This window comes from Psychroflexus gondwanensis ACAM 44 (assembly GCF_000355905.1).
GTDB lineage: Bacteria > Bacteroidota > Bacteroidia > Flavobacteriales > Flavobacteriaceae > Psychroflexus > Psychroflexus gondwanensis.
On sequence record NZ_APLF01000009.1, the window covers coordinates 57,672 to 115,342 of the forward strand.

A 57,671-nucleotide genomic window follows, 5' to 3' on the forward strand; every position below is an offset into this window, starting at 1 on the left:
CACTTTTATAGAGATGTCCTTTAAGTTTAGGTCAGGAAAATTTGCTTTGTCTAATCTTCCAATTATTTTTTTCTTCATAGTGTCGCAAATTACAAAAATGAAATTCAATACAATTTTAAGACTTAAATAATATTATATTTATCAAAAATTTAATCTCATGTCTACCGAAGATTTTTACGAAAATATAAGAAAATCAACAAAACTTAATCACTTCGCCAACTTAGTCACCCTTGCTGCCATAGATGGAGAAATAAAGCCAATTGAAGAAAAGTTATTAAAGCGTTTTTCAAAGAAATTTGATGTTTCTGAAGAGAACTATGAAAAAATACTCGATAATTCAGCTTCATTTCCAGTGTATGCTATCAATTCTAAAACCCAAAGGCTAGAATATCTATTTGATTTGCTTAGGATCATTTATGTCGATAGAGAAATGGACGAAGCTGAGGAATTTTTAATTATCAAATATGCTGTAGGCCTTGGTTACTCTGAAGATCAGTCACGAAGCATTGTGAACAAATCCAAAAAGCTTTTTGAAGGAAACTTTTCATTCGATTTTTATAAGTATTTTATAGAATCTGAAGATTAAGCTCCAGTAGTTTCAGCCTCTTTTGGATGAGCTGCTTTCATGAAGTCTTCCGCTTTCTCTACCATTTTCTTACTTCCGCAGAAAAAAGGAACACGTTCGTGCAACTCTGTAGGTTGGATATCTAGGATTCTTTTAAAACCATCGGAGGCCTTTCCATTCGCTTGCTCAGCGATAAAAGCCATAGGATTGCATTCGTAAAGTAATCTTAGTTTTCCTTTTTCTGCACTCGAGCTTTTAGGATACATGTAAATGCCTCCTTTTATCATATTCCTGTGAAAGTCCGACACTAAGGACCCTATATATCTAGAGGTATAGGGATCTTTATCGCGTTGAGCCTGGCAGTATTTAATGTAGTCTTTGACGCCCTGAGGGAAGTGAATATAATTCCCTTCATTAATGGAATAAATCTTTCCATCGTCTGGAAACTTCATGTCAGGATGAGAAAGATAATAAGTTCCAATAGCTGGGTTAAGCGTAAATCCATTTACGCCGTGACCCGTTGTGTAAACCAGCATTGTGGAGGTGCCATAAATAATATATCCTGCAGCAACTTGTTGATTCCCTGGCTGGAGGAAATCCTGCATTTCTACAGGCTGTCCAATAGGTGTAATCCGTCTATAAATTGAAAATATAGTACCTACCGAGACATTTACATCTATATTGGAACTCCCATCAAGTGGATCCATCAAGACCACATACTTGTTTTTATGATCTTTATTGTTTCCCTGTATAGTAATATAATTGTCATTTTCTTCTGAAGCAATACCACAAACTATCTCTCTATTGATTAGGGTTTGTATAAAGGTATCGTTGGCATAAACATCCAGTTTTTTCTGATCTTCACCTTGAATGTTTTGGCTACCATAATCACCGACGATATCTACTAAACCTGCTTTATTTACCTCATGGTTAACCACTTTGGCGGCTAGTCTGATAGAATTGATGAGTCTGGAGAGCTCCCCAGATGTATATTTAAAAGATTCTTGATTTTCAATTATAAACTCTCCGAGAGTTTGATTGGTTTTTTTCATAGCGAAAACGTTGTAGCTGCCCCAAAAGTAGAAAAAAAACACAATGTAATCGTGAAAGTGAATCGTTTTAATTTTTACTTCATTATTTTTACTCCAAAATTATCGAAAAATGGATTTCAAAGTACGGTTTGCTACTCAAGAGGATTTACCAGATATGCTAGAGCTTATCCAAGAACTTGCGGTCTATGAAAACGAACCCGATGCTGTTCAAGTTACCCTAGAAGAACTTCGTAATTTCGGTTTTGGAAAAAATCCACTGTACAAATGTTTTGTCGCCGAAGTCGATTCTAAAGTGATTGCTATGGCCTTGTTTTATTCAAGATTTTCTACTTGGAAGGGAGAAACGGTCCACCTTGAGGATCTCATTGTTACCAACCCTATGCGGGGGAAATCTATTGGTAAAGCTTTGTTTGAGTCTGTAATAATGTACGCCAAAACTCAAAAAATTAAAAGAGTAGAGTGGGTAGTACTAGACTGGAACACAAATGCTATCGATTTTTATGAAAAATATGGAGCTAAAGTTTTTAAGGAATGGCGTACCGTCCAACTAAACGAAGAGCAAATCAACCATTTTAAGTCTTAAGTAAATGCAAGTATACAAATTTGGAGGAGCATCTGTAAAAGATGCGAAAGGGGTAAGAAATGTAGCTACAGTTTTAGAAACGACAGGACCCAAACAGAAAGTCGTTGTCATTTCTGCCATGGGTAAAACCACTAATATGCTCGAAACTATCATCTCACTTTATTTTGATAAAAGCAAGGATTTTTCAATAGCGATATCCGAACTGAAAAACGACCATTATGAAATTTTAGATGAATTGTTTGAAGACAGATCTCATCCTGTTTATACCAAAACCAATTATTTTTTTGATGAAATGTCGATTTTCTTCGATAGGAATAAGTCCCCAAATTACGATTTTGTTTACGACCAAGTTGTTGGTTTTGGTGAGCTTATTAGTACCAGTATCGTCAGTTACTATCTCAAGTCTGTTGGGTTAGACAACGTGTGGCATGATTGTAGGAATTTAATAGATACAGACGACACCTACAGAGATGCTGAAGTAAATTGGGAAAATACTCAGCAAAAAATCTTCAAACATATTAATAAGGAGGAATTAAGTATCACTCAAGGTTTTATTGGCTCCGATTCCAATAATTTTACAACCACCTTAGGCCGAGAAGGCTCCGATTATACAGCGGGTATTTTCGCCTATTGTCTCAATGCAGAAAATGTCACAATCTGGAAAGATGTCCCTGGAGTGCTTAATGGCGATCCTAATGTCTTTGAAAATACTAAACTCTTGGAGCAGATTTCTTATGAGGAAGCCATTGAGCTTGCTTTTTTTGGAGCATCTGTTATTCACCCTAAAACGTTGCAACCCTTGCAACAAAAAGAAATACCGCTTTTTGTAAAGTCGTTTTATAATCCCAAAAATAGTGGTACAAAAGTGGGAAAAGGTAAATTGATCAAGCCTTTGTTACCATGCTATATTGTTAAAAAAGATTTGGTTTTTCTTTCACTCTCCACCTTAGACTTTTCGTTTTTTGTTGAAGAGAATATCAGTGAGGTTTTTGCCCTTTTTCACAAACATCAAGTCAAGGTAGATCTTATTCAGAATTCAGCGATTAGTTTTTCAGTTTGTGTAGATAATAAATTTAAAAACGTAGATAAATTGATTGATATATTTAAGGCGAAATTTAAAGTAGATCATCAGAAAGGCGTCTCTCTGTTTACCATACGTCATTACGACGATGCAGCGATACAGCATATAGTAAAAGATAAAACTGTACTTTTAAAGCAATCGTATAAAGAAACTATTCAATTTGTAACTGTTTAATGGATTCGCTAACACAAATTGTTTTAGGTGCCGCCGTAGGAGAACTGGTCCTAGGACGTAAAGTGGGCAACAAGGCTATGATATACGGAGCCGTCGCAGGGACTATTCCAGATTTGGATGTCTTTATAGGTAACTTCTACGATACCGTCACTGCTTTAGAGATTCACAGAGGCTTTTCACATTCTATCGTATTCTCGGTTCTTATGGCTCCTGTTTTGGGCTATTTACTGTCCAGAATTCATAAACAGGCGAGCTGGAAAAACTGGTCTTCTCTTGTATTTTTTGGTCTCTTTACCCACCCGTTACTAGATTGTTTTACAACTTGGGGAACTCAATTATTCTGGCCCTTAGACCTGAGAATAGCCTTCAAATCGATTTTTGTAATAGATCCTTTGTATACCTTACCATTCTTAATTTGTTTAATTGCAGCTTCAAGGTACCAAAGAACTTCTGTAAAGCGGCGTCGATTGAATCGATGGGGATTGATAATCAGTTCTAGCTATCTTATACTATCTCTTGTGTCGAAAGGATTTGCCTTCGATAAATTTGAAAATGCTTTAGCCGCTCAAAACATTTCCTATACTGAACTAGAGACCAGGCCATCACCACTTAATATTTTATTATGGTCTGCCAATGTAAAAACGTCAACTGCATTTCTTATTGGTGAGTATTCTATTTTCGATTCGCAACCTATTCAATTTAGAGCTTACCCTAAGCAGCATGAAAAAATAGAAGGCTTATTGAAATACGAAAATTTAGAGCGGTTAACCAACATAACCAAGGGTTGGTTTATAATTTCTGAACGAGAGAATGAATTGTATTTTAATGACTTGCGTTTTGGTTTGGTAAGTTTAGACCCAGCTTCAGAGAAATTTGTGTTTTCTTACAGCTTATCTGAAGTTGATAACGAATTAATAATTACTGAAGAACCAAAAACCAGAGAGGATGTAAAGGCTCTGTTTTCTGAATTGTGGACAAGAATTAAAGGCAACTAGTCTTTCAAAATGTCTATAATTACTACATTCTGCTCATCTACGATTCTGCGTTTTAAGCGGTAAGTATTGTTTTTGAAATTTTCAAATGCAGTTTCTTTTATCAAGGTGTCTTTTTGATGAATAAATAAATAAGTTTTATTGGGTAGAGTCTCCAGCATAGATAGATCTGGAAATTTAGGTTCTGCTTTTACAAAAGGTAAATATCCGGGAAGTTTTTCATTTCTGATTCTTTGATTCATTGTCATATTTAGGGCAACAGATTCAATAAATTTTAGGTCGGATGCTCTGTAATATCTCGAGTCTGCTTCAAGCCTGTTCCAGTAGGAGATGAGTGCATTGTATTGGTCGAGTATATTCTGGGTGACTTCATTCCCATCATACATATTTATAGTATTGCGTTGTAAATTGATGAGTTGCACAGGAGTAGATCTAATTTGATATTTGATGTTTTCGATGGTATTCTCAGAAACCGTTTGATTCACGATAAGTGTTAAACTAGGAAAAGAATTAGCATCCATTGACATCGAGCTAAGTACTTTTCTTACCTTTTTGTGGATCTTATTTAAAGAAATGGTATCTCCTTCAATACTGACATTTTCATCATTAATAATTTCAATGGTAGCTATGTTTTCAATTTTATTGCTACTTTGCGCCTTTGTATTGAAATGTAAAAGGAGTAACAGAATAAAGGCGATTAGATGAGCTTTCATAACTTATATTTAATTCAAAAATAACTAAATATACCTGAACTTAGTTTTGTTTTGAGTCACAAATAAGTACGATTGTGAATGTTAATAAAAAATTGATTTTACTTTTTCCTTAAAAAATTACGATGGTACATCTCAATAAACTAAATTTGTCGACTAATAGAACTCAATTGAGTCCTTTTATGAAAATAAAAAAACTTATCTTTCTTGTCTTAGCTTTCATTTTTTCCGCGGGCTGTGCATTGGCTCAAGGTGGCCCACCTCCCCCTCCAGATCCCGTAGATGATATTACCTTACCAATAGATGAACAACTATGGGTCGGGATTATTTTAGCAATACTCTTAGGAGTCTACTTTATCTACTCTCGAAGAACTTCTTCCCAAAAATAATTTCTTTTTTAAGAGTACTTCAAAGACTATAATGCTAGCTAGAATTCCATATTCTAAGGCTATTAGCCATGAGTTTTCCTCAAAATTTGCATTCGCATAAGCCGCATAGCTTAAAAACACCAGCCAACTCCAAACCACCATATAGTTAAACTTAGTGAATACACCCAAAAATAGAGGAAGCATTAGATACCACGGATGTACTGTTGTTGAAAACAGATAATAGAGAGTACTGGCCCAAAGCATGTGTTGAAGTAAGGTTCTAAAACTTATCTTTTTATACCTCAAACTCAAGTAAACAATATAACCTAAACTCACTATAGAGCCTACTTTTCCAAAAAGCCCTATCATATTATAATCCTTCCATTGATAACCAATCCACCTAAGGACATAGTAAATACTTGCATTAAATTCAAAAGAAGAAAAATAGAGCGATAAAGTTGCGAGATTCTTGGAGAGTAATTCAGAATCCCAAAGCCAACTATAAGCTATAACTAGGCTAATAAGGCTTACTATACAAAAGCTAAAAAATCTACGAAGTTGTTGCGTATTAAAAACCGTTCCTTTTTTATTGAAAAAAGAAAATAATAAAGGTAAGAACATAAGCGGCATCAACTTAGCCGCAACTGCCCCAGCTAATCCAATGGCCGATAAATGTAGTTGACTCCTGTACAGATACAACAAACTCAAAGCCAAAAATGCAAGCATAACCACCTCAAAATGTAAACTGAAGGTCGATTCCAAAATCACCAAGGGGTTTAAAATAAAATACAGAATGCGAACTTTAGGGAATTTAAGCTGCTCTAATATTTTAAGTCCAACATATAAAATCCCTAACTCCGCAACTAGGTTGATGAGTCTCAGTATTATAATATTCAATAGTAGGTTATTGCCTCCAATAGCATAACTCAAACTATAAAATAACTGCGCTACAGGGGGATAGGTTGAATAATTATTGGCACTCAGTTCACCCATCTTATCATAAAGTAGGACATTGAAACTTTCAGAATTGAATTCTGTAGTAGTCATCAGTTCAACGGGGAGATGTAAATAAGGATTATAGCCTTTTACCGTTAGCATACCGTCCCAAATAAATCTATAAAAATCCTGAGACAGTTCAGGTACAGCAAAAAGGAAGATGAGTTTTAGACCAAAGCTTAGAGCGATTAAATAGTTTAATTTGATCCCGCTTTGCATCAAGTAGTAGGAGGCTGAAAAAGCTGTTGTATAAAGAGTGAACAACAACCAAAAGCTGGTTCTGTCGAGTTCATAGCCTATCCAATAGTAGAGGAGACAAAGTACTGCCACGCAAAGGGACCTTAGGAAAATATGCACAGCTTTTGAGTCCATCAGTGATTGGGAAATAAGGTTTTAAAGGAAATAAAACCAAAACCAAAGGTGAGCATCAAGTGGAAAATGACCAAACCAAAATCTTGAGTTAGATAGGCGCTGTATAAACCGTATATGAAATAACAAAAAAGCAAAAGCTCTACACCGTTGAGGATCGAAAGTTTTTTGTTAATGTAGGTTTTATCTTTCCAGGTATCGGTATTGGAGGAAATATCGAATTTTGGAGTGCGAATAAAAGCTGATTTTTTATTAAAATGACCTTCTAAAATCGCTAAGCTATTATGGACGGAAAGACCCATAGCAATAGAGAAAAAAGTGATAAACAAACCGATAAACTTAAAAAAAGAAACCAATCCACCTTTATGGATCTCTTTGTAGCTGGTCCAATACCCGTACATAAAAATAAAGGTACTAGATCCCATAGCCGCCAAAATATAAAATATAATATCCCAAGATTCTTGTTGAAATTTAATATAAAGGATAGGAATGCTCAAAATAGCTACAGTGAGAATCAATAAGAACATACTGGAATTGAGCAAATGAAAAAAGCTGTGTAATTTAGAAAGGGGTTTTAGATCCTTGCTACACCAAATTTCACTAAAATTTTTCTTGAAGTTTTCTGCAGCTCCTTTATTCCATCGAAACTGTTGAGACCTTGCGGCGCTTAGAACCACGGGGAGTTCTGCTGGAGTCACTACATCTTTAAGATAGGTAAAGGTCCAGCCCCTCAGCTGGGCTCTATAGCTTAAATCTAGATCTTCTGTAAGCGTATCTCCCTGCCAATTCCCTGCATCCAAAATGCAAGATTTTCTCCAGATTCCTGCAGTTCCATTAAAGTTGATAAAGTGACCTCCGTATTTTCTACCTACTTGTTCAACGAGAAAATGAAAATCTAAAGCAAAGGCTTGTATTTTGGTCAATAGGCTGTAATCTCTATTCACATGTCCCCAACGGGTTTGGACTACACCAATATGAGGAGTGTTGAAATGAGGAATAGTTTGCTTTAGCCAGTTGGGCTGAGGTAAAAAGTCCGCATCAAAAACTGCAATAAATTCTCCTTCAGCTTCGTCAAGACCTTCGCGTAGAGCTCCAGCCTTAAAATCTATCCTATTGGTTCTGTGGATGTATTTAGCATTTATTCCTCTTTGAATTAAGTCTTCAGTTAGTTTTTTGGTATAGGCTTTAGATTCATCTGTAGAATCGTCAAGAACCTGAATTTCGAGCTGGGAGGAAGGATACTCTAGTTTAGAAATATTATCTAATAAGCGCTTAACCACATATTTTTCATTATAAAGCGGGAGTTGGATCGTCACTTTTGGCCACTCTTGGGGTTCAATAGGGTTTTTTGAAACTTGCTGTTTGGCCTTCTTATAATTCAGAACAAGTTGAAGCTGAGCTAAACTGTAGAGTAAGATAACTAATAAAGCAATGCTGTAAATACCAATTATAATATAGTCAAGTATCATTTAAATGTGTATTTGAAAATCCAACCTAGAATCTTTACGCCAGCCATAACCGCTCCTTTTACAGTTCCGGAGACTTTAGATTGTCCAATTCGGTTTCTATAACGAACTTCAACTTCAGTGTAAGATAAAGATTGTTTTAGAGCTTTCAGCTGCATTTCTACAGTCCACCCGTAGGTTTTATCTTCCATCTTCAAATTTAACAGCTTTTCATATTTTATAGCCCGGAAAGGGCCTAGATCTGTAAATTTCGATTTAAAGAAAACTCGCATCAGTGATGTAGCTAGCCAATTACCAAATACTTGTGGAAAGGTCATTGAGCCAGGCTCTCGTTTGGATTTGACTCTAGCTCCTATCACAAAATCAATATGATCATTGATGATTGGCGCGAGGATTTTATCTATTTCCTCGGGGTAGTCACTATAATCCCCATCTAAAAAGACAACTATATCGGTTTGCTGATCCAGAGTTTTTAAATAAGACACGCCTTTCAAACAGGCATTCCCGTAGCCAGATTTGGATTCTGAAAGAACGGTTGCGCCTGCATTTGCAGCAACTTTGTTGGTGTGATCTGTAGAATTATTGTCTACGACTATAATCTCTGTAATGTGAGTCGGGATATCACCAATGACTTTAGAAATGGACTTTTCCTCGTTAAACGCTGGTATAATAACTCGTATCATCTTCATAAGCCGCGAAAATACGCTTTTAGAGATATAGTCGTGCGAAACTGCAATTCATTTCAATTAATATAATAAACCTTAAGAGACTTATTTGCGTAAATAGATGTAGTTGAGATTAGAGTGTTTTTTTGTAATGGTTGTTTTTTTGTTGATAGATTGGAAATTGTGGTTAGTTTTCCACAATTTCCTTTTTTTTAAAGAAGATTTGCCAAATGATTTTAATTAAGTAGTTTTAGAAAAAATTATAAATGCAACCAGACGAGCTCATTTTACAGTTGAAGAAACAAAATGAAGTTGCTTTCTCCCAAATTTACGATATGTATTCTGAAAATATTTTTGGAATCATAAATAACATAGTTAAAGATGTAGAAATTGCAGAAGAAGTTCTTCAAGATGTCTTCATTAAAGTTTGGAATAAATCTGACTCTTATTCCGCTGATAAAGGGCGTTTTTTTACTTGGCTATTGAATATATCCAGAAATGCAGCGATAGATAAAGTCAGGTCGAAAGCTTATAAAAACAAACTTAAAAATTCTGATTTCGATGACTTCTCCTTTTTCATAAAAGATGATATGGATTTAGATAGTCAGAGTGATGGTTATGGCCTGAGAAAATTTGTAGATAAACTTAAGCCAATGTGTGTAAAATTAATCGATTTGCTATTTTTTAAAGGGTATACGCAAAAGGAAGTTTCAGAGACATTAGACATCCCCTTAGGAACAGTGAAGTCGAGAAATAGAAGTTGCTTAAACTCACTAAGAGAAACATTAGGATAATATGAATACCAAAGACTATATAGAATCTGGATTGCTTGAGCTTTATGTATATGGGGTACTTTCGCCCAAAGAGCAAGCTAAAGTTGCTCAAGATGTAGCAAAAGATCCCGAACTTCAAGCAGAAGTAGAATCGATTGAAACCATTTTACTGGAGCTTTCAAAAGCGACATCTCCAGGTGTAAAACCTTCCCTCAAAGAATCAGTAGTAACAAAATTAAGATCGAAATCCTTTCAACATAAACCCAAGGTAAAAATCATGACTTCCAATTACTCCTACTTTGGATGGGCAGCAGCTATTCTTCTATTGGGAGGAATCTTATGGTTATTGAAATTGAATCAAGATCTTCAAAATGACATAGAAGTTGTGAATTCTCAATTAGAAACGAAAGAGGTTCAAATTACTAAAGCTTCACAAAAAGCAGAGACTTTGGAAGAACTGCTTTTACAAATGGGAGATCCTAGTACGCGTAAACTGACTCTACCAGGAAATAAATTAAATGCTCCAAATAGTTCTGTAATAGCCTTTTATACCGATGAAAAAGAAGAGTTGATTTTGGATATTAGTAGGTTGCCAGAGGCGCCAGAAGGTATGGTTTATCAAGTTTGGTCGCTCAAATTTGAGCCTCTCACACCGAAAAGCATAGGACTTTTAGCCGAGGCAAATTCTACAGAAAATAGAGTGTTTAGATTCAAAAATGTTCCAGAATCTGAAGGATTTGGAATTACTTTAGAACCTGCAGGAGGAAGTGAGCAGCCTAATTTAAAACAACTTTACGCTTTAGGAACTATCTAAAGGAATTCAATTTAGTCTCCAGATTTCAAAATTAAGCGCAGTAGCAAAAGCGATCCAAAGTATATAAGGAATAAGAAGATATGCTGCTGTTTTATTAACAATCTTAAACCATTTGAAAGTGAGTAAGACTAGTATAAGGAGAGCTACAATGATAAGTAAGCCTATAAGTGGTGACTGGTAACCAAAGAAAACAATAGACCAAGAGGCGTTTAAAATCAATTGAATACCAAAGTGATAAAGTGCTGTTTTCACCCATACATGGTAAAAACCTTTGCTCCAAACAATACCAGCAGCGACTCCCATTAAAATATATAAAGTTGTCCAGACAGGAGCAAATAGCCAGCTGGGAGGATTGAAACTAGGCTTATTCAAAGTGGAAAACCAAGTATCTACGCTAGTTTGAGTAGCAATGGATCCTAAAAATCCTATGCCTAAGCAAATTATTATAGCAATAAAAATTTTGATAACTGTAGAGGATTTCATAAGTTAAATTCTATACAGCAAAGTATTAATATTTTTCCATATCTACAACAGTAAGCTTAACGAGAGCCTTTTCTTATATTTGTATAAAATTTCAAGAATGCAAAATCAAGATTTTATATATAAGGCTACTCATATTCTTCCAGAACTAGGGAAGTACTTTTCTGAAGCCCCTAGCAACATCGCTTTGGTAAAATACTGGGGGAAATATGGAGAACAATTACCTAAAAACACCTCTATAAGTTACACCTTAGAGGAGTGTAAGACCAAAACTGAGGTCGTGCTTAAAAAGAAGATAAAGGCTGGTGTTCAATTTCATTTTGAAGTGTTTTTTGAAGGAAAGCGAAAAGCATCCTTCGAGCCTAAAATTGAGACCTTTCTAAAAAGAATTGAAACCTATGTTCCTTTCTTAAAATCTTTCGAATTTGAAATCCATACCGAAAACACCTTTCCTCACAGTAGCGGAATAGCTTCCTCAGCTAGTGGAATGGCAGCCCTCGCTAAATGTATTATGAAAATAGAGACCTCTGTATCTCCTGAAATTTCAAACGTATACCTAGAGCATAAAACGTCTTTTTTGGCAAGATTAGGGTCGGGAAGTGCCTGTAGAAGTACGGGCGGAAAGCTCGTAGTCTGGGGGCAACATCCAGAGATCGATGGCAGTTCCAGCTTTTATGGTATAGATTACCCTTACGATGTCCATTCAAATTTTAGATCATTTAAAGATTCTATTTTACTTATTGATGAAGGGCAAAAGCAGGTGAGTAGTAGTCTTGGTCATAATCTTATGCATAACCATCCCTTTGCAGAGCAGCGTTTCAAACAAGCAGATGATAATATAACTAAGCTCAAATCTATCTTAACATCTGGGGATTATGAAGCATTTTTTGCTTTGGTAGAGTCAGAAGCCTTGTCTTTACACGCCATGATGATGACAAGCTCTCCCTATTTTATTCTTATGCAGCCCAACACTTTACAGGTGATTGAGAAGATTTGGGAATTCAGAAAAAAGGAAAACGTTCACTTGGGTTTTACTTTAGATGCAGGCGCCAATGTTCATCTGTTATATCCAGAATCTTCAGCAGCTATGGTGAGGCCTTTTATCGATTCTCAGTTGCTTCCTTTTTGCCACACTAACAAAGTGATTCACGACCAAATTCAATTTTAACCTTACCTAAAGGTTTTAGACCTAAATTGAATTAAAAGCATTATTTTTGCAGGGCAAGTAGTTTAAAGGGCAATGATATTTTTTTAATAAAAGGACCTATTATTCCTTAATTTTCAGTAATATTTGCACTATAGAATAGACGTATTCTAAAATTAACCACTATGAAAGGACCTTTATTTTATTCTAAGATATTGTTATTCGGCGAATACGGTATCATCAAAGACTCCAAAGGCTTATCCATCCCTTACAATTTTTACAACGGCGCCCTCAAAGTTGATGAACAACCCGATGCAAAAGCTGTCAAATCCAACATTGAATTAAAACGATTTTCTTCTTATTTGGAAGAATTTCAGGGTGAAATTGATAATCCTGTTCGTTTTGATATTACTGAACTCAATGCAGATCTTGAAAAAGGAATGTATTTCGACAGTAGCATTCCTCAAGGCTATGGTGTAGGAAGTAGCGGAGCCCTGGTAGCTGCTATTTACGATAAGTACGCTTTCGATAAGATTACTGTTTTAGAAAATCTGACTAAAGAAAAATTACTAAAACTGAAAACCATTTTTTCCAAAATGGAATCTTTTTTCCACGGAAAATCTTCAGGTTTGGATCCCCTTAATAGTTATTTAAGCCTACCCATTTTAATCAACTCCAAAGATAATATAGAACCTGCAGGTCTTCCATCTCAAGCTCAAAATGGGAATGGAGCTGTATTCCTTTTGGATAGTGGAATTGTTGGTGAAACAGCACCAATGGTTCACATCTTTATGGAAAACATGAAGCAGGAAGGTTTTAGAAATATCATTAAAGATAAGTTCGTAAAACACACCGATGCTTGTGTAGAAAACTTCTTAGAAGGCGATTTCAAATCTCTTTTTGGAAACATCAAGCATTTATCCAATGTCGTTTTAGATAATTTCAAACCTATGATTCCAAAACAGTTCCACGAACTTTGGAGAAATGGTATAGAAACCAACGACTACTACCTAAAACTTTGTGGTTCTGGAGGAGGCGGTTACATCTTAGGCTTTACTGAAGATTTTGAAAAAGCTAAAAAAGCTTTAGAAGGACACAAGCTAGAAGTCGTTTACACTTTTTAAAACCGTATAGATGTCTTGGGAGAATAAACGTATTTGGCTCAAATTCTTGAGCTTGTTCTCGGTTATTCGTGGATATAACATTCTCATTATTGTTATTGCTCAGTATTTGGCATCCATTTTTATTATGGCTTACCATTTGCCACTAAGGCAAGTGGCTTTGGACCTCAATTTATTCCTTATTGTTGTGTCTACAGCGCTCGCAATTGCGTCCGGTTATCTTATCAACAACTTCTACGATTCCGAAAAAGACCTTATTAATCGGCCTAGTAAAACGCTGCTCGATAATTATGTGAGCCAAAAAACCAAACTTGCGGTTTATTTTATTCTCAACTTTTTGAGTGTCATTATTGCGAGTTATATCAGTTTTAAAGCGGTACTCTTCTTTTCATCTTACATTTTTTTGCTGTGGTTGTATTCTCATAAACTCAAGCGTTATCCTTTCTTAGGGACACTCACGGCAGGCCTTGCGGCAATACTTCCGTTTTTCATCATTTTCGTGTACTATAGAAATTTTGAGGAAGTGATTATAGTTCACGCTGTCTTCTTGTTTTTTATTATTCTTATTCGAGAATTAGTTAAAGATTTGGAAAACCTCAAGGGAGACTTTACCCTAGATTATTCTACCATTCCTGTAAAATATAGCGTGGAATTTACCAAAAAGCTAATTTCTGTTTTGGTGATCTCTACAATTGTTCCAGCCCTTATTCTTATTTTGTATTTTGACTCGGGGTATATGGACTATTACTTCCTGCTCTGTGTTGTTTTACTCCTTATTTTCTTGTGGCAACTATGGAGGTCCAAGCAAAAGCCACATTACTTAATCCTACACAACCTTTTGAAATTTGTTATTGTCCTCGGTGTGTTTAGTATTATGCTAATTGATATCGAAACCTTGATAAAACGCTTCTTTTAAATACTTTCTTCTGAATTTACTCCTCGTAGTCTCATGCCTTAAGACATCTAGCCTAAAGAATTGAGATAATAGCTATGCAATCGTCTGGGATTTAGAAAATGTTTCAAGTTTAGCGTTGCGATTAATACAAACGTGAGGCCTGAAGCTTTATCGACAGCAGACGTAAAAATTAAGTTTGTAGAAAGCGATAAGCTTGGTGTCGCCAATGCAATATATGAGCAGAGGCAAATTCAGTATAAAAATTTAATTTGGGATTACTCTTCTGGGAGATATTCTAGCCTAAGGATATCGATATCCTCGATGAGTTGTTCTATTTCTTCGGGATTGGTGCCGTCATAAAAACCACGGATGCGTTTCTCTTTGTCCACTAGCACAAAATTTTCGGTATGGACAAGGTCATATTTGCCTCCATCACCCTCGGTTTTGGAAGCCAGATATTCTTTCCTAGCTAAGTTGTAAATCTGTTTCTTATCCCCAGTCACCAGATTCCATTTACTGTCGATCGCCCCTTTTTCTAGAGCATATTTTTTAAGCTGCGCAACGTCATCCATTTCTGGTGTAACCGAATGGGAAAGCAATAAAATATCGTCGTCATCTTCAAATTCTTTTTGCAAAGTTTGCATGCTTTTAGCCATGTCTATGCAGATGTTCTGGCAGGTGGTAAAAAAGAAATCGGCCACATAAATTTTATCCTTATAGTCCTTTTGGGTAATGGTATCTCCATTTTGGTTCACTAGCTTAAAGTCCTTTACCTTGTGGTATTTGCGAATGTACTGGACCGTGGTATCCACAAGATCTGCAGTGACCATGCTAGGCTGGTATACTGGAAGTTTTGGAGTGGGATTAAGTTGATCATAAATTAAGGTGATGATGATTCCAGAAAGCACTAGCATCACTATGGCGAAAAACTTGTATTTGGCAAAAAACTTTAGCATGACGATATAATTACCACAAAATTACGTGTAAAAACAGGACTACAAAGTGCTATAGGTTACAATTAAATGTTAAGTATACAGGGAAGCGATTCAAAAATTTTTTATGCCCCAATAAAAGATTACTTTTGCGACTGAAAAAATTACAAATTAATGGATCCATTTTTTATAAAAGCAATACAACTCTTATTGAGTTTATCTATACTTATTGTCCTTCACGAACTCGGTCATTTTATACCGGCCAAGTTGTTTAAAACTCGGGTAGAGAAATTCTACCTTTTTTTTGATGTTAAATTTTCGCTCTTCAAAAAGAAAATAGGGGATACCGTGTATGGAATTGGTTGGTTACCTCTTGGAGGATACGTCAAGATTTCTGGGATGATCGACGAGAGCATGGATAAAGAACAAATGGCTAAACCGCCAGAGCCGTGGGAGTTTAGAAGCAAGCCGACATGGCAACGCCTTATTATTATGCTAGGTGGTGTAACGGTGAACATCGTCCTTGGCTTTCTTATTTATATGATGGTTCTATTTGTTTGGGGCGAAGATTACCTAGACCCAAAAGTATTTGAAAATGGTCTGGAAAGTGCCGAGTTGATGAAAGACTATGGCTTTTTGGATGGCGATAAAATATTGAATGTTGACGGGAAACCTCTGCAGAGTCAAATCGATATTAATAGACAGCTTTTGTTGCGGGATGTGAATGAAATTGAGGTGCAACGTGCCAATGGAGCCATAGAAAGCCTCTCCATGCCAGAAGACATAGGCCAGCAATTATTCCAATCTGGAAGTTTCCAGCCTTTTTCTCCGGTTAGAAAACCCGTAATAGACAGTGTAATTCCCAATTCGCCAGCAGAAAGAGCAGGGTTGACCCAAGGGATATTGATAACAGCTGTAAATGGCGAAAAAGTAACTTACTGGCATGAGTTTAGAAAAAAAGTGAAAGCTACCGAAGGCCAAGCCTTCAATCTTAGTTTTACTTCAGCCCCTAGTGAAAACCAAGCTCTTAATAAAGAACTTAATGCTGAAGGTTTAGGTACCGTAAATATCACCACCAACGAAGAAGGCGATATTGGCGTGTATACTTCTGCCTTTAGTCAAGACGATATTCTGACTAAGACGTATAGTTTTGGTGAGAGTATACCGGCTGGATTTGACTTTGCCTACTGGACGCTCAACGATTATGTGTCGCAGTTTAAATATGTATTTACCAAAAAAGGCGCCACGCAAGTGGGTGGTTTTGGAGCTATTGGAAGTCTGTTTCCCGACACATGGGATTGGCAGTCTTTTTGGACGACAACTGCTTTTATTTCTATTATTTTAGCCTTTATGAATATCCTGCCCATCCCAGCACTGGATGGAGGACACGTGGTCTTCCTGCTTTATGAAATGGTGTCTGGGCGTAAGCCAAACGAAAAAGTGATGGAATATGCGCAGGTCGTTGGTTTTTTCATCCTAATTGCCTTAGTGCTTTTTGCAAATGGGAATGATGTCTACCGCTGGATTACGGGAGACTAAAAAACTAATTTTTTTCCAGAAAAATATTTTGCAAAACTAAATATTGGTTTATATTTGCAATCGCAAAAGATTAGAGTTCATTACATACGATAAATTCCTCCTTAGCTCAGTTGGTTAGAGCATCTGACTGTTAATCAGAGGGTCCAAAGTTCGAGTCTTTGAGGAGGAGCAAGTAAGCCTGATATGAAAATATCGGGCTTTTTTGTTTTTAAATTTTTCCTTCCTTAAGTATTGAACTTACTGGTGTTCTACGAGATTTAAGTCAAAGTCAACTTTTTCCTAATAAAAATTAGGGTACCTATTTTAGAAGGAATTTCGTAAGCCTAGATTTTTTCTGCCTACCTGCGGTTGAGCAGGCAGGTTGATTCTCCCGACACCTCGGGATTCATCAATGGAAAAAATGAATGAAAGCATTAATTTTTTCTGCAGCTTAATTAAGGAGTGAAACTTTAAGCTTAAATACACCACTTACACAGATTCCTCGTCGAAGCAAAAAGGCTTCTCTGTCGGAATGACACTTATGAATTGGTGGCTGAGTGGCCCGCTTTTTTTTAGCGGGGTGTATCGAAGCCACGTTGAGAAAGATCTTTCGTCACTGCATTCCCTCAAGATGACAAAGGCAGGTTGAATGTAACAAGTTTCTTGATAGTTAGAAAACGGCCTACTAAATTCAAACGTGAAAATTGAAGCAAAAGCCTCGTAAAATATTAGACTGTTTGAGGCTGTTTTTACCAGCCGAGTTTCTAAAATTTAGACATCAAGCGTAAATTTTAGACTGAATTTCGAATATCGCAAAACTAGATCGGTGGTGCTTCTATTAATGATGCTACGTTCATTCCTCCAATACATACTTCCATTGGAGAAATCATGTCCGACCTCGAGCAATTTGCTAATAACGAGTTGAATCATCTACCAGATTTACTTAAAATTGGCATCATTCATTATCAATTTGAAACCATTCATCCCTTTTTAGACGGAAATGGAAGAGTAGGAAGACTGTTAATTACGCTTTACCTGGTCAATAAAGGTATTCTTAAACAACCCATACTTTACCTTTCTGATTTCTTTGAGCGAAACAGACTGTTATACTATGATAATTTGATGCGCGTGAGATCCAACAATGACCTCAATCAATGGCTTAAGTTTTTCCTTACAGGCGTCATTGAAACAGCTAAAAAAGGAGTAACTACTTTTGATGGTATTATGCAGCTACAAAAAACATTGGAGCTTAAAATCAAAGGTTTAGGAAACCGAAGTGGTGATGCGAAAAAAGTTATTGATTACTTGTATACACAGCCTGTTATAGGGGTAAGTCGAGTGGAAAAAATTATTCAAAAATCCAACGTCACAGCCTATAAGCTGCTTAATACTTTAGAAGAAATAAAGGTCTTAAAAGAAGTTTCAGGTGCACAACGAAACAAATTGTATGTATTCAATGAATACATTAATCTTTTTAAAATTGATTAAATGAATACCATACGCAAATCAGAACGCAGCACTCAAAACTGTATCGTCCAGCTTTTTCAAAAATGAATATGATAAAATATATGTTTGGGTTCTTGGGATGGAATAATTGACTGATAACCCAAAAAGAGGTTTATACATCCAAGTTTATAAGTTCAAAAGCCTAGATAAATAGTGTCAAATTAATCAAAAAAAGTGTTGTTTTTCACTTCAGTTCTTTGTTAAGGGCTTATTCTATTATACTATTACAACTAGAGCAATTAGACTCTCCAATTAACTTGCCATTTTTATCAAACTCATATTTACAACATTCGTTGAATTTTTTCTTTAAAATAGCTTTTGCCCTTTTGATTCTTGCTTTTACGTTTTCAAGACTTATTCCTAATTCTTTTGCACTATCTTTTTGTTTTTGTCCTTTTATATAACTCAGTTCAATGACTTGTCTGTAGATATCGGGCAAATCATTTATGAATTTATCGAAGCAGCATATATGTTGATATTCTTGTAGAGAATTTTCTTTATTTATATCCAACTTCTCTACATAAATAGATTCTTCATTAAAGTAATTAACTATTTCATTACGAGCAATTTGAAAAATCCAAGCTCTCGCTTTTTTTTCTTTTTCGAGGGTGAATAAATTTTTATGAATTTTCAAGAATGTATTTTGGAAAATATCGTTTGTAATGTCTTTATTTTTAACCTTTTTAAGGATAAAAAAATATAGTTCATCATTGAAATTGTTCCATATCGTTTGAGTTTCCATATTTTAAAAATAAATAAAGATTAGTTTATACACTAACCTTTATTAGATTTAGCAACACTTGCATTTATTGCATTCGCATTTAGAACAAGGACAATTGCTTTCCAAACAATTCCCACAATTACATTTGGTACAATCACAATTAGTGCATTTACAATTATTCATGATATTAAGATTTTAAAGTTCATCAAGTAGACTCATAAACATCATAAAGGATACATCTTATTTCGTTTTTTTTTATGCCTTTCAACCGTTTGGCAAAGAAACCTGCCCCAAAGGCTATGTTTACTTAGCCTTGTTGGCCTCTAAACTTTTTTTAATATAAAAAATAGTTATGCAACTTATAATATGTATAAATTATAATATATGATAAATTGATTGCATCTTTACTTTATAAATAAAAACAATTAACAGATGCGAAAAATCACAGTAGCAAAAGGAGACGGAATCGGTCCAGAAATTATGGACGCCACACTAGAAATTTTATTAGCCGCAGGTGCTAAAATTGAAATTGAAGAAATTGAAGTTGGAGAAAAAGTCTATTTAGCTGGCAATACAGCAGGTATTGCTTCTGAATCTTGGGAGACAATAAGACGAAACAAAATCTTTTTAAAAGCACCTATTACAACTCCACAAGGAGGCGGTTATAAAAGTTTGAACGTGACCACTCGGAAATTCCTTGGATTGTACTCAAACGTGAGACCTTGCATGAGTTTGCACCCTTTCGTAAAAACGAAGCACCCTGTTATGGATCTTGTCATAATAAGGGAAAACGAAGAGGATTTGTATGCTGGAATAGAACATCAGCAGACCGATGAGGTTGTGCAATGTTTGAAACTAATAAGCAGGCCTGGTTGCGAAAAAATTGTGAGATATGCATTTGAATATGCTAAACAACAAAACCGCAAAAAAGTAACCTGCTTTACCAAAGACAATATCATGAAGCAGACAGACGGTTTGTTTCATCAGGTATTTGATGAGATTGCTAAGGAGTATCCCGACATTGAAAACGAGCATTGGATTATAGACATTGGAGCAGCAAAAATGGCAGATACACCAGAGGCTTTTGATGTGATCGTTATGCCAAATTTATACGGCGATGTTCTTAGCGATGTGGCCGCCCAGATAACTGGATCGGTAGGTTTGGCTGGGTCTGCTAATATTGGCGAAGAATGCTCCATGTTTGAGGCTATACATGGTTCGGCTCCTAGAAGAGCAGGACAAAATTTGGCCAATCCTTCTGGCTTGTTGCAAGGCGCCATAATGATGCTAAATCACATTGGGGAAACAGAAGCGGCAGAAAAAATTCAGAATGCATGGTTAAAAACGCTTGAAGATGGCATTCATACCTATGATATTTTTGAGGAAGGGTCCAGTAAGCAAAAAGTGGGAACTAAAGAGTTTGCACAAGCAGTAATCGAAAATTTGGGTCAGAAGCCTTCGATTTTAAAGCCTGTTTCGTACGCTAATAATTCGGCCCTAAATCTTCCAAAATACAAAAAAAGACCTGCGGCCAAAAAAGAGCTAGTAGGTGTTGATATTTTTGTTCATTGGAATGGCGTAGATCCAGATGAAATTGCTGAAAACTTAAAAAAAATTGGCAAAAACGGAATCGAGCTTACTATGATCACAAATAGAGGGATAAAAGTGTGGCCTGATGGATTTAGTGAAACCTTTTGTACAGATCATTGGAGGTGCCGATTTAAGCGTACTGATGGTTCGGGAATCACTAAAGAAAATATCAATGAACTTTTAAAGTATGCAATTGACGAGAACATTGATACTATTAAAACTGAAAACCTATATGAGTTTGACGGCGTTCGAGGCTATTCAATGGGGCAAGGGCAATAATAAATTAAAAGTTTAAAAAAATGGAAACACATCACATTAGATTGATTGATAACTCCTACGACCTTGAAATTGCTCAGCAGCTTTTGGATAAATTTATTTCTCAAAAGATTGCTTTCATAGAAGATCGAATCAATGAAACAGATCCCAATGACGATGATGAACTCAATCAATTGAAGTTGAGAATAAGCGACTTGAATTCTGAATCCAGATCTCTTGACTTATTAATTGAAGAGCACGATGGAGAACATGTTGAGATGGAAATAGGCTGCACGATTGTAATGTCTATTAAGAAAATCGAAACCACATAGATAATCCAGTGTCTAGTCCTAAATAACCTTTACAGGTTTTAGGTCAAATAATTTAATAAGTATACCATAGGGAAAGCGCTTTCTCTATGGTATTTTTTTTTATGTTTTTATGGTCGAAAATATCAGTGTGTTTTTTTTAAAATATGTCACGTCTTGAACTCGGTGGACTAAAAGATCAAGCAATTAAGAGGAGTAGCATGGAAGGGCCAAAACCAATACTCTCAAGGAATACTTCGGGAAAGGAGGTGATGATTTTTAACTTATCATAACTTTATCATCCGAGATAATACTAGATTTACATTTTATATTTTAGACTAAATTTTTACTATGAATTGTCTTTTAACTGGAGGAACCGGGATTGTTGGTAGTCACATCGTATTTGAGTGGATACATAAAGCACTTGTTGAGGAATCAGTAAATCATCTTTTTGTCGTCATTAGAGACGGAGAAAAATCAGCTCAACACCGATTGATTGATATTTTACAAAGCCCTACGCGTCCCAGTTTTTTAAACCACTTTACTTTAGAGGCTTGTCTGGAAAAAATAACGGTTCTTTCTCATGATCTATCTACTATCACCAAAGGTTATTTAGAGCAGCATGTTTTTGATGCCGTGATACATTGCGCTGGTTCTACTAGTTTATTGCACACCAGTGAATCTAAAAATAAAGTACATGCGCAAAATTATTTGGTAACCAAGCAACTTATAGAGCAGTTGCCAGAGCGCGTAACTCGATTTCTTTATATAAGTACAGCCTATTCTTTTGGTATCCAAGATAAAAAAGTAAAAGATACCATAGAACAGTATGAGGTTACTGATTTTAGAAACCCTTATGAGAAATCTAAATATGAAAGTGAACGTTTTGTAAAAGAAACCTGTAGGGAAAAACATATAGCATTTCAGATTTTAAGGCCAAGTATAATTTGTGGCCGTTTAATTGATGCGCCATTTTTTGAAACCCCAAAATTTGACGTCTTCTATTCTTGGGCTATTTTTTTAGATAAATACGCCAAGAAGTCTACCGAGAATTTTAGAATTTGGATCGATAAAAAGAGTGGTTTAAATATCGTTCCTGTAGATTTTGTCTCTAAAGCTGTGTTATATGCTTATTTCAATCCCGATATAAAGGAGCTCAACATCGTAAATCCAAAGCAAATACTCCATAAAGATTATGTAGGTGACGTTTTGGAGTCTTTTGATATCAATACTTACGAGTATATAGAGGAAATGCCTAAAAACCTCACTATTTTTGAACAGTTGTACTATAAAAGTATTGGCGGCCTTTTTGAAAAATATGTGTCTGTCCCAGATTTACAGTTTCAGCCAGATCAAATATTAAAACTGATTGATCAGTTACAGTTGGATATTACCTTAGGAGTCCACGAGAACTTTATGAACTTGATTAATTTTTCAGTTGAAAAAAAATTTCGAAAGAGTTATTAATGAAGAACTTCTTATATTTTGAATCATCTCCTTATATAAATGGAGACACTAAGTAAATCCTTTTACATTGAACAGCCAGCTCTATTTTTTCACTTTTCGATTCTAAAAACAAGCTAACCTCAAGGTTTATTAGCTTTGCAAGCTAAAAGACTTCGAGCTGCCTTTCTATCGATTCATTAGGCTCGCTTCTTATATACGAGCTAAGTACCGTTCTTTATTCGAGGTTCTATAATATACTCAACAATTTGTTTGTAAGATATTTTGGATTGAAAAAAATCTTGTTTTCAACATCTATTTTCAGACCAACTGAAATTACTCACCCCAGAAAAAAAACACAAAATGCAATTAATTTATGCACTGAGTTAAGATTAAATCTATCTTTAGATTGAAAAAGCACCAAATTTGAAACAACTATTAAGCTAGTAGGAGGGTAAACAAGCAATCGGAAATCAATTATAACCGAAAGCTATACTTCAGGACTAGACTTTATAAAAGAGAAATTTAAATAAAACTTATGGATTGGATTTATAGTACAAAAGACCCGCTCTTGCAGACCTTAGTTGGATGTCTCATAATTTTTGTTGTGGTCATCATATTGACCAGAATCGTAGGTCTTAGAGCCTTTGCGAAATTTACAGCTTACGATTTTGCTTTTACCGTGGCTATTGGTAGTATTATTTCTTCAACACTTACATCCTCTACTTCGTTGGCTCACGGGTCTACAGCTATAGCTGGACTTCTTCTTATAATGTTCCTCTTTTCTTATTTGCAGAGAAAATCCAAAAGCTTAAGTAATGCCATTTCCAATGCACCTTTGCTTCTTATGGATGGTCCTACGATTTTGTACGAGAATTTAAAATTTGCACGTATACAAGAGGAGCAGGTTATCGCTAAACTTAGAGAAGCAAATGTCCTTAATTATGACCAAGTCTTTGCTGTTATTCTTGAATCTACAGGAGATATCTCTGTTTTACATTCTGCGAATGCGGATAAGAATGAGCGATTCGACAAAAAATTACTTTCAGGGGTTAGAACAAAGCCATAAGTTATAGGAGTCAATGTTGAACCAGTGGATTGTGGATAAACTGAATAGCAATACTAAGCTTTAACTTCATCTTTTTCTTTAGCTATATAAAACTGAAAATGCACATGCTTAAATTTAAATTTGTAGGATACATAGTTCGTGCTGTTGCTATTTATATTAATTCCCTACATTTATAAAAAATCCGAATCATGAAACCTGTTTTATCATTTCTTATATTTTTATTGACACTAACCTCCTTATCAGCTCAAGACCAGTATATCTATTGTGGAAACTTAATAGACGTAAAGTCTGGTGAAGTCTTAACCTCTAAAACAATTATCGTTAAGAAGGATATGATCCATTCTGTAGAAGATGGGTTTATTAAAGTGCCTTCTAAAGCCAAATTGATTGACCTTAGAACCTCTACGGTACTTCCTGGTTTATTCGATATGCACGTCCATTTAGAATCTGAAACGTCTAAAGATAATTACATTAAACCTTTTACACTGAATGAAGCGGATGTTGCTTTTGAAGCTCAAGCGCACGCAAAAACCACTCTGATGGCTGGATTTACATCGGTGAGAGATCTCGGCGGAAGTGGTGTAAACACGAGTTTGAGAAATGCGATCAATAAAGGCTTGGTAGTTGGGCCTACCGTGTATTCATCGGGAAGAGCTATCGCAACCACTGGAGGTCATGCCGATCCTACAAATGGCTACAAAGCTGACCTAATGGGAAATCCTGGTCCAGCAGAAGGAGTGATTAATGGTGTTGAAGAAGCAAGGCAAGCTGTTCGCCAACGCTATAAAAATGGAGCAGACGTGATTAAAATTACTGCAACGGGGGGTGTTTTAAGCGTTGCCAAAAGCGGACAAAATCCTCAGTTTTTTGAAGATGAAATCAGAGCCATTGTTGAGACGGCCAATGATTATGGAATGATCACTGCTGCCCATGCGCATGGAGATGAAGGGATGCAAAGAGCTATACGAGCTGGAATCAAAACCATAGAACATGGAACTTTAATGTCTGAAGAAACCATGGAACTTATGAAAGAATACGATACCTACTACGTGCCTACTATCACCGCTGGAAAAAGTGTGGCTGAGCTCGCGGAAATTGAAGGCTATTATCCAGCTCTTGTTGTTCCTAAGGCTAAAGCGATTGGTCCAAAAATTCAAAGTACGTTTGAAAAAGCCTACAAAAAAGGAGTAAATATCGCTTTTGGGACAGATGCTGGAGTGTTTAAGCATGGGAACAATGCTAAGGAGTTTGGCTATATGGTAGAAGTTGGTATGCCAGCTATGGAAGCCATCCAGTCGGCGACGATTATTCCTGCACAGTTATTAAAGGTTGATGCCTCTTACGGCTCTATCGATAAAGGTAAAATGGCTGATATTATTGCAGTAAAAGCTAATCCATTAGAGGATATTTCTACGATGACAGATGTTATATTTGTGATGAAACATGGAAAAGTGGTTAAACCATAATCGTTTTAGTTTTATAATGCTTACTTTTTAATTTCTTCTTGAAGGTTTGAATCTCCTAGACTTGCCTTGAGGATCTTAATTACCTGGTACTTTTTTTTTGTTTACCATAAAAAGTTGAATGTTACTAAAATTAACTATTATTTAATTTCGAACTAATTCTACAAGAATTTAAGATTTTGACCTCTATTTTTGTTCAAAATCAATCGTTATGAACAAAATTACTTATGTTTTATTTTTAACTCTTACTTTTTTTTACAGCCAGACCTACGCCCAAGGTTCAGGTAATGCATTAAGTTTGAATGGTTCAAATACTGATATTACTATAGCCCATAATAGTAATTTAGTAGATGAGAACACACTTAGTTATGAACTTTGGTTTAATCCATCAAGTTTTGGAGGTTATAAACAAATGATTGGGAAATCTGTTCATGGCGGTGGTACATCAAGAGCTCAAATGGGTATTTGGCTTGGTGGTTCACAATTAAATGCAAGAGTTGTAAGAACTGGTGGTGGTAGACTCAATTTGACAGGCTCTGGAGTTCAATTAAATAGATGGAATCATGTTGCTGCTGTCTATGGTGATGGCTTTTTTAAATTATACCTAAATGGTCAGGAAATTGCTTCAAGCGTCTCCACAGCATCATTAGTAACAAACACGGATCCTTTAAAAATAGGGTGTGATTTTGGAAGATGTGGTGGTGATGGCTTGAATTACACTTTTGATGGGGTTATTGATGAAGTAAGGGTTTGGAAAAAAGCTTTATCTGAAACTGAAGTCAGAGAAAACATGTGTAAAAAATTAGTCGGAAACGAAGTAGATTTAGGTGGATATTGGAGACTGGATGAAGGTTCGGGCTCGATAGTAGTTGATGCGACATCAAATTCTGCTGATGGAACTTTTAGCACTTCACCTCCATCTTGGTTGGTGTCTGGAGCTCCCATAGGTGACTCTAGTGATTTTTTCTATAATACTCCTATCAGTAGTAGTGATTCATTTATCCATTCTTCAACAGCTGGAGATACTTTTACTGTGAGTAATGTAACGGATTCTCCTGATGGGATTCATATTTACAGTGTGGATTCTTCTCCAAATACCGATAATGGCATCATCCCTTTAGGAATTAATGCTCATTATTATGGAGTTTTTGTTGCTAATAGTACTTCAGCAGAATATACTGTTGAATATGATTATTCTGATAATCCTTCATTTCTGAATTTAGTATCTGTAATTGATGAAAGCGATCTTGTATTAAATAAAAGAGAAAAAAATGATGAGATAGCTTGGCTAAATACAAACGGTAGCCAAAATATTAGTAATAAAACAATATCTACCTTAGATATATCTAGGCAAGAATATTATTTAGGTTATTCGAAATATATATTTAATGTTAATGGTGATTGGGAGACAGTGGGTAATTGGTCAAATAATGATTTACCTCCTGTAAATGCAGATGTGCTAATAGCTGCGAACGCTGATATTCTATCAAATCAAAATATTACTAATATTGATGTTAATTCTGGTGTAACAATTAATGTTACAACTGGGATAAATTTAAATATCCAAGGCGACCTTGAAAACAACGGTTCTATCACCGGCGACGGCGAAGTGGTTTTAAACGGCACTTCCGCCCAGGCTATTTCTGGTGGTGGTTCTTTTGAAAACTTGCGTCTCAATAACACCACTACAGTGGACTTTAATGATGCTTCCGATTTATTTGGGGTACTTTATGTAGACCAGGGCACTTTAAACACGAATGGCAATCTTTCTTTGCGATGTAATTTTGGAACACCTCCAAAAACCGCACAGATAGGTCCCGTAGGTGGTGCCATAGTAGGGGATGTCACTGTAGAACAGTGCTATCCCGCTCGACGCGCTTTTAGATTTTTGTCTTCATCTGTAACGACTTCAACTTCTATAAAAGAAAATTGGCAAGAAGGGGCATCTAGCTATACCGATAATCCAAATCCTGGATATGGAACGCATATCACAGGAGTGTCACCAGGTTCTGCAAATGCTATTGAAGGCCAAGATGGCAATAATGGGTTTGATTATAGCCCATCGGGGAATGCATCGATGTTTACCTTTGATAATGCAACACCAAGCTGGGATAGAGTAACAAATACGAATGGTGTTTTAACCGCTGGAGAAGCTTATCGCTTATTTTTAAGGGGCGATAGAAGTATCGACATTACACTTAATGAGTCACCTCCAACGGCTACTCGTTTATCAGCAACTGGAGTTTTGGCTATAGGAGCACAAACTGAAACAAACTTATCGAATACGGCAAATGCCTTTAACTTCATCGGTAATCCTTATCAGGCTCAAGTGAATGTAAATTCACTTGTAACGGGTTCTACAAATATATCTTCTGCAGAATATTACGTCTGGGATCCCACTCTTGGTGGTTCACCTACTCCGGGTTTGTCAGGAGGCAGAGGCGCTTATGTCACTGTAAATCTTCCATCAGGTACCAATTCTTTTAGTCCTTCAGGGACGAACAAAGGCTCTAATGCCAATCAGTTTTTACAACCTATGCAAGCCGCCTTTGTAAGGACAAATACAGATGCTCCAGCATCAGTGACCTTCCAAGAAGCTATGAAAGCGGTTAATGAGATCCAAACGGATGTTAAATCTAATAGTGTTCAAGAGTATATTAATATTCAACTGTTCAACGCAGAAGCCTTTTCACAAGGCAGCACACCATCGGATGGATTGAGAATTAACTTTGATAAATCCTTTAGTATCTTAACGGAAGACGATTCACCAAAACTTGGTAATCTGGATGAAAACTTAGCTAGAGTAGAAGGCAATGCTTTCTCAGCGATTGAGCGTAGACCACTTCCAGAGGCTACAGAAGAACTGCTTTTGTTTATCAATCAATATAGACGGGAGAGTTATGTGATGAAGTTTGATGTGACCGATAACTTAAATATAGAAGTGTTTATTAAAGACAGCTATTTAGAGACTCTCACTGAAATCACATCTTCAGAAAACACCTATAGTTTTGCAATAGAGTCTTCTATTCCAGAATCAGTGGCATCAGATCGCTTTAGCTTGGTGTTTGAACCGGTGAGTTTATCGACTGGAAATGAAGACTTAGTAAACCTAAGTTTATACCCTAACCCAACCAAGGGAAACTTTAGCATAAGTGGAATAGACTCGGGTCAAGATACAGAAGTAAAAATTTACAACCTGATAGGTCAACAAGTGTACACTGCAAAATCAAGTGGCCAATCTACACTAGAGATTACAGATTTCAATGGAACCACAGGGGTTTACCTTGTGAAGTTGAACACCAATCAAGGGGAAAAAACCTTCAAACTCATAAAAGACTAAGATCATGAAAATAAACAAATCACAGTATATAGCTCTAGTATTGGTTTTAGCCTTTATCCTGATTTCAGCAACCAGTTATGCCCAGTTAGGAGATGTTGGCTTTCCAGATGATGTAGATGATGAACCGGTTGCACCCATAAGTGGTCTTATCGCTTTAGGTCTAGCAGTAGGAGGTTATTTAGGGATAAGACAGGCGAGAAAACAAGACTAGCGAAAATCAGTAATAATACTACAAAAGAGAAAAACCATCTGAGCAATCAGATGGTTTTTCTCTTTTACTTAAAAAGTCTGGGTTAAAACTATTAACTATTATTTAATAGAATCGTTAAATTTCGAACTAATTCTACAAGAAATTGAGAACAGGAAATCTATTTTTGCTTAAAACCAATCTTAAATGAATAAAATTACTTCCGTTTTTATATGCTTATTTATTTCATTCTCACAATTCATTTTTGCACAAAATGGACCTGGTGGTGTGGGTGACGATGCTTCCAATAGATTTTGGTTCATTGCAGAGCAACTTAACCAAAGTGATGGCTCAGCAGTTCCTTTATGGTCAAATCTTGGTGGGAATGCTAACGACGCTACTTCGTTTAACAACGATCCAACCTATGTCACAAACTCATTGAATGGCTATGCTGCCATACAATTTGGTATTGGGGCAAATGCTGGATTAACAATTCCTGATAATACAGACTTGAATAATGGAGGGCCTTGGTCGGAGCGCTCGTTTTCAATAGTTGTTGAAACTGGAGCTGATGTGGCGACAAGACAAATGATTTACGAAGAAGGCGGAAGTGGAAGAGGGTTTAATATGTATATATTTAATGGAAACTTATACTACGGAGCGTGGAATACAAATAACGATGGTACAGCCTCACCATGGGGGTTTACTTCTTCCCAAACTCCAATAAACGCAAACACAAGTTACGTTATTTCTTTTATCTACAATGGAAATGATACGTCTACAGGCTCAGTTGAATGTTATTTGAATGGAACTCTTGTAGGAACTATCCCTAATATTGGATTTTTATATGGTCATGATCAAGCTGGCATTGGGAATTTAGAACAAAGCTCTCGTGTTGAAACTGGAGTGGTAAATTCTAATTTGCCTTTTGATGGTTTTGTATCAGAATTTGTTATGTATAACTTCAATTTAAATACAAGTCAGCGTATTTCGTTAGAAAACTACCTTTCTTCTAAGTATGATATTGGTATTTTTCCAGATGATATTTATGATCAAGATACAGCCTTAAATGGTGAGTATGATTTTAATTTGGTGAGTGTCAACAGGCAGAGTTCAATAGACGAACATTTAATAACTAATCAAGGTACGGGTTTAATCTCTTTAAACACATCTGCTCCACTCACTGATGGCGATTATTTCAGTTTAGGAAGTGATCTTAAAGATCAAACCTTTCTAGGACCTATAGTATGTAATCCTAGTAATCTAGATATATCAAGGTTGCAAACGACTTGGCGAGTAGATAAAGTAGGAAGTGTTACACCTAATATTAATTTTGATCTCTCACCAGCCAATATAAATGTTACTGACGTAAGCGAAATAACAATTTTAATAGACGATAATCCTAGCTTTTCAACACCGATTTCTCTAAATGCTTCAACACTAAGTCCTACGACTGCAACTTTTTCTGGATTAACTATAAATGATGGGGATTATGTAACGTTTGAAGTATCTGTAAACCTTAGTATTTTAAATACAAGAGCTGGTCTTAATCTACCCCAAGAATTAAGATTTGCTTTTGAAGCTAATACTATTGATCAAGCTGATGGAACTGATGTTGCTACTTGGATCAATGAAGGTGAAAACCTAAATGATGCCAGCACACAAACGAATTCGCCAAGTCTTTTAATGGATGTTAGTAATGGACAAGATTTTGTTCAGTTTTCTAGTGCCAATAATGAGAGCCTAGAGATTCCTGATAATTCAGATATTAATCAAGGTGGCGAACCTTATATAGAACGTACCTATTCTCTAGTTTTTCAAACCGGGACAAATGTTAATCCCAGACAAGTTATTTACGAAGAAGGAGGTACTACTCGAGGTGTAGTCATTTATATCTTAAACGGAGAGCTATATTTTGGAGCTTATAATGAATCTAATGATGGAGCAGGCTCCCCTTGGACATTTAGGTCAGTCATAACAAATGTTAATCCAAACACGACCTATGTTATGACCAATGTATTTAACGGTAACGATTCATCTACAGGGGTAATACAAACTTACCTTAATGGAAGTTTGGTGGGAACGACAACAGGAGTGGGATATCTCTATGATCATGGTGCAAACATCAGTATTGGACAAAACGGTGATGGAAATATATATGAAGGCGGAGGTGTTACAACTGCAAGCTATTTTAATGGACTATTAGGTGAATTTTTAATTTACGATAATGCTTTAGACACTAATCAAATAGATATTCTCAACAATTTCTTATTAGCAAAATATGGAGTCACTCCAACAGGTAATGATATATACACATACGACACTAACGGTGGAGGAGATTTTGACTTTAATCTATTAGGGGTAAGACAAACTTCAGCATCTAGACTAGATGAAACAACATACTCAACTGGTATTATTAAATTTAAAAATCCAAGTGTTATGGCGGTTGGTGATGCATTGATTGCTGCCAGTGATACAGAAGAGCAGACTACATTGAATACCTCTACTGTAGATTGTTCCAACACCTTAGCGGATGATTTTAGATTAACTACAACATGGAGAATAAATGTCTCTGGAACCCCTGGAACTATAGATATTGAATTAGATTTTGATAAAATTGATATTGAAGTAAATTCAGCTTTAGAATTGGATTTACTTATTGATGATAATCCAAACTTCACAAGTCCAACTAGGATAAGTGCTTCTGAATTTTGCTCGACTGCTCTTTATCAAAATGTAAACTTCACTAATGGAGAATATTTTACATTTGAGCGAACTGGAATTCAACCTGTCTTATGGGATGGGTCAAATTATAGTAATGGCTCAGGACCTTTAAACGAACCTACAGTTACAGACCAGTATAAGAAATTAGTGATCGACGGAGCTGGAGCTATTTTAAGTGAAGATGCTGCTTGTACATGCCTTAGTGTTACAGCGCCAAGCAATTTAAATACCAGTGGCTTTAATCTTAATATCACTGGCGATGTAAACAATGCAGGTATTTTAAGTGGCGATGGCGAAGTGGTCTTAACTGGAACTTCGGCACAGAGTATTTCTGGCGGCGGCTCTTTTGAGAATCTAAGATTAGACAACCCAACAAGTGTAGATTTTACAGACTCAGCAGATTTGTTTGGAGTAGTCTACGTAGATCAAGGCACCTTAAACACGAATGGCAATCTTTCTTTACGATGTAATTTTGGAACATCAGGAAAAACGGCTCAAGTGGGTCCTGTTGGAGGAACAATTGTGGGGGATGTTACTGTAGAACAGTGCTATCCCGCTCGACGGGCTTTTAGATTCTTATCTTCCTCAGTAACCACAGCAACGTCTATACGAGAAAATTGGCAAGAAAACCCAGCTGGATATAAGGATAATCCAAGACCTGGATATGGAACGCATATCACAGGAGTGTCACCAGGTTCTGCAAATGCTAGTGAAGGCCAAGATGGCAATAATGGGTTTGATTATAGCCCATCGGGGAATGCATCGATGTTTACCTTTGATAATGCAACACCAAGCTGGGATAGAGTAACAAATACGAATGGTGTTTTAACAGCTGGAGAAGCTTATCGCTTATTTTTAAGGGGCGATAGAAGTATCGACATCACACTTAATGGGGCACCTCCAACAGCTACTCGTTTATCAGCAACTGGAGTTTTGGCTATAGGAGGTCAACCAGTAACCAATCTATCAGGCGATGCAGGTGCTTTTAACTTTATAGGTAACCCTTACCAAGCCCAAGTGGATATAAATGTTTTTTTAACTAATTCAACAAACCTTTCAGAAACTGAGTATTATGTATGGGATCCTACCCTTGGTGGGCCTGCAAGTCCAGGATCTTCTGGAGGACGTGGTGCTTATGTAACAATTGACCCTTCAGATGGGAGCAATTCTTTCGATATAAATTTGCCAGGTTTAGATACATCTACAGCAAACCAATACTTACAACCAATGCAGGCAGCATTTGTAAGAACTGGCTCAGAAGGTACAACACCAGTGGTTTCATTCCAAGAAGATATGAAAGCAGTTGGAGAGATCCAGACGGAAGTTAAATCCTTATCACAACAAGAGTACATCAATATTCAATTGTTTAATGCAGAGGCCTTTTCACAAGGTAGCACTCCATCAGATGGACTGAGAATTAACTTTGATAAATCCTTTAGCATCTTAACGGAAGACGATTCACCAAAACTTGGTAATCTAGATGAAAACTTAGCTAGAGTAGAAGGCAATGCTTTCTCAGCGATTGAGCGTAGACCACTTCCAGAGGCTACAGAAGAACTGCCTTTGTTTATCAATCAATATAGACGAGAGAGTTATGTGATGAAGTTTGATGTGACCGATAACTTAAATACAGAAGTGTTTATTAAAGACAAGTATTTAGATCAAGTAACAGAAATCACATCTTCAGACAACACCTATAGTTTTGTAATAGATTCTTCTATTCCAGAATCGGAAGCTTCAGATCGTTTTAGCTTGGTGTTTGAACCGGTGAGCTTATCGATAGGAGATGAAAACTTAGTAAACCTAAGTTTGTATCCTAACCCAACCAAGGGCAACTTTAGCATAAGTGGAATAGACTCAGGTCAAGATACAGAAGTAAAAATTTACAATATAATAGGTCAACAAGTATACACTGCAAAATCAAGTGGCCAATTTACACTAGAGATTACAGATTTCAATGCTTCATCAGGGGTTTACCTTGTGAAATTGAAGACTAACCAAGGGGAAAAAACCTTCAAACTCATAAAAGACTAAGATGATAAAAATAAACAAATCACAGTATCTAGCCTTGGTATTGGTTATAGCCTTTATCCTGATTTCAGCAACCAGTTATGCCCAGTTAGGAGATGTTGGCTTTCCAGATGATGTAGATGACGAACCGGTTGCCTCCATAAGTGGTCTTATCGCTTTAGGTCTAGCAGTAGGAGGTTACTTAGGGATAAGACAGACGAGAAAACAAGACTAGTCAATAGGCTAAAACACTATAAAAGAGAAAAACCATCTGAGCAATCAGATGGTTTTTTGGATTAATTATCTCTATTCTTTTTTCGGTCCCTCAGTATTTTAGCGTACATCACCACAATGTAAATCATGATAAGAACAATACCTAGATAAACCCAATTCTCTTGAATGAATTCTGAAAATTCAAAAGCTCTGTAGGATTCATTATTATGGGGTTTGGGAAGTTCACTTTGCATAAATATGACTTTTATTCAAAGTTATAAACCTTTTATAAAACTACCGAAAGAATCACCGAAATTTAATTGAGTGTCGACTTGGTTTCTGTCTAGTTTTTTATGAACAGATAAGCCCCAAAGGATAAATTCCAACCAAAAGTACTTTTCAGCCTTATCATAATTGGAGACATATTCATTTAGCATTTCTTCTAAAGGTTTGATTTTATTGAGAGCTGATTCATATTCTGCATTAGAGTCATCTTCAAAAAACTGAACATCGTCATTCTTCATAAACCAATTCAAAACTTTATCATACGATTGGTCCTCATCTTGTTTCTCTAGTTTTTTGATTTCAGGAAAATATTTAGGATATAGATTTAAAATTGCAGCTTCTATAAGCTGTTGAGCAACAAATTCAGCGCCTTCTTCTTCTCCTTCGTAAACCAATTCTACCTTACCAGTGATAGCAGGTATAATACCATTAAAATCACTTAATCTGAGGCAGGTTTTACTATCTCCGTTTACAAGAGCTCTCCGTTCTGCAGTACTCATTAAGTTTTCGAAAGCAGTAATACTTAGTCTTGCACTTACACCACTTTTAGAATCTACATAATGACTTTGTCTTGCTTCAATAGAAATTTGTTCTAGTAAGGTTCTTGCTAAATCCGGAACAATAATATTTTCTTTTTTGAAGTCAGAAAGTTGGGCTTCCTGCTTGGTGATTTGCTTAGCAATCTCAATATCTTTGGGATAGTGTGTCAAAATTTGAGAGCCTATCCTATCTTTTAGAGGAGTAACAATACTTCCTCGGTTGGTGTAATCTTCTGGATTTGCGGTAAAGACAAATTGAAGATCCAATGCTAATCTTAAGTTGAAACCTCTTATTTGAACATCTCCTTCTTGAAGAATATTGAATAGAGCGACTTGAATTCTAGCTTGTAAATCTGGTAGCTCGTTGATGACGAAAATACAACGATTGGCTCTAGGGATCATTCCATAATGAATTACCCTTTGGTCGGCATAGCTCAACTTTAAGTTGGCCGCTTTTATAGGATCGATGTCTCCAATCAAGTCCGCAACAGTCACATCTGGAGTAGCTAGTTTTTCAGCAAAACGCTCACTCCTGTGCAACCAAGAAATAGGCGTATCATCTCCTTTTTCTTCAATAAGTTCTTTGGCATATAAGGAAATAGGGTGGAAGGGATCATCGTTGATTTCAGACCCTTCAACTACTGGGATGTATTCATCCAGTAGATTTAAGAGTTGTCTAGCTATCCTTGTTTTGGCTTGGCCTCTTAAGCCCAGTAAATTGATATTATGCTTGGACAAAATAGCCTGTTCTAGCTGTGGAATCACGGTGTGTTCATAACCAAAAATCCCTTCAAATGAAGATTTATCCTTTTTTAGGTTATGAATGAGATTATCTCTCAACTCATCTTTTATAGATTTGGATATATAAGAATTGGATTTTAAATCTCCAAGTGTCTTTAGTGCAGTCAATTGCATATTATATTTTTTTTCGTTTATTATTTTCGTAATCTTCAAAAATCATCTCTCCTAAGCCTTTGAGTCCAGAGAAGTATGCCCTACCTTGGTTGGACTTGGTAAATTCCCTTACAAATTTTTGCAAATAGGGATCAGAAGCAATCATAAAGGTGGTAATAGGTATCCTCAATTTTCTGGCTTGTGCAGCCATGTTGTAGCATTTTTTAGTGATGGTATCATCTAGGCCCGCACTATTTTTATAGTAGCTCCCATCCGAAAGTTTTAAGCAACTTGGTTTACCATCGGTGATCATAAAGATTTGCTTATTTGCATTTCTCTTTCTACTTAAAATTTTCATGGCTAGTTGAAGTCCTGCCACAGTATTAGTATGATAAGGACCCACTTGTAAATAAGGTAAGTCTCCAATTTTTACAGGCCATGCATCATTTCCAAAGACGATGATATCTAAGGTATCTTTAGCATATTTTGTAGTAATCATTTCTGCCAAAGCCATTGCCACTTTCTTGGCCGGTGTTATTCTATCTTCACCGTACAAGATCATACTATGACTAATGTCTATCATGAGTACTGTGCTCATCTGTGTTTGGTGATGTGTATCGTTAACCACCAAATCATTTTCAGACATCTTAAACTCATCGATGCCGTGATTAACTTGAGCATTTTTGAAGCTTTCGGTCATGGAGACTTGATCAAAACCATCTCCAAACTGAAATTCTCTCAAATCGCCTGTTTTTTCGTCGCCAAGTCCAGTATGTTTGGTTTTGTGCTTACCCGAACCGCTTCTTCTGAGTTTTCCGAAAATTTGTTCTAAAGCATGCTTTCTTATAGCTTGCTCAGTTTTATTGGTGATTTTCACTCCAGAATTACCATCTGGTTTAATTTCTTCACGGATATACCCCTTTTTCTTTAAGTCTTCTATGAAATCATCAATCGTATACTCTTCAGTGGTGATCTCGTATGCCTTGTCCAATTCTTTGAGCCAATCAATAGCTTCATCGAAATCGCCAGAGGTATGAGTGATCAATTCCATAAAGATGTCCAGCAGTTTATCAAACAAACTGGTGTTTTCTTCATGAGGTTTAAAAATGATACCTTTTCTATAATTTGCCATAGCCTAAAAGTACTTGAATTATAAAGAGCTAGAGAGTAAGATTGTGTTAAACTGTTTTTAAAACTAAACTAGATTTTTCTACGTTTTATCGAGGTACTTGTTTCGGAATTTGATCACTAGAGCTAAGCTTCTAATGAGCATCCATACAAAAAAGGCAATCCAAATCGCGTAGAGCTTGAGTCCCAGATAATCCAAAACTAACAGAGTTGGCCAAAATCCGAGGAATGTCGCAACGAGTAGAACGTTTCTGAGGTATTTTGCCTCTCCTAGACCTTTAAAAATCCCATCAAACATAAATGCAATAGCATTCACGGGCTGCATGATAAGAACTATCCAAAATACGGAAGAAAACAGAAGTAATACTTGCTCATCTTTATTAAAGATAAGTCCAATTTCATCGTAAAAAAGAGCACAAGAGCCAGCTAGAATCAAAGCAATAATTATAGCGTATTTGCTTATGTCTTTACTAAGGTTCCAGAGCTTGGTATAAGCTTTTGCGCCAAGTAGTTTGCCCCCAATTGCATTTCCCGCATTGGCATAGCCATCGATAAAAAAGGAAAAGAATAGCCAAATATTCATGAGTATGCTTTGTGCAGCTATGTAATTTTTTCCGTAGTCTGTAGCGTATGAATTGGCTAAGTAGATAGCGATATTTAAAGCTAAGGTCCTTAAAAACAAATTGGCAGCCATGGAAATTAGAGGCTTCAAATTGGGATTGATCTTCAAACTTGGCTTAAGATGAAAAGGCGTTTTTTTGTAGAAAAAATATAAAGCCATGACCAGCATTACTCCTTGGGCAATTACACTTGCAATCGCTGCTCCTTCCAAGTGTAAAGCAGGGATAAAACCTTCTATTCCGTAAACGAGTAAAAAATCCAGACCTATGTTTACAGCCCCTCCAACCAAGCTACATTTCATGGCCCAAAGTGTATTTTGGAGACCTCTAAAGACACCGAAAATCGCAAAGGTTACTAAGGTAAGAGGAAAGCCTAAGGCGCGTATTTTGTAGTAGCTTTTGGTGTAGTCTAAAATTAATCCTTCAGCATTATACGCACTAAAGATAAGTTCAGCAAAAAAGGCAGTCACAAAATAAATAATAAGACTCAGGAGAAAATTGAGTAAAATAGTTTGAGGTACTAAGGTTTTTACAGCATGTAATCGGTTAGATCCCAAGTGCTGTGAAACTATTGCTGATATAGCAGTTTTAGTTTGTGCTAAAATCCAAATAATAGCAGATAAGAAAGAGCCTACAATTCCAGCAGCAGCCAAAGCCTCCACAGCGTTTTCTTCTACATTACCAATAATGGCGATATCGCTGAGAGAGATGAGGGGTTCTGCAATACCCGCTACAATGGCAGGAAGGGCAATGGTATTAATTTCCCTGAAAGAGACTTTTGGTGTTTTTATGCTTTTTTTAGAAGGCATCCATTAGGGTTTCCAATTGCATCCCTCTGGATCCTTTTATCAAAATAAATGAAGATTTCTTAGGTTTGTTTTTCGATATAAAGTCAGTAAGGTCCGTTGTGGTTTTGAATGAAGATATATTTTCAAAGCCTTTTGATGCTTCAGAAAAATGCTCACCGCAGACAAGAATAGAATCAAAGTTTAAAGCCTCGCAGATTTTTAAGATTTGACGATGTTCCTCAAGAGTAGTTTCACCAATTTCAAACATATCCCCTAAAATAACAGTGTGAGAGGTTGCGCTCATTTTTTTGAAGCTATCAAGTGCAGCCTTCATGCTGGTTGGGTTTGCATTGTAAGCATCTAACAGAATCTTTAAGTCATTTTTTTCGATAACTTGGGAACGCATTTTTTCAGGCTCGAAATTTTCAATAGCTTCCTTAATTTCATCCTTTCCAACTCCAAAATAGCGTCCTATACCTATGGCAGCTGCAATGTTTTTAAAATTATACTCGCCTATTAATTTGCTTTTAATTTGAAGATGAGAATATTCTAATTCAACAAAAGGGTTGGCCTCCACAAAAGTGACTCTACAGTCTGATAGCGCTTTTTGGCCAATGCTATAATTTTTGTAATTGACAGCTTTTTTAACTTGAATGTCGTCGTCTCTGTTGAAAAAAATCAAACCATCATGTTGAATTAAATAGTTGTAAAGTTCAGATTTTCCTTTTATGACTCCTTCTATTCCCCCAAAACCTTCCAGGTGAGCTTTTCCAAAATTGGTGATATAGCCGTAGTTCGGTTCTGCTATTTTACACAGGGATTCTATTTCTTTTTGATGATTGGCGCCCATCTCAACGATGCCTAAATCCAATTCAGCAGTAAACGAAAGCAGAGTTAGAGGAACGCCAATGTGATTGTTCAAATTACCTTTAGTTGCTCTGACTTTAAATTTTTTAGAGAGCACTTCTAAAACTAGCTTTTTGGTCGTGGTTTTTCCATTACTTCCTGTGATCGCGACAATGGGTAGCTTGAGCTGTTTCCTGTGAAAATTCGCGAGATGTTGTAAGGCAGTAAGAACATTTTCAACCAGGATTTTACGGTCTCCTTGTTGATCTGGATCATCTATCACCGCAAAGGAAGCTCCTTTTTCCAAAGCTTCGTCAGCATAAAGATTAGCATCGAAATTATCGCCTTTTAAAGCAAAGAAAAGACAATTGGACTCTATTTTACGAGTGTCTGTAGAAACACCGCTGCTTTCAGCAAATTTTGAATATAAGTCTCTAATTGTTGTCATAATGAGAAATAAAAAAAGCCCTAATACAATATTAGAGCTTTTAAGTTGAAAAATAAATATATTTTAATTTCTTGTTCTTCGTCCTTTGTTAGATTTAGATCCGACTTTAGACATAGCATTTCTAAATCCAATGTCGTCTGTAGCCATATCTTGTGGGAAATATCTTCTTTGTGCTGGGTCTAACCAATACTCTCTGTCTTTCCAAGACCCTCCTTTATATACTCTTACGTGGTCATCGATAAGTGTCGTTCTTTTTGTAGAATCATCATAACGTCTGTCGATTTTACCGTCTTTAAGCGTCACTTCATTATCAGGAGAATTGTACATTTCTTCATCTTTTTTAGTATCTCCCTGTTCGCCATAATATCTTGAAGATGATTTATCACCATCTCTGAAATTAATATTATCACTTTTCGAAAATTGCGTTCTTAAATAGGTTTCTTGGTCACCAATACTAGTTTGAGCAATTTCTCCAGGAATATTTCTAGCCATAATTCTACCATTGCTTAAGGTGTCATAGATCACTTCATCTGCAGTTAAAACCTTCACTTTGCCATCCTCAGTAATAGCGTTTTTGGTATACACATTTCCTCTAAAATAATTGAAATCGTTATACTCGTTATCAACTCTAGGTCTGTATACATCCGCAACCCATTCAGAAACGTTACCAGCCATGTCATAAAGGCCGTAATCATTAGGCTCATAAGATCTTACTTCAGCAGTAATATCTGCTCCGTCATCACTCCAGCCTGCAATTCCACCATAATCACCTTGGCCTTGCTTAAAGTTAGCACGTTGATCACCGATGGTTTTTCTATCTCCCGATCTGGTATATTGTCCATCCCAAGGATATTTTTTTCTACCCCTGTAGGAATTATAGTCTCTTAAAGAACTCTGCCCTAACGCAGCATATTCCCATTCTGCTTCTGTAGGTAATCTATAAGCGGGAAGAAGTTCTCCATCCTTTCGTTGAACGTAAACATTGGTACTATCTGGATTATTTCTCAGCTTTCTGTCCGTTTCTCTTCCTCCTCTGGTAATAGAATCACTACCTCCGTATACTTTGCTTGGTGCGTTAAGATATGTTTCTGTACTAAAAACATTATCGGCACTACTATTTTTATAGGCATCTCTCGATGTGTATCCTTTATCTGATAAACGTTTTTCGTTAACACGGTCTGTTCTCCATTGACTAAATTCAGTTGCTTGAATCCAATTTACCCCAACAACGGGATAGGTATGAAAAGCTGGATGTCTTAAGTAATTGTTGACCATATTCTCGTTGAATCCTAAAGGATTTCTCCAGACCAAAGTATCCGGTAATGCACCTGCATAAATGTTTTTGTAGCGTTCTTCCGATGGAGGAAAAACTTGCTTTAACCAATCCAAATATTCAAGGTACATCACATTTGTAACTTCAGTCTCGTCGATGTAAAAAGATTGAACGTGTTGTTGAGTGGGAGTGTTATTCCAATCATGCATAACATCATCTTGGACTCTACCCATTGTGAAAGTTCCTCCTTCTACAAATAAAAGACCAGGTCCGGCCTCTTGTTCTTCATAGTCGGTTTTGAAACTCACACCTCCATCTCTACCACTTAGATCCCAGCCTGTGGCCCTAGAGCTGCTGTTATCTCTAGAATTATTGCAGCTTGTTGCAAGGATGGCAAATGAGGCAAGCATGCAAGATTTAAAGAAGTTTTTCATAATCATAATTTCGATTTTAATCCAAATTTTGTTCGCAATATAATGATTAACGCGTTATTAACAAGTATATTTTTTAGCGTATCAATTATTTTTTAAATCTAGCTTCAATTTTTATTTTAATATACTATCATTGTAGACAATCCGTTATAGCTTACACTAAAAGATTCTAAAAATGAAATTCTTTATTACGCTTTCATTCCTTTTTATCTACCTTATTGCTGTTTCGCAAGTTGACAAAGTTAACATAAATTGGCGTAATGACAACAAAGTTGCTAAATCTTCTGAAGGAAATATAAATTTATCTCAGTTAGATGCCAATTACTTTGAGTATGACGATGGCAGGCAAAGCTTGAATTACACTCATTTTTTTAATTTAAATTCTACAAATTATAGACTTTCCAATGTTCAGTCCGTTGTGGTTTCTGAACAGATTTCAAACCAAATACAGACTATTCCTGATGAATTATCTTATGAATTCAAATTAGCTCAAGGTCCTGACTTTACAAAGTTGGCTTTAATCTTAAACCCCTTTTATTCTGAAAACAATTCTATTTATAGAATTGTTTCTTTTGAGGTTGTCCCTACTGCTACTTCCCAATCTTCCACAACAAATAATAGAAATGCTAATCTTTCAAGAAATACTTCTGCTGTTTCCAATTCAATATTTAATACTGGGAGTGTTTTTAAGTTTTATGTCGAAAACACAGGTGCTCACCGTTTGGATTTTTCATTCCTTAGAAGTTTGGGGATTACTGAAAGTAATATTCCCTCTAGTAATCTCAAAATTTTTGGGCATGGTGGAGGAATGCTCCCCTTAGTAAATCAAGACAATCTTTATTTTGATCCTCCAGAGTTATCTATTCAAGTATTTGACGGTGGAGATGGGGTTTTTAATTCTGGGGATTATATTTTATTTTATGCAACCCATACTGAAGGCTGGAGTGAAGAAAATGAAACTAACTTAAATCTTTATGCCGATAGATCGTATTATTATTTGACAGTGAATTCCTCTGGGGGTAAACGCATGTCAACTTTAAATCAGCCTGTGGCTGCAGCTACGACTACAATTACAGAATTTGATGATTATCAATTTTATGAAGTCGATGAGACCAGCTTATCATTAGTAGGGCGTAAATGGTTTGGGGATAGATTTGATGTGGAAACTGAACGAACTTATGAGTTTGCGTTTCCTGATCTTGTTCAATCGGAACCTATCCAATTAAATATTAGCCTAGGAGCTATTTCCCCTCTAAGATCATCTTTTACTATTTCGGTGAATGGACAGTCCACAAGTAATCCTATTAATCTATCGGCGACTAGAGCTAATAACCCATCAAGCGGTGCTGAGTTTTCAACCCAAGTTAATTCAAGCACCGATGAAGTCACGATACAACTTACTTACAACAAAAACGGAAATCCTGGAGCTAGAGGGTTTCTGGACTATATTTCTTTAGAAGCTAGAAGAGATCTTATCGCTAGTGAAGCTCAGTTTAAATTTAAAAATACCGATGTAAGTACTTTGCCTGGTGTTGGGGAGTACCTTATCCAAAACTCATCAGAGATAGACCAAGTTTGGGAGATCACAGATCCTATAAATCCCAGATTTATATCTAATCCTAATGAAGCTAATGTTTTTTCTTTCAAAAGTCCACTAGGATCAGCGAAAGAATTCCAGGCGGTGACTTCCACTTATTTTTCACCAAGTATAGAATTTGGTAATGTGCAAGTTCCACGTCAAAACTTGAAGGGGAGTATTCTCACCAATGCCCAAGGTCAGTTTCAAGACATCGATTACTTAATAGTGACACGTTCAGATTTTATGTCAGCTGCCAATCGGTTGGCCCAATACAGAAGGGATAATGATGGGTTAGTAGTTAAAACTGTTACTGTTGAAGACATCTACGAAGAATTTAATTCTGGTAAACAAGACATAGGAGCTATTCGGAATTTTGTAAAATATATCTATGACAATGCCTCTTCACCGGCAAATAGGATTAAATTTTTAGGCTTGATTGGAGATGCTTCTGTAGATTATAAAAATAGGTTGCAAGGAAACACTAGCATAGTTCCTACTTATCAAAGCTTGGGAAGCTTTTCTACAACAGTTTCTTCATTTATGTCAGATGATTTTTTTGTGATGATGGATTCAAATGAAGGTCAAATGGGGTTTGGAGAAGTCATGGATCTAGCCGTTGGTAGAATATTAGCAGACACTCCTCAACGCGCCAATGCGATGGTCGATAAAATAATTTCTTCAGAACAAAAGGAATCTTATGCGCAATGGCGTAATAATTTTGTACTTATTTCTGATGATGCAGACGATGTTAATGATTATAGTCTACAAGTAGATTTAGATAATCTTGGTGATGAAATTTCGGCAAACAAACCCACGGTTAACGTCAAAAAAATTCATTCGGATGCTTTCCAGCAAGTTACTAGCGCTGGAGGAGATCGATATCCAGATGTCAACCGGTCTATAACAGATGCCATAGAAGTGGGCGCTGCTGTGGTTAATTATTTTGGACACGGCGGGGAAGATGGCTTGGCTCAAGAGCGAATCGTTACACAAACCAATACTCAAGACTGGAGAAATCCAGATCGTTTCAATTGTTTTGTGACGATAACTTGTGAATTCACCAAATTCGATAACCCACTTCGTATGACTGGAGGAGAACTTACCTTTTGGAATGAAGATGGAGGAGCTGTTTCACTAGTAACAACTACTAGGGCTATAAGTGTTTTTGCAGGAGTACAGTTTAATAATGTTTTTGCTCCCTTTTTATTTGACTTTGTTGATAATAATGAAACCATAGCTCAATCTGTGGCTAGGGCAAAACAAAACATTTCTGGAAACGGTAAGCGAATTGTCTTTTTTGTAGGGGATCCAGCGATGAGGCTCCCTCTTCCTAAGCCAAGAGTCCAATTATCCAGTATAAATGATATTCCGATAGGCCAATTTACAGATACCTTACAAGCTTTAGGTAAATATAAGTTTAAAGGTCAAATCCTAAACACCAATAATCAACGACTTCAAGACTATAATGGAGATCTGTCAGCTATTGTATTCGATAAGCGAATCGATAGACAAACCTTAGGAAACGACGGAGCTAGACGAAATGGAGAACTTGCAATTATGGACTTTACCACTTTAGGAGAGAACCTTTTTAGAGGCCAAGCTAGTGTGGTTAATGGTGAGTTTGAATTTGAATTTGTGTTGCCAAAAGATACGCGTTTACCCGTAGACCAAGGAAGGGTAAGCTTATATTCTTCAAGAGAAAATCAACTTGAGGAGTATAGTGGTTTTAATACCGATATTTTGATAGGGGGTTTGAATGAAGATGCGCCAGAAGACAACGAGGGCCCACTTATAAATCTTTACATGAATGACGAAAACTTTGTAAATGGAGGGATAACCGATAATCAGCCATTTATTTTTGCGCTTTTGGAGGATGAAAACGGGATAAATACTGCGGGAGGGATTGGTCATGATATTATAGCGATCTTGGACGGAGACGAGTCAAATCCTATCATATTAAATGAATATTATGAAGCTGAACAGGATGATTTTACCAACGGAAAGGTTTACTACAGACTCAGAGATTTGGAAGATGGTGAGCATACCTTGAGTTTTAAAGCTTGGGATGTGTACAATAATTCTCAAACTCAAGATATCCAATTTGTAGTTGCCGGAGAAGATGAGCTTAAAATAACTCGGGTTTTAAACTATCCCAATCCTTTTATAGATTACACCGAGTTTTGGTTTAACCACAACCGTCCTTTTGAGCCTTTGGAGGTAATGGTCCAAGTCTTTACCGTTACTGGGAAGTTGGTCTGGACACAAAATCAAATTGCTAATACCAACGGATTTCTTTTTAGAGACTTAAGCTGGAATGGGCGAGACGATTTTGGCGATAAAATAGGAAAAGGGGTTTACGTTTATAAATTAACAGTCAAATCTACATTAACTCAACAAAAAGTCGAAAAATATGAAAAACTTGTCATTCTTTAAATTATATATATTTGTCAATTCAAAACTTCATATGAAATCAATACCATTATTTTTAATCACCGTTTTATATTTTAGCAACAGTTTACAGGCTCAAGACGATCGTAGAGTTATCACCACAGGCGTTCCATTTTTACTTATTGCTGCAGATGCCAGATCCTCTGGTATGGGAGATCAAGGGGTGGCGACTAGAGTCGATGGCTTTTCTCAGCAATGGAATCCTGCAAAATTTGCCTTCTCAGAAACAAAAACCGGGATAGGTTTGTCCTATACACCTTACTTAAGAGAGCTTGTAAGCGATATCAATTTAGCTAACTTATCCTATTTCACAAGAATTAATGAACGGAGCGCAGTAGCCGCTAGCATAAGATATTTTGGTTTAGGAGGAGTAGAGTTTAGAGATACTCCAGAGCAAGTCGCAAGAGAGGTAGAGCCTAATGAGTTTGCTGTTGACCTAAGTTACTCTTTACGATTAAGTGAACAATTTTCTATGGCGGTAACAGGCCGTTTTATCAACTCCAATTTAAGATTTCCTACAGGAATCGCAGATGCTTCTGCAGCGAGTAGTTTTGGAGCAGACGTCTCTATGTTTTATAGAAGTGAGGAGAAGTTTTATAAAGATTTTAATGGTCGCTGGAGAGCTGGTTTATCTATAAGTAATATCGGGCCCAAAATAAAGTATGATGATGCTGGAGATGAAAACTTTCTGCCAACTAACTTTAAAGCGGGTGCTGGGTTTGACTTTATTTTGGATGCTTCCAATACTATTGGTATACATTTGGAGATCAATAAATTGTTAGTCCCTACTCCTCCAAGAATTGTAAGGGATGAACAAGGTCAAGTTTCACCAGAGAGCCAACAAGCTCTTCTAGATTATAGACGGGAAAACGAGTTTGGGGCTATATTTTCTTCGTGGGGAGATGCTCCTGATGGGATTTCAGAAGAACTTCGAGAAATCACTTGGGCTCTAGGTGCAGAGTATTGGTTTGAAGATAGTTTTGCGTTAAGATTGGGTTATTTTAATGAATCTCGAGACAAAGGCTTTAGAAAATTTGTAACTATGGGGGCAGGTTTTAAATATTCAACCATCAATATAGACGCCTCTTATTTGTTTTCGACTTCTACGGTCCAAAATCCATTGGAAGGAACCTTGAGGTTTGGTCTTACATTTAATATCGGAGACGGAACTTATATAGAATATTAGTTATAATTAAGGATAAAAAAAAGCTTTAAAAGTATCAATTGAATTGATGCTTTTTTTGTCTAAATGATATAAAAAATTATGGTAGAAAAAGAACTGAAAACAACTATTCAAATCTTTGAGGGTATAGAGGAGCTCCCATTGTCTATTCAAAACCTCATGAAAAGTGCTTTTGAAGCTAGAGATACTGCGTATGCTCCTTATTCAAAATTTAAGGTTGGCGCTGCATTGATTTTGGATACTGGAGAAGTGGTGACAGGTAGTAACCAAGAAAATGCATCATTTCCTTCTGGGCTATGTGCAGAGCGAACAGCCATTTATGCAGCTGGAGCAAATTATCCCAAGTCTATTATTAAAGCCATTGCCATTTCAGCAACTTCAGAAAAGCATGACGTTTTAGAACCTATAGCTCCCTGTGGAGCTTGTCGACAGGCTATTGCCGAATACGAGCAAAAGCAAGATCAACCTATAGAAATATATTTTACTGGAACGGCTGGTAAAGTTATAAAAGTAGATGCTCTACTAGACATTTTGCCTCTAGCGTTTAATAATAAGTTTCTTTAAAGTTAATAGTCCTCAAAGAATTTTCAATTCTTACATAAAGTATTACTTTTGTAACTCGATTTTCGATAAATAAGAGGAAATAAAATTAGGCTGTAAATGAAAAAAATAACAAAGAAGACGTATTTGAAATGGTATGAAGACATGCTATTTTGGAGGAAATTTGAAGATAAGTTAGCTCAAGTCTATATTCAGCAAAAAGTAAGAGGTTTCTTACATTTATATAATGGACAAGAAGCTATCCTGGCTGGCGCTCTTCATGTAATGGATTTGGAGAAAGATAAAATGATTACGGCGTATAGAAACCACGTTCAACCTATTGGTATGGGTGTAGACCCAAAACGGGTTATGGCAGAATTGTTCGGAAAAAAAACTGGAACCTCTCAAGGTTTGGGTGGATCGATGCACATTTTTTCTAAAGAACATCGTTTTTACGGGGGTCATGGTATTGTTGGAGGACAAATTCCTTTGGGAGCAGGTCTAGCATTTGCAGATAAATATTTCAATACTAACGCAGTGACTTTGTGTTTTTTAGGAGATGGTGCTGCCAGACAGGGTTCTCTTCATGAGACTCTTAATATGGCTGCCAACTGGAACCTGCCAGTAGTATTTTGTGTTGAAAACAACGGTTATGCGATGGGAACTTCAGTAAAAAGAACCTCTAGCCACGAAGACATTTGGAGATTAGGTTTAGGTCACGAAATACCCTGTGGGCCTGTAGATGGTATGAATCCTACTAAGGTAGCTGAAGCTCTTGATGAAGCGATTACTAGAGCAAGAGCAGGAAAAGGACCTACTTTTCTCGATTTAAAAACGTATCGTTATAGAGGTCACTCTATGAGTGATGCTCAAAAATATAGAACAAAAGACGAGGTAGAGGAGTATCAAAAAATTGATCCTATTTCCCAAGTGAAGAAAACGCTTTTAGATAAAAAATATGCCAGCGAAGATGATATTAAGACCATTGACAAGCGCGTAAAAGACAAAGTCAAAGAATGTGAAAAATTTGCCGACGAATCAGATTACCCAGACAAAAACGTCATGTACGATGTTGTTTACGAACAAGAAGACTATCCTTTCATTTCTCATAAATTATAATCTAGATGGCTGAAGTAATAAATATGCCAAGACTTAGTGACACCATGGAAGAAGGTGTTGTTGCTAAATGGCTAAAACAAAAAGGAGATAAGGTAGAGGAAGGCGATATTTTAGCTGAAATCGAAACTGATAAAGCAACGATGGAGTTTGAATCTTTTCACGATGGTGTGCTTTTGCATATTGGAATTGAAGAGGGTGAAGGAGCTCCTGTTGATACACTTTTAGCCATTATTGGTGAAGAAGGAGAAGATATAAGCGATCTTATTAAAAACTCTGGCGAAGAAAATTCTTCTGATAAAAAAACGGAGGAGTCTGAAGCAGAGGAGTCCAAGAAAGAAAAATCTTCAGAATCCACTTCAAAAGAAGAGGAAAGTGAAGACACCGGTGATGACGATGACGATGCCGAAGTTCCCGACGGAGTAGAGGTAGTTACTATGCCAAGGCTAAGTGACACTATGGAAGAAGGAACAGTCGCCACTTGGCTAAAGTCAGTAGGGGATGATGTAGAAGAAGGTGAAATTTTAGCTGAAATTGAAACCGATAAAGCTACGATGGAGTTCGAATCTTTCTATTCTGGAAAACTTCTTTACATAGGTATAGATGAAGGTGAATCTGCACCAGTTGATGATGTTCTTGCGGTTATAGGACCAGAAGGAACAGACGTTGATAAAGTTTTAAAATCTCTTAAAAAGGAAGGAAAAAGTTCAAAATCAAAACCTGATTCTAAATCAGATAAAGAAAGTAAATCATCTTCCGAGAAGACCAAAGATGCTCCTGAAGCACCTACATCACAGGAAGAAGACGGTGATGAAATTGCAGATAATACAGACGAACAAGGAAGAATATTAGCCTCTCCTTTGGCCAAAAAAATTGCTGAAGATAAAGGCATCGACCTTAGAAAGGTAAGTGGATCTGGTGATCATGGAAGAATAGTTAAGAAGGATGTTGAAGACTTCAAGCCTTCGGAGCAGCCGGCCGAAACTAAAACTGAAAAAGTTTCCAAAGAAGAACCAAAAGAAGAACCTTCTGCACCAGTAGCTGAAGTGTATACTCCTGCTGGGGAAGAGTCATTTGAAGATGTGAAAAACTCTCAAATGAGGAAAACGATTGCTAAACGATTGTTAGAATCTAAAAATTCTGCTCCTCATTATTACCTCAATATTGAGGTGGATATGGAAAATGCGATGGCTTCCAGAATCCATATTAATGAAATGCCAGACGTTAAAGTTTCCTTCAATGATCTTGTGATTAAAGCGTCTGCGATGGCCTTGAGAAAGCACCCTCAAGTCAATTCATCATGGGATGGTGAGGTAACCAAAATAGCAAAACATATTCACATTGGTGTAGCTGTAGCGGTTGACGAAGGTTTGCTTGTTCCTGTATTGGAATTTGCAGATCAACAGAGTTTAACTCAAATTGGCTCCAATGTGAAAAACCTCGCTGGTAAAGCAAAAAATAAAAAATTACAGCCTAACGAAATGGAGGGCAGTACATTTACGGTATCCAACTTAGGTATGTTTGGAATTACTGAATTTACAAGCATTATTAACCAACCCAATTCTGCCATTTTATCCGTAGGTACTATTGTAGAGAAGCCAGTGGTTAAGAAAGGTGAAATTGTGGTAGGACACACCATGATTTTAACTTTAGCTTGTGATCACAGGACTGTAGATGGAGCTTCGGGAGCAAAATTTTTACAAACTCTTAAAACGTATTTGGAAAATCCAGTGACTATGCTCGCTTAGATTTAAAATAATTAAAATTTTCACTGCCTTTTTAGACGGATATTGCTGTCTTTAAAGGCAGTTTTTTTTATATTCACCTTATGAAAAAAATACTACTATTACTTTGCGTGGTTTCCCTTTTAGCCACTTCTTGTAAGACTTCAGGGCAAGAAGGAAAAAAGGAAGTTTCAAAAGAAATAGATACTGTACAATTTAAGTATTCAGCATCAACAGCTTTAGATTATTTATCTTCAGATGAATTGAAAGGCCGAGATACAGGTTCCGAAGAGATTGATGAAGCTGCTTCTTATATCGAAAAAGCCTTCAAAAGTTTTGGCGTTCAACCTTATTTTGAAACGTATCGTGACTCTTTCAAGTTAAAAGAAGTGGACGGTTTCAATGTAGTTGGAGTTTTGAAATCTTCAAAAACCAACGCCAATTTAAAGCCTCTTGTGATAGGTGCTCATTACGATCACATTGGTATTATTGAGCCGGTAGAGACAGATAGTATTGCTAACGGTGCAAATGATAACGCATCTGGTACAGTAGCTGTCCTAGAGCTGGCGAAATTTTTAGCGAATCAAGACTTGGAAAGAGACGTCATTTTTGCTCTTTTCTCTGCTGAAGAAAAAGGTTTGGTAGGCTCTAGACATTTAGCTGAAAAAATGAAATCTCAAGAGGTCGAGCCTTATGTTGTTTTTAATATCGAAATGCTTGGCGTTCAGATGAAAGACAAGGACTATAGAGCCTATGTTACTGGATATGAGACTTCAAATTTAGCTGAGGTCTTTAATAGTTATTATGAAGGCGAAGACCAATTTTTAGGATTCTTACCTCAAGCTGCTCAATATGGTCTTTTCAAACGAAGCGATAATTATCCGTTTTTTGAAGTTTTTAATGTGCCTGCTCAAACCATTTGCACATTCGACTTTACCAATTATGAGTATTACCATCATGTGAACGATGAATTTGAAGAACTCGATGTGGATGCTTACCTAAAGCTTTTAGAGGATCTCAAGCCTGGAATGCTTCAATTGATAAATTCTGAAGAAAACACCGTAAAATTAAATTAATGTCAAAAACAATTGTCATCACAGGCACCAGTAGAGGAATAGGGTTTGAGCTAGTTAAGCTTTTTGCTTCAGAAGGAAATACCGTGTTTGCTTTATCCAGAAATGAAAAGCCGGTTAAACAACTTGGTTTAGAAAACGTTCATGCTTTATCCTGTGATTTGAGTGAATCTTTGATTGTAGAAGCTGCTGTAAATGAAATTCAATCTCACACTCAAACTTTAGATATTCTTATTAATAATGCAGGTCAGTTTTTAAAACAAGAATTTAAAGACACAGTCATGCAAGACGTCAAGAAAGTATATGATACCAATGTGTTTTCAGTTTTTGATTTGACTCACCGCCTGTTACCTCTCATGAATTCTAAAACCCATGTGGTCACTATTAGTAGTATGGGTGGAGTACAGGGGAGTATGAAATTCCCAGGCTTAGCAGCATACAGCTCTAGCAAAGCAGCAGTAATAACCCTAACGGAGCTATTGGCAGAAGAATATAAAGAAAATGGGCCGTCTTTCAACGTCTTAGCTTTAGGTGCAGTGCAGACGGAAATGCTCGAAGAAGCTTTTCCTGGCTTGCAAGCCCCCAATTCTGCCTTAGAAATGGCTAACTATATCAAGGACTTTTCTGAAAAAGGCCAGCAGTTTTACAATGGGAAATTACTGCAAGTTTCTAGTTCAACACCCTAATTTTGAATGAAAGACACCCTCCAGAAATATTTGCCAGAGCGTTCAGTTGACCCCATTTTAGGTATGATTAAAGCCTATAATATTCAACTGAAAATAGTTAGTCAACGGCAAACTAAACATGGGGACTATAGATTAAAACCCGATGGATTTCATCAGATAACCGTGAATGCGAATCTCAATAAATATAGATTTTTAATTACCACGGTTCACGAAGTCGCTCACCTACTCGCTTTTAAGTCTTATGGATTTTCGATTAAACCTCATGGACCAGAGTGGAAAAACACGTTTCAAAAATTGATGTTGCCATTTATTCATCCTCAAATTTTTCCCAACGATATCCTGCCAGAATTAGCGAGACATTTCAAAAAACCAACGGCCAGTAGCGATACAGATGCAAGGCTTTCCTTAAGCCTTAAGCGCTATGATAAATCCAATGATAAAAACTTTATATTTGAAATACCTGTAGGTAGCATTTTCAAAATTCACAATGGTAGGATGTTTAAAAAAGGGAGAAGGATTCAAAAGCGATACGAATGCCAAGAAGTGAATACGGGTAAAGTTTATGTGTTTCAACCTAATGCTGAGGTAGACCTTTTAAAATAGTATAATTTTATGGATGAAAAAGATAAATATGCCGTGATTATGGCAGGTGGAGTAGGCTCACGCTTTTGGCCAGTGAGTAGAACGGCTTATCCCAAGCAGTTTCAAGACATGCTAGGGACAGGAAAATCACTACTCCAACAAACCTTCTTAAGACTAAATAAGATTGTACCTCAAGATCATATTTTTATTCTTACCAACACCGACTACGTAGGTTTAGTTACCGAACAGCTTCCTGAGGTTTCAGGGCAACAAATAATTGCTGAGCCAGCGATGAGGAATACAGCTCCTTGTATTCTTCTGTCTGCGCTTAAAATTAATAAGGAAAACCCTAAGGCTATTATGATCGTTGCTCCCAGCGATCACTGGATAGAGGATGAGGAGGCTTTTGCTGAAGACGTAAACAAAGCTTTTGAAGCCTGTTTTCATAAAGATCTCTTGGTGACTTTGGGGATTACGCCTACATTTCCTAATACAGGCTATGGATATATTAAATATGATAAGGATAGCGAAGACCACATAAAGTCTGTAGAAAAGTTTACTGAAAAACCTGATTATGCCTCAGCACAGTCTTTTTTGAAAGAAGGAAATTATTTGTGGAATGCAGGTATTTTCATCTGGAAGACTTCTTTTATTATCGAGCAGTTTCAAAACCACCTTCCCGATATGTTTAATTTATTTAAACAGGCTTGGTCAACATTAAACACTACCGACGAAGAAGCCTTTTTAAAAGGCAATTATCCTAATTCTGAAAGTATTTCTATCGATTATGGTATTCTAGAAAAGGCAAAACGTGTTGGCGTCATCGAAGCTAGTTTCGATTGGAGTGATTTAGGGACTTGGGGCTCTCTACACGATCAATTGGATAAAGATGCCCATGATAATGTAAGTATTAACGCTAGATCTGAATTCATAGATTCGTCTAATAATATTCTGAGAACCACAAAAGGTAAAATTGCCATTATAAAAGGCTTAAATGACCATATAGTTTTAGAGAACGAAGACATCCTTGTCATACTTCCTAAAAAGGATGAACAAGACATTAAAACAATCCGTAACTTAGTGATGGGCAAGTTTGGAGAAAACCTTGGTTAACTTATGGAAGACAACAACGACAAAACCTCAGAAAACACCGAGAATGATTCAAATGCTGAGTCATCAGAAAAGGTAAAAAGCAGTTTAAAAGAGTCCTATGGCAGCATAAAGCATTTTCTTTACGAGCTTTTGGATATATCACATGATACCGATAGGGAAGCTACTATGGAGGCTATCCTTAAAGACATTCCCTTCAAAGGCCACACGGCATGGATTTTAATATTCTCTATTATTGTCGCCTCAATAGGTTTGAACGTTAGTAGTACTGCTGTCGTTATTGGAGCGATGCTTATCTCTCCTCTTATGGGGCCTATAGTTGGGCTAGGTTTTTCTGTTGCTATTAATGATGTGGATACCTTAAGAAGGTCACTCATTAATCTTGGTGTGATGGTAGGTTTAAGTTTACTAACCGCCTTTCTATATTTCCAGTTATCTCCTTTAACACAGTTAACACCAGAGCTAGAAGCTAGAACATACCCTACAATTCTGGACGTCTTAGTCGCTATTTTTGGTGGGTTAGCTTTAATCATAGCTAAGGCAAAAAGAGGAACTATCATTACCGTTATTTCTGGTGTGGCTATTGCTACCGCTTTGATGCCCCCTCTTTGTACGGCAGGTTATGGCTTGGCCGTTTGGGACTTAAGTATTTTTGGTGGAGCCATGTATTTGTTTACCATCAATACTATTTTTATAGCTTTAACTACGTTTGTAGTGTCAAAATTTTTAAGATTCCCTTTAGTGAAATATGCCAATTCACTAAGGAGGAAAAGAATCGCTCAGATTGCCTCTTCAATTGCTATTATTGTTATGATTCCCAGTATATATTTGTTTTATAATTTATTGAAGGAATCCTATTTTACCAATGATGCCAACACTTTTGTCAAAGAAGAACTAGGAAATTACAAACAGTCTTTTCTTCAAAAAAATTCAACAGTGATTTCTTATAATTCTGGAATTTTCCCAACTATAGAGGCTTCTTTTTTGGGAAAAGAAATTCCAAGTGAAGTTATCACATTGTGGAAAGACAAGCTAAAAAACTATCCTCATTTAGAAGATACTGAGCTTAAAGTCCTTCAAAACGAAAACTCCGAAAATTTTGATCAGCTTAAATATATGGTTGAATTAAAAAAACGAGATTCTTTAGAATTGGCTATGTCTAAAGCCGAAATAGAAGATTTACGTTACGAGTTAAGAACAATGCAGAAAAGCAATAGAATTGTAAAATTCGATAGATTAGCGCAAGAGATTCAATTGAATTACGATAATGTAGTAGAGGTGAGTTATGCTGATGTCATCAAGTCGAACTTCGAAAATATGGATACGATCCCAACATTTAGTATCAAATGGAATGCTAAAATAGATTTGGAAGAGAAGAAAATGAAACTCAATAAATTGAAAGAGTGGTTGTCTTATAAATTGAGCTTGGAAAATATTTCAGTACAATCAATCAACTAAAGTCCTTCTCTTTGCGTAACTCTTACTTTTTGGAATAAGTTTGAGGCATAAACAAAGTCAGTTAATTTCTGATTATCAGTCTTGTAAATATTGTCTTTATTGCCTTCCCATGCTTTTAGGCCGTTTTCCAAATAGAGGATGTTTTCACCTATCTCGAATACCGAATTCATATCGTGTGTATTTATCACTGTTGTGATATCGTTTTCATGAGTAATTTCTTGAATAAGATTATCGATGACAGAAGCTGTTCTTGGGTCAAGACCTGAGTTGGGTTCATCACAAAATAAAAAATTGGGTTTGTTGACAATAGCCCTTGCTATGGAAACTCGTTTTTGCATTCCTCCACTAATCTCTGAAGGAAATTTATCGTTGGTATCTACCAGATTCACCCTATCCAAGACTTCTTCAACCCTATTTTTCATTTCGCCTTTGGTCATCTTTGTGAACATTTTTAATGGGAAAACCACATTTTCTTCAACAGTCATAGAATCAAATAAGGCTCCGCCTTGAAACACCATCCCCATCTGTTTGCTCAACTCTCTTTTTTCATTTTTAGAAAAGTTCTGATAAGCTTTGCCATTATATAGAATGGTTCCTTCGTCTGGAGTAAATAAGCCAAGTAAGCACTTTAAGAAAACAGTCTTTCCTGAGCCAGATTGGCCTATGATGAGGTTGGTCTTCCCTTTTTCAAATGTAGTATTGACGCCTCTTAAAACTTCTAAATCCTCAAAAGACTTATGTAAATCTTCGACTTTTATCATATCAACTTAATAATAATTGGGTGATGAAATAATTCATAAAAATAATAATCACACTCGTCCATACAAAAGAGGTGGTTGCAGCGTGGCCTACTTCGAGTGATCCTCCTTTCATATAGTATCCATGAAAAGCAGGAACTGTGGCTAAAATAATCGCAAAAATAAATGACTTTAAAAAGGCATAGAAGACTTGAAAAGGTATGAAGTCTTCTTGAAGCCCTGCTAAAAATTGTTCTGAACTTAAAAATCCACCATAAACACTCGCTGTGTAAGCTCCTATGATTCCAACAAACATAGAGATCGCAATGACAAATGGAAACATGCACATGGCAATAATTTTGGGAAAGACAAGGTAATTTAAAGAGTTTATCCCCATCACTTCTAAAGCATCTATTTGTTCTGAAACTCGCATAGTACCAATACTAGAGGTGATATAAGATCCTACTTTACCAGCCATAATAATAGCGACAAACGTAGGAGCAAATTCTAAGATAATAGACTGTCTCGCTGCAAATCCAATTAATGACTTGGGGACAAAGGGATTAGAAAAGTTTAAAGCTGTTTGAATAGCAATAACTGCTCCTATAAAGAATGAAATAAAGACTACTATCCCTAAAGAACTAATGATAAGATCATCCAACTCTTGTAGAATGAGCCTCTTCAATTCTGAAGTTTTAGTCATCCTTCTAAAGGTTTCGTAAATCATTATGAAGTATTGACCTATACTTTTGATGTAATTTGATAGCATTCGCTCTAAGCCTTTTTGAAATTTTTGATAAAAATAGAATAAAAACATGAGGATTCAATTTAACTAAAGCATAAACTTAAAACCTCTTCAACTTCCTATATTTGTACGAAAAATTAATATCATGAAAATTGGATTTAGCCTTCTATTAGTTCTAATGACCCACTTAAGTCTTTTTGCACAACAAAACACTAAACTGGTTATTGGTGTAGTCGTTGACCAAATGCGCTACGACTACCTAACTAAATTTGAAAATCACTATTCTGAAGATGGTTTTAAGCGCCTGCAGAGAGAAGGTTTTGAAATGAAAAACTTTCATTTCGATTATGTGCCTACCTATACAGGACCTGGTCATGCCTCAATATATACAGGAACAAGTCCTATGAATCACGGTATTATCGCAAATAACTGGTACGATAAATTTGAGAAAACCAGCGTGTATTGTGCCTCAGATCCTTCAGTGAACGCCGTTGGAATCGAGTCAGATAACAGAGCTGGGAAAATGTCTCCCCAACGCATGTTAACCACTAGTTTTGCGGATCAAAACCGATTACATACTCAATTTAAAGGGAAGACAATTGGAGTTTCTTTAAAGGATAGAGGTGCAATTCTACCTGCCGGTCATACTGCCAATGCAGCTTATTGGTTTGCAGGATATGATCGTGGTGACTTTATTACAAGTGACTACTACATGAAAGATTTGCCACAATGGGTGAAGGATTTCAATAGCTCTGGTACAACAAAAAGTTACCTTAAAGAATGGAATACACTTAAGGATATTTCTACTTATACTGAAAGTGGTGCAGATAAAAACAAGTATGAAAACGGTTTTAAAGGAAAAGAAGAAGCTACATTTCCATACGACCTTAAGAAATTAGCTAAAGACAATGGTGACTATGGCGTTATAAGACCAACACCCTTTGGAAACGATCTGCTTCTAGATTTTGCAAAAGAAGCTATTAAAAATGAAAAGCTAGGTCAAGATGAATTTACAGACGTTTTCACTTTAAGTTTTTCTAGCCCAGATTATACCGGACATAATTTTGGAGTGAATTCCAAGGAAATCCAAGATCTATATATCCGGTTGGACTTAAGTATTGCTGAGTTGCTTAAGTTTTTGGACAAAGAAGTAGGGGAAGGAAATTACACCTTATTTTTAACGGCAGATCATGGGGCTGTTCATGTTCCCCAATTTCTAAAAGATAATAAAATCCCTGCTGGATATTTCGAAACAGGGGAGATGCAAAGCGCCTTAGAAGCTCATTTGAGTGAGAACCTGGGGCTTGTTGATATTGTAGAGGAAATACAGAACCAACAAATTTTCTTAGAGGACTCTAAGTTTGAAACTTATGCTGATTTTGTATCTGCTCAAAATGAAATCAAGCACTTCTTGCTACAATACCAAAATATCGATAAAGTCTACACTAGGGAAATGCTCGAGCATAGTGGCTTTAGTGGCAATCCCGCCGAACTTATTTTGAGAGGATTTCACCAGAAGCGAAGTGGAGATGTGGTTTATGTTCTTCAGAACTCGTATATATCATACTCAAGAAAAGGGTCGACACATGGTAGTGGAAATAATTACGATACCCAAGCACCACTGTTGATGTTTGGAAATGGTATCCAACAAGGTAAAACCTATAATAGGTATCACATTCCAGATATCGCTCCTACCATTTCAGCTTTATTAGGAATTGCACTTCCTAATGGTGCCACTGGAAAGGTTATTTCTGAGGTATTAAAATAAGCGCTGCTTAATTTTACGCCATCTATATTTTCTAATAAAGTCTCCTTCTTTTTCATTGATTAAGAAGGAGTTTTTTCTGGAGTTCGATTTTAAATAAGCCAGCATTGCTTTATAGAAAAAATCCAGCTCATTTTTATTCAGGG

49 protein-coding genes and 1 tRNA gene (2 of these 50 cut by a window edge) are annotated in these 57,671 nt (G+C 36.4%); 32 read left to right on the forward strand and 18 right to left on the reverse strand.

Annotated elements, in window-relative coordinates:
• Positions 1 to 78 carry the start of an ATP-dependent zinc protease family protein gene (locus PGOND44_RS09135; RefSeq protein WP_003440510.1) on the reverse strand. The gene continues 354 nt to the left of window position 1, outside the view, so only the first 78 of its 432 coding nucleotides appear in the window; the start codon lies at positions 76 to 78; the stop codon falls past the left edge of the window.
• 79 nt (positions 79 to 157) lie between these two features.
• Between PGOND44_RS09135 and PGOND44_RS09140 the strand changes: the two genes are divergently transcribed.
• Positions 158 to 586, forward strand: coding sequence for a tellurite resistance TerB family protein (locus PGOND44_RS09140; protein WP_003440512.1), 429 nt, complete (start codon positions 158 to 160; stop codon positions 584 to 586).
• Here PGOND44_RS09140 and fbp read toward each other — a convergent pair.
• Positions 583 to 1,617 (reverse strand): class 1 fructose-bisphosphatase, encoded by a 1,035-nt coding sequence (gene fbp / locus PGOND44_RS09145; protein WP_003440513.1) that lies wholly within the window; start codon positions 1,615 to 1,617, stop codon positions 583 to 585. The genes PGOND44_RS09140 and fbp overlap by 4 nt on opposite strands.
• Before the next feature lie 109 nt (positions 1,618 to 1,726).
• Between fbp and PGOND44_RS09150 the strand changes: the two genes are divergently transcribed.
• The 3 genes from PGOND44_RS09150 to PGOND44_RS09160 are packed head-to-tail and all read left to right on the forward strand — an operon-like array spanning position 1,727 to position 4,450.
• Positions 1,727 to 2,200, forward strand: a complete 474-nt coding sequence (locus PGOND44_RS09150; protein ID WP_003440515.1) for a GNAT family N-acetyltransferase — start codon at positions 1,727 to 1,729, stop codon at positions 2,198 to 2,200.
• Between the two features lie 4 nt (positions 2,201 to 2,204).
• Positions 2,205 to 3,455: an aspartate kinase gene (locus PGOND44_RS09155; RefSeq protein ID WP_003440518.1), complete on the forward strand. Its 1,251-nt coding sequence runs from the start codon at positions 2,205 to 2,207 to the stop codon at positions 3,453 to 3,455.
• A complete protein-coding gene (locus tag PGOND44_RS09160; protein WP_003440521.1) occupies positions 3,455 to 4,450 on the forward strand; it encodes a metal-dependent hydrolase in 996 nt (331 codons plus the stop codon). Before PGOND44_RS09155 ends, PGOND44_RS09160 begins: the two co-directional genes overlap by 1 nt.
• On the opposite strand, the gene PGOND44_RS09165 is transcribed toward PGOND44_RS09160, so the two are convergent.
• The 4 genes from PGOND44_RS09165 to PGOND44_RS09185 all read right to left on the reverse strand — a co-directional run bounded on the left by PGOND44_RS09165 (position 4,447) and on the right by PGOND44_RS09185 (position 9,045).
• Positions 4,447 to 5,160, reverse strand: a complete 714-nt coding sequence (locus PGOND44_RS09165) for a hypothetical protein (protein WP_003440523.1) — start codon at positions 5,158 to 5,160, stop codon at positions 4,447 to 4,449. The genes PGOND44_RS09160 and PGOND44_RS09165 overlap by 4 nt on opposite strands.
• Positions 5,161 to 5,498: 338 nt before the next feature.
• On the reverse strand, positions 5,499 to 6,851 hold the full coding sequence (locus tag PGOND44_RS09175; RefSeq protein ID WP_236611981.1) for a glycosyltransferase ArnT-like protein: 1,353 nt from the start codon (positions 6,849 to 6,851) through the stop codon (positions 5,499 to 5,501).
• A 41-nt stretch (positions 6,852 to 6,892) separates the two neighbouring features.
• Positions 6,893 to 8,359 (reverse strand): cellulose synthase family protein, encoded by a 1,467-nt coding sequence (locus PGOND44_RS09180; RefSeq protein ID WP_003440528.1) that lies wholly within the window; start codon positions 8,357 to 8,359, stop codon positions 6,893 to 6,895.
• The gene (locus PGOND44_RS09185; protein WP_003440530.1) at positions 8,356 to 9,045 is read right to left on the reverse strand and encodes a glycosyltransferase family 2 protein; all 690 of its coding nucleotides are present in this window, start codon (positions 9,043 to 9,045) and stop codon (positions 8,356 to 8,358) included. The genes PGOND44_RS09180 and PGOND44_RS09185 overlap by 4 nt, the downstream gene beginning before the upstream one ends.
• Before the next feature lie 242 nt (positions 9,046 to 9,287).
• On the opposite strand from PGOND44_RS09185, the gene PGOND44_RS09190 reads away from it, so the two are divergent.
• Together PGOND44_RS09190 and PGOND44_RS09195 are read left to right on the forward strand one after the other, a co-directional pair.
• Positions 9,288 to 9,815, forward strand: coding sequence for an RNA polymerase sigma factor (locus tag PGOND44_RS09190; RefSeq protein ID WP_003440532.1), 528 nt, complete (start codon positions 9,288 to 9,290; stop codon positions 9,813 to 9,815).
• A gap of 1 nt (position 9,816) precedes the next feature.
• On the forward strand, positions 9,817 to 10,608 hold the full coding sequence (locus tag PGOND44_RS09195) for an anti-sigma factor (RefSeq protein WP_003440533.1): 792 nt from the start codon (positions 9,817 to 9,819) through the stop codon (positions 10,606 to 10,608).
• Between the two features lie 6 nt (positions 10,609 to 10,614).
• Here the strand turns inward: PGOND44_RS09195 and PGOND44_RS09200 are convergent, their stop codons facing one another.
• Positions 10,615 to 11,091: a TspO/MBR family protein gene (locus PGOND44_RS09200; protein WP_003440536.1), complete on the reverse strand. Its 477-nt coding sequence runs from the start codon at positions 11,089 to 11,091 to the stop codon at positions 10,615 to 10,617.
• 97 nt (positions 11,092 to 11,188) lie between these two features.
• On the opposite strand from PGOND44_RS09200, the gene PGOND44_RS09205 reads away from it, so the two are divergent.
• The 3 genes from PGOND44_RS09205 to PGOND44_RS09215 all read left to right on the forward strand — a co-directional run bounded on the left by PGOND44_RS09205 (position 11,189) and on the right by PGOND44_RS09215 (position 14,269).
• A complete protein-coding gene (locus PGOND44_RS09205; RefSeq protein ID WP_003440540.1) occupies positions 11,189 to 12,256 on the forward strand; it encodes a diphosphomevalonate/mevalonate 3,5-bisphosphate decarboxylase family protein in 1,068 nt (355 codons plus the stop codon).
• 161 nt (positions 12,257 to 12,417) lie between these two features.
• Entirely contained in the window at positions 12,418 to 13,356 is a 939-nt protein-coding gene (locus PGOND44_RS09210) for a mevalonate kinase family protein (protein ID WP_003440544.1), read from the forward strand.
• Between the two features lie 10 nt (positions 13,357 to 13,366).
• The gene (locus PGOND44_RS09215) at positions 13,367 to 14,269 is read left to right on the forward strand and encodes a geranylgeranylglycerol-phosphate geranylgeranyltransferase (RefSeq protein ID WP_003440547.1); all 903 of its coding nucleotides are present in this window, start codon (positions 13,367 to 13,369) and stop codon (positions 14,267 to 14,269) included.
• Positions 14,270 to 14,523: 254 nt separating this feature from the next.
• Here the strand turns inward: PGOND44_RS09215 and PGOND44_RS09220 are convergent, their stop codons facing one another.
• Positions 14,524 to 15,204 (reverse strand): SCO family protein, encoded by a 681-nt coding sequence (locus tag PGOND44_RS09220; protein WP_003440550.1) that lies wholly within the window; start codon positions 15,202 to 15,204, stop codon positions 14,524 to 14,526.
• Between the two features lie 150 nt (positions 15,205 to 15,354).
• On the opposite strand from PGOND44_RS09220, the gene rseP reads away from it, so the two are divergent.
• From rseP to PGOND44_RS09235, 3 genes are all read left to right on the forward strand, one after another.
• Positions 15,355 to 16,719, forward strand: a complete 1,365-nt coding sequence (rseP, locus tag PGOND44_RS09225) for an RIP metalloprotease RseP (RefSeq protein ID WP_003440553.1) — start codon at positions 15,355 to 15,357, stop codon at positions 16,717 to 16,719.
• A 95-nt stretch (positions 16,720 to 16,814) separates the two neighbouring features.
• Positions 16,815 to 16,888, forward strand: a tRNA-Asn gene (locus tag PGOND44_RS09230).
• 674 nt (positions 16,889 to 17,562) lie between these two features.
• Positions 17,563 to 18,186, forward strand: coding sequence for a Fic family protein (locus PGOND44_RS09235; protein WP_407636061.1), 624 nt, complete (start codon positions 17,563 to 17,565; stop codon positions 18,184 to 18,186).
• 226 nt (positions 18,187 to 18,412) lie between these two features.
• On the opposite strand, the gene PGOND44_RS09240 is transcribed toward PGOND44_RS09235, so the two are convergent.
• Positions 18,413 to 18,946: a sigma-70 family RNA polymerase sigma factor gene (locus PGOND44_RS09240; protein ID WP_003440558.1), complete on the reverse strand. Its 534-nt coding sequence runs from the start codon at positions 18,944 to 18,946 to the stop codon at positions 18,413 to 18,415.
• A gap of 411 nt (positions 18,947 to 19,357) precedes the next feature.
• Between PGOND44_RS09240 and PGOND44_RS09245 the strand changes: the two genes are divergently transcribed.
• The 9 genes from PGOND44_RS09245 (at position 19,358) to PGOND44_RS09285 (ending at position 33,549) form a co-directional block, all read left to right on the forward strand.
• The gene (locus PGOND44_RS09245; protein ID WP_003440559.1) at positions 19,358 to 20,794 is read left to right on the forward strand and encodes an NADP-dependent isocitrate dehydrogenase; all 1,437 of its coding nucleotides are present in this window, start codon (positions 19,358 to 19,360) and stop codon (positions 20,792 to 20,794) included.
• Positions 20,795 to 20,814: 20 nt separating this feature from the next.
• On the forward strand, positions 20,815 to 21,102 hold the full coding sequence (locus PGOND44_RS09250; RefSeq protein WP_003440561.1) for a hypothetical protein: 288 nt from the start codon (positions 20,815 to 20,817) through the stop codon (positions 21,100 to 21,102).
• 327 nt (positions 21,103 to 21,429) lie between these two features.
• On the forward strand, positions 21,430 to 22,545 hold the full coding sequence (locus PGOND44_RS09255) for an SDR family oxidoreductase (protein ID WP_003440563.1): 1,116 nt from the start codon (positions 21,430 to 21,432) through the stop codon (positions 22,543 to 22,545).
• Between the two features lie 514 nt (positions 22,546 to 23,059).
• The gene (locus tag PGOND44_RS09260; protein WP_003440565.1) at positions 23,060 to 23,590 is read left to right on the forward strand and encodes a DUF421 domain-containing protein; all 531 of its coding nucleotides are present in this window, start codon (positions 23,060 to 23,062) and stop codon (positions 23,588 to 23,590) included.
• A gap of 188 nt (positions 23,591 to 23,778) precedes the next feature.
• Positions 23,779 to 25,056: a metal-dependent hydrolase family protein gene (locus tag PGOND44_RS09265; protein WP_003440567.1), complete on the forward strand. Its 1,278-nt coding sequence runs from the start codon at positions 23,779 to 23,781 to the stop codon at positions 25,054 to 25,056.
• 208 nt (positions 25,057 to 25,264) lie between these two features.
• Positions 25,265 to 28,393 (forward strand): LamG-like jellyroll fold domain-containing protein, encoded by a 3,129-nt coding sequence (locus PGOND44_RS15010; protein WP_003440569.1) that lies wholly within the window; start codon positions 25,265 to 25,267, stop codon positions 28,391 to 28,393.
• 4 nt (positions 28,394 to 28,397) lie between these two features.
• On the forward strand, positions 28,398 to 28,604 hold the full coding sequence (locus PGOND44_RS09275) for a hypothetical protein (RefSeq protein ID WP_003440572.1): 207 nt from the start codon (positions 28,398 to 28,400) through the stop codon (positions 28,602 to 28,604).
• Positions 28,605 to 28,787: 183 nt separating this feature from the next.
• Positions 28,788 to 33,338 carry a T9SS type A sorting domain-containing protein gene (locus PGOND44_RS15875; RefSeq protein ID WP_003440575.1) on the forward strand — a complete coding sequence of 1,517 codons (4,551 nt, stop codon included), beginning with the start codon at positions 28,788 to 28,790 and terminating at the stop codon, positions 33,336 to 33,338.
• A gap of 4 nt (positions 33,339 to 33,342) precedes the next feature.
• The gene (locus PGOND44_RS09285) at positions 33,343 to 33,549 is read left to right on the forward strand and encodes a hypothetical protein (protein WP_040556026.1); all 207 of its coding nucleotides are present in this window, start codon (positions 33,343 to 33,345) and stop codon (positions 33,547 to 33,549) included.
• 61 nt (positions 33,550 to 33,610) lie between these two features.
• On the opposite strand, the gene PGOND44_RS15715 is transcribed toward PGOND44_RS09285, so the two are convergent.
• The 6 genes from PGOND44_RS15715 to gldJ all read right to left on the reverse strand — a co-directional run bounded on the left by PGOND44_RS15715 (position 33,611) and on the right by gldJ (position 40,788).
• Entirely contained in the window at positions 33,611 to 33,781 is a 171-nt protein-coding gene (locus tag PGOND44_RS15715) for a hypothetical protein (protein WP_003440581.1), read from the reverse strand.
• 21 nt (positions 33,782 to 33,802) lie between these two features.
• A complete protein-coding gene (locus PGOND44_RS09290) occupies positions 33,803 to 35,266 on the reverse strand; it encodes a hypothetical protein (protein ID WP_003440584.1) in 1,464 nt (487 codons plus the stop codon).
• 1 nt (position 35,267) lies between these two features.
• A complete protein-coding gene (locus tag PGOND44_RS09295) occupies positions 35,268 to 36,377 on the reverse strand; it encodes a vWA domain-containing protein (protein ID WP_003440589.1) in 1,110 nt (369 codons plus the stop codon).
• A gap of 78 nt (positions 36,378 to 36,455) precedes the next feature.
• Positions 36,456 to 37,802 (reverse strand): MATE family efflux transporter, encoded by a 1,347-nt coding sequence (locus tag PGOND44_RS09300; protein ID WP_003440592.1) that lies wholly within the window; start codon positions 37,800 to 37,802, stop codon positions 36,456 to 36,458.
• Entirely contained in the window at positions 37,792 to 39,075 is a 1,284-nt protein-coding gene (locus tag PGOND44_RS09305; RefSeq protein ID WP_003440595.1) for a UDP-N-acetylmuramoyl-tripeptide--D-alanyl-D-alanine ligase, read from the reverse strand. The genes PGOND44_RS09300 and PGOND44_RS09305 overlap by 11 nt, the downstream gene beginning before the upstream one ends.
• Positions 39,076 to 39,138: 63 nt before the next feature.
• Positions 39,139 to 40,788, reverse strand: coding sequence for a gliding motility lipoprotein GldJ (gldJ, locus tag PGOND44_RS09310; RefSeq protein ID WP_051044081.1), 1,650 nt, complete (start codon positions 40,786 to 40,788; stop codon positions 39,139 to 39,141).
• Between the two features lie 166 nt (positions 40,789 to 40,954).
• Here gldJ and porU point away from each other — a divergent pair, with 166 nt between their 5' ends.
• The 10 genes from porU to PGOND44_RS09360 all read left to right on the forward strand — a co-directional run bounded on the left by porU (position 40,955) and on the right by PGOND44_RS09360 (position 54,278).
• On the forward strand, positions 40,955 to 44,791 hold the full coding sequence (gene porU / locus PGOND44_RS09315; RefSeq protein WP_003440601.1) for a type IX secretion system sortase PorU: 3,837 nt from the start codon (positions 40,955 to 40,957) through the stop codon (positions 44,789 to 44,791).
• A 31-nt stretch (positions 44,792 to 44,822) separates the two neighbouring features.
• On the forward strand, positions 44,823 to 45,992 hold the full coding sequence (porV, locus tag PGOND44_RS09320; protein WP_040555974.1) for a type IX secretion system outer membrane channel protein PorV: 1,170 nt from the start codon (positions 44,823 to 44,825) through the stop codon (positions 45,990 to 45,992).
• A gap of 78 nt (positions 45,993 to 46,070) precedes the next feature.
• On the forward strand, positions 46,071 to 46,553 hold the full coding sequence (cdd, locus tag PGOND44_RS09325; protein WP_003440608.1) for a cytidine deaminase: 483 nt from the start codon (positions 46,071 to 46,073) through the stop codon (positions 46,551 to 46,553).
• Positions 46,554 to 46,649: 96 nt separating this feature from the next.
• On the forward strand, positions 46,650 to 47,648 hold the full coding sequence (gene pdhA / locus PGOND44_RS09330; RefSeq protein WP_003440609.1) for a pyruvate dehydrogenase (acetyl-transferring) E1 component subunit alpha: 999 nt from the start codon (positions 46,650 to 46,652) through the stop codon (positions 47,646 to 47,648).
• A 5-nt stretch (positions 47,649 to 47,653) separates the two neighbouring features.
• Positions 47,654 to 49,393 (forward strand): pyruvate dehydrogenase complex dihydrolipoamide acetyltransferase, encoded by a 1,740-nt coding sequence (locus PGOND44_RS09335; RefSeq protein ID WP_003440610.1) that lies wholly within the window; start codon positions 47,654 to 47,656, stop codon positions 49,391 to 49,393.
• Positions 49,394 to 49,473: 80 nt separating this feature from the next.
• Positions 49,474 to 50,445, forward strand: coding sequence for a M20/M25/M40 family metallo-hydrolase (locus tag PGOND44_RS09340; RefSeq protein WP_040555976.1), 972 nt, complete (start codon positions 49,474 to 49,476; stop codon positions 50,443 to 50,445).
• Positions 50,445 to 51,128 carry an SDR family NAD(P)-dependent oxidoreductase gene (locus tag PGOND44_RS09345; RefSeq protein ID WP_003440612.1) on the forward strand — a complete coding sequence of 228 codons (684 nt, stop codon included), beginning with the start codon at positions 50,445 to 50,447 and terminating at the stop codon, positions 51,126 to 51,128. The genes PGOND44_RS09340 and PGOND44_RS09345 overlap by 1 nt, the downstream gene beginning before the upstream one ends.
• Positions 51,129 to 51,134: 6 nt before the next feature.
• Positions 51,135 to 51,731: a SprT-like domain-containing protein gene (locus tag PGOND44_RS09350; RefSeq protein ID WP_003440615.1), complete on the forward strand. Its 597-nt coding sequence runs from the start codon at positions 51,135 to 51,137 to the stop codon at positions 51,729 to 51,731.
• Positions 51,732 to 51,740: 9 nt separating this feature from the next.
• Positions 51,741 to 52,823 carry a mannose-1-phosphate guanylyltransferase gene (locus PGOND44_RS09355; protein WP_003440618.1) on the forward strand — a complete coding sequence of 361 codons (1,083 nt, stop codon included), beginning with the start codon at positions 51,741 to 51,743 and terminating at the stop codon, positions 52,821 to 52,823.
• A 3-nt stretch (positions 52,824 to 52,826) separates the two neighbouring features.
• Positions 52,827 to 54,278, forward strand: a complete 1,452-nt coding sequence (locus PGOND44_RS09360) for a DUF389 domain-containing protein (protein WP_003440622.1) — start codon at positions 52,827 to 52,829, stop codon at positions 54,276 to 54,278.
• Here the strand turns inward: PGOND44_RS09360 and PGOND44_RS09365 are convergent.
• Both PGOND44_RS09365 and PGOND44_RS09370 read right to left on the reverse strand, forming a co-directional pair.
• Positions 54,275 to 55,039: an ABC transporter ATP-binding protein gene (locus PGOND44_RS09365; RefSeq protein ID WP_003440626.1), complete on the reverse strand. Its 765-nt coding sequence runs from the start codon at positions 55,037 to 55,039 to the stop codon at positions 54,275 to 54,277. The two genes, PGOND44_RS09360 and PGOND44_RS09365, sit on opposite strands and share 4 nt — an antisense overlap.
• Position 55,040: 1 nt before the next feature.
• Entirely contained in the window at positions 55,041 to 55,784 is a 744-nt protein-coding gene (locus PGOND44_RS09370; RefSeq protein WP_040556028.1) for an MlaE family ABC transporter permease, read from the reverse strand.
• 121 nt (positions 55,785 to 55,905) lie between these two features.
• Here PGOND44_RS09370 and pafA point away from each other — a divergent pair, with 121 nt between their 5' ends.
• On the forward strand, positions 55,906 to 57,528 hold the full coding sequence (gene pafA / locus PGOND44_RS09375) for an alkaline phosphatase PafA (RefSeq protein ID WP_003440632.1): 1,623 nt from the start codon (positions 55,906 to 55,908) through the stop codon (positions 57,526 to 57,528).
• On the opposite strand, the gene PGOND44_RS09380 is transcribed toward pafA, so the two are convergent.
• On the reverse strand, positions 57,520 to 57,671 hold the 3' portion of the coding sequence (locus PGOND44_RS09380; RefSeq protein ID WP_003440634.1) for a glycosyltransferase family 2 protein. 697 nt of this gene lie beyond the right edge of the window; the window shows 152 of its 849 coding nt (coding positions 698–849); its start codon lies beyond the right edge, outside the window; its stop codon occupies positions 57,520 to 57,522. The two genes, pafA and PGOND44_RS09380, sit on opposite strands and share 9 nt — an antisense overlap.

What these genes read in the sequence shown, in the direction of transcription:
- PGOND44_RS09140 (WP_003440512.1), top strand. Translation starts at nt 158, where the DNA reads ATGTCTACCGAAGATTTTTACGAAAATATAAGAAAATCAACAAAACTT.
- fbp (WP_003440513.1), bottom strand. Translation starts at nt 1,617, where the DNA reads ATGAAAAAAACCAATCAAACTCTCGGAGAGTTTATAATTGAAAATCAA.
- PGOND44_RS09150 (WP_003440515.1), top strand. Translation starts at nt 1,727, where the DNA reads ATGGATTTCAAAGTACGGTTTGCTACTCAAGAGGATTTACCAGATATG.
- PGOND44_RS09155 (WP_003440518.1), top strand. Translation starts at nt 2,205, where the DNA reads ATGCAAGTATACAAATTTGGAGGAGCATCTGTAAAAGATGCGAAAGGG.
- PGOND44_RS09160 (WP_003440521.1), top strand. Translation starts at nt 3,455, where the DNA reads ATGGATTCGCTAACACAAATTGTTTTAGGTGCCGCCGTAGGAGAACTG.
- PGOND44_RS09165 (WP_003440523.1), bottom strand. Translation starts at nt 5,160, where the DNA reads ATGAAAGCTCATCTAATCGCCTTTATTCTGTTACTCCTTTTACATTTC.
- PGOND44_RS09180 (WP_003440528.1), bottom strand. Translation starts at nt 8,359, where the DNA reads ATGATACTTGACTATATTATAATTGGTATTTACAGCATTGCTTTATTA.
- PGOND44_RS09185 (WP_003440530.1), bottom strand. Translation starts at nt 9,045, where the DNA reads ATGAAGATGATACGAGTTATTATACCAGCGTTTAACGAGGAAAAGTCC.
- PGOND44_RS09190 (WP_003440532.1), top strand. Translation starts at nt 9,288, where the DNA reads ATGCAACCAGACGAGCTCATTTTACAGTTGAAGAAACAAAATGAAGTT.
- PGOND44_RS09195 (WP_003440533.1), top strand. Translation starts at nt 9,817, where the DNA reads ATGAATACCAAAGACTATATAGAATCTGGATTGCTTGAGCTTTATGTA.
- PGOND44_RS09200 (WP_003440536.1), bottom strand. Translation starts at nt 11,091, where the DNA reads ATGAAATCCTCTACAGTTATCAAAATTTTTATTGCTATAATAATTTGC.
- PGOND44_RS09205 (WP_003440540.1), top strand. Translation starts at nt 11,189, where the DNA reads ATGCAAAATCAAGATTTTATATATAAGGCTACTCATATTCTTCCAGAA.
- PGOND44_RS09210 (WP_003440544.1), top strand. Translation starts at nt 12,418, where the DNA reads ATGAAAGGACCTTTATTTTATTCTAAGATATTGTTATTCGGCGAATAC.
- PGOND44_RS09215 (WP_003440547.1), top strand. Translation starts at nt 13,367, where the DNA reads ATGTCTTGGGAGAATAAACGTATTTGGCTCAAATTCTTGAGCTTGTTC.
- PGOND44_RS09220 (WP_003440550.1), bottom strand. Translation starts at nt 15,204, where the DNA reads ATGCTAAAGTTTTTTGCCAAATACAAGTTTTTCGCCATAGTGATGCTA.
- rseP (WP_003440553.1), top strand. Translation starts at nt 15,355, where the DNA reads ATGGATCCATTTTTTATAAAAGCAATACAACTCTTATTGAGTTTATCT.
- PGOND44_RS09240 (WP_003440558.1), bottom strand. Translation starts at nt 18,946, where the DNA reads ATGGAAACTCAAACGATATGGAACAATTTCAATGATGAACTATATTTT.
- PGOND44_RS09245 (WP_003440559.1), top strand. Translation starts at nt 19,358, where the DNA reads ATGCGAAAAATCACAGTAGCAAAAGGAGACGGAATCGGTCCAGAAATT.
- PGOND44_RS09250 (WP_003440561.1), top strand. Translation starts at nt 20,815, where the DNA reads ATGGAAACACATCACATTAGATTGATTGATAACTCCTACGACCTTGAA.
- PGOND44_RS09255 (WP_003440563.1), top strand. Translation starts at nt 21,430, where the DNA reads ATGAATTGTCTTTTAACTGGAGGAACCGGGATTGTTGGTAGTCACATC.
- PGOND44_RS09260 (WP_003440565.1), top strand. Translation starts at nt 23,060, where the DNA reads ATGGATTGGATTTATAGTACAAAAGACCCGCTCTTGCAGACCTTAGTT.
- PGOND44_RS09265 (WP_003440567.1), top strand. Translation starts at nt 23,779, where the DNA reads ATGAAACCTGTTTTATCATTTCTTATATTTTTATTGACACTAACCTCC.
- PGOND44_RS15010 (WP_003440569.1), top strand. Translation starts at nt 25,265, where the DNA reads ATGAACAAAATTACTTATGTTTTATTTTTAACTCTTACTTTTTTTTAC.
- PGOND44_RS09275 (WP_003440572.1), top strand. Translation starts at nt 28,398, where the DNA reads ATGAAAATAAACAAATCACAGTATATAGCTCTAGTATTGGTTTTAGCC.
- PGOND44_RS15875 (WP_003440575.1), top strand. Translation starts at nt 28,788, where the DNA reads ATGAATAAAATTACTTCCGTTTTTATATGCTTATTTATTTCATTCTCA.
- PGOND44_RS15715 (WP_003440581.1), bottom strand. Translation starts at nt 33,781, where the DNA reads ATGCAAAGTGAACTTCCCAAACCCCATAATAATGAATCCTACAGAGCT.
- PGOND44_RS09290 (WP_003440584.1), bottom strand. Translation starts at nt 35,266, where the DNA reads ATGCAATTGACTGCACTAAAGACACTTGGAGATTTAAAATCCAATTCT.
- PGOND44_RS09295 (WP_003440589.1), bottom strand. Translation starts at nt 36,377, where the DNA reads ATGGCAAATTATAGAAAAGGTATCATTTTTAAACCTCATGAAGAAAAC.
- PGOND44_RS09300 (WP_003440592.1), bottom strand. Translation starts at nt 37,802, where the DNA reads ATGCCTTCTAAAAAAAGCATAAAAACACCAAAAGTCTCTTTCAGGGAA.
- PGOND44_RS09305 (WP_003440595.1), bottom strand. Translation starts at nt 39,075, where the DNA reads ATGACAACAATTAGAGACTTATATTCAAAATTTGCTGAAAGCAGCGGT.
- gldJ (WP_051044081.1), bottom strand. Translation starts at nt 40,788, where the DNA reads ATGATTATGAAAAACTTCTTTAAATCTTGCATGCTTGCCTCATTTGCC.
- porU (WP_003440601.1), top strand. Translation starts at nt 40,955, where the DNA reads ATGAAATTCTTTATTACGCTTTCATTCCTTTTTATCTACCTTATTGCT.
- porV (WP_040555974.1), top strand. Translation starts at nt 44,823, where the DNA reads ATGAAATCAATACCATTATTTTTAATCACCGTTTTATATTTTAGCAAC.
- cdd (WP_003440608.1), top strand. Translation starts at nt 46,071, where the DNA reads ATGGTAGAAAAAGAACTGAAAACAACTATTCAAATCTTTGAGGGTATA.
- pdhA (WP_003440609.1), top strand. Translation starts at nt 46,650, where the DNA reads ATGAAAAAAATAACAAAGAAGACGTATTTGAAATGGTATGAAGACATG.
- PGOND44_RS09335 (WP_003440610.1), top strand. Translation starts at nt 47,654, where the DNA reads ATGGCTGAAGTAATAAATATGCCAAGACTTAGTGACACCATGGAAGAA.
- PGOND44_RS09340 (WP_040555976.1), top strand. Translation starts at nt 49,474, where the DNA reads ATGAAAAAAATACTACTATTACTTTGCGTGGTTTCCCTTTTAGCCACT.
- PGOND44_RS09345 (WP_003440612.1), top strand. Translation starts at nt 50,445, where the DNA reads ATGTCAAAAACAATTGTCATCACAGGCACCAGTAGAGGAATAGGGTTT.
- PGOND44_RS09350 (WP_003440615.1), top strand. Translation starts at nt 51,135, where the DNA reads ATGAAAGACACCCTCCAGAAATATTTGCCAGAGCGTTCAGTTGACCCC.
- PGOND44_RS09355 (WP_003440618.1), top strand. Translation starts at nt 51,741, where the DNA reads ATGGATGAAAAAGATAAATATGCCGTGATTATGGCAGGTGGAGTAGGC.
- PGOND44_RS09360 (WP_003440622.1), top strand. Translation starts at nt 52,827, where the DNA reads ATGGAAGACAACAACGACAAAACCTCAGAAAACACCGAGAATGATTCA.
- PGOND44_RS09365 (WP_003440626.1), bottom strand. Translation starts at nt 55,039, where the DNA reads ATGATAAAAGTCGAAGATTTACATAAGTCTTTTGAGGATTTAGAAGTT.
- PGOND44_RS09370 (WP_040556028.1), bottom strand. Translation starts at nt 55,784, where the DNA reads ATGCTATCAAATTACATCAAAAGTATAGGTCAATACTTCATAATGATT.
- pafA (WP_003440632.1), top strand. Translation starts at nt 55,906, where the DNA reads ATGAAAATTGGATTTAGCCTTCTATTAGTTCTAATGACCCACTTAAGT.